The organism is Streptomyces sp. enrichment culture (assembly GCF_964272855.1).
Lineage (GTDB): Bacteria > Actinomycetota > Actinomycetes > Streptomycetales > Streptomycetaceae > Streptomyces.
The window spans coordinates 2,521,372-2,579,042 of the sequence record NZ_OZ186847.1 but is presented as its reverse complement, the minus strand read 5'-3'; the positions used below and the strand labels follow the sequence as shown (position 1 = coordinate 2,579,042).

General features: G+C 71.8%; 43 protein-coding genes and 1 pseudogene (1 of these 44 running past the window's edge). 33 read left to right on the top strand and 11 right to left on the bottom strand.

All coding sequences use genetic code 11. The features are described 5' to 3' along the window. Together ACSU6L_RS10600 and ACSU6L_RS10595 are read right to left on the bottom strand one after the other, a co-directional pair. Positions 1 to 276, bottom strand: partial view of a glycerophosphodiester phosphodiesterase gene (locus tag ACSU6L_RS10600; protein ID WP_437055805.1) — the start only. It extends 417 nt beyond the left edge of the window; the window shows 276 of its 693 coding nt (coding positions 1–276); the start codon lies at positions 274 to 276; its stop codon lies off the left edge, out of view. Between the two features lie 32 nt (positions 277 to 308). Continuing rightward, positions 309 to 1,425: pseudogene (locus tag ACSU6L_RS10595) on the bottom strand (adenosine deaminase). A 168-nt stretch (positions 1,426 to 1,593) separates the two neighbouring features. Here ACSU6L_RS10595 and ACSU6L_RS10590 point away from each other — a divergent pair. Beyond that, entirely contained in the window at positions 1,594 to 2,382 is a 789-nt protein-coding gene (locus tag ACSU6L_RS10590) for a DUF4190 domain-containing protein (protein WP_437055803.1), read from the top strand. 20 nt (positions 2,383 to 2,402) lie between these two features. Here the strand turns inward: ACSU6L_RS10590 and ACSU6L_RS10585 are convergent, their stop codons facing one another. After that, positions 2,403 to 2,978, bottom strand: coding sequence for an NADAR family protein (locus ACSU6L_RS10585; RefSeq protein ID WP_437055801.1), 576 nt, complete (start codon positions 2,976 to 2,978; stop codon positions 2,403 to 2,405). A gap of 219 nt (positions 2,979 to 3,197) precedes the next feature. Between ACSU6L_RS10585 and ACSU6L_RS10580 the strand changes: the two genes are divergently transcribed. The 8 genes from ACSU6L_RS10580 (at position 3,198) to ACSU6L_RS10545 (ending at position 12,834) form a co-directional block, all read left to right on the top strand. Further along, positions 3,198 to 4,733 (top strand): gamma-aminobutyraldehyde dehydrogenase, encoded by a 1,536-nt coding sequence (locus ACSU6L_RS10580; RefSeq protein WP_437055799.1) that lies wholly within the window; start codon positions 3,198 to 3,200, stop codon positions 4,731 to 4,733. 53 nt (positions 4,734 to 4,786) lie between these two features. Continuing rightward, on the top strand, positions 4,787 to 6,031 hold the full coding sequence (locus ACSU6L_RS10575; RefSeq protein WP_437055797.1) for a polyamine ABC transporter substrate-binding protein: 1,245 nt from the start codon (positions 4,787 to 4,789) through the stop codon (positions 6,029 to 6,031). Further along, positions 6,028 to 7,188 (top strand): ABC transporter ATP-binding protein, encoded by a 1,161-nt coding sequence (locus tag ACSU6L_RS10570; RefSeq protein ID WP_437055795.1) that lies wholly within the window; start codon positions 6,028 to 6,030, stop codon positions 7,186 to 7,188. Before ACSU6L_RS10575 ends, ACSU6L_RS10570 begins: the two co-directional genes overlap by 4 nt. Further along, positions 7,188 to 8,117: an ABC transporter permease gene (locus ACSU6L_RS10565; RefSeq protein ID WP_437055793.1), complete on the top strand. Its 930-nt coding sequence runs from the start codon at positions 7,188 to 7,190 to the stop codon at positions 8,115 to 8,117. Before ACSU6L_RS10570 ends, ACSU6L_RS10565 begins: the two co-directional genes overlap by 1 nt. Beyond that, complete coding sequence (locus ACSU6L_RS10560) at positions 8,118 to 8,918, top strand: ABC transporter permease (RefSeq protein WP_437055791.1); 801 nt, start codon at positions 8,118 to 8,120, stop codon at positions 8,916 to 8,918. Positions 8,919 to 8,949: 31 nt separating this feature from the next. Further along, positions 8,950 to 10,380 carry an NAD(P)/FAD-dependent oxidoreductase gene (locus ACSU6L_RS10555; protein ID WP_437055789.1) on the top strand — a complete coding sequence of 477 codons (1,431 nt, stop codon included), beginning with the start codon at positions 8,950 to 8,952 and terminating at the stop codon, positions 10,378 to 10,380. A gap of 114 nt (positions 10,381 to 10,494) precedes the next feature. After that, positions 10,495 to 10,947: a hypothetical protein gene (locus ACSU6L_RS10550; RefSeq protein ID WP_437055787.1), complete on the top strand. Its 453-nt coding sequence runs from the start codon at positions 10,495 to 10,497 to the stop codon at positions 10,945 to 10,947. A 93-nt stretch (positions 10,948 to 11,040) separates the two neighbouring features. Then, positions 11,041 to 12,834: a chitinase gene (locus ACSU6L_RS10545; RefSeq protein WP_437055785.1), complete on the top strand. Its 1,794-nt coding sequence runs from the start codon at positions 11,041 to 11,043 to the stop codon at positions 12,832 to 12,834. Here the strand turns inward: ACSU6L_RS10545 and ACSU6L_RS10540 are convergent. Continuing rightward, positions 12,773 to 13,642 (bottom strand): phosphatase PAP2 family protein, encoded by an 870-nt coding sequence (locus ACSU6L_RS10540; RefSeq protein ID WP_437055783.1) that lies wholly within the window; start codon positions 13,640 to 13,642, stop codon positions 12,773 to 12,775. The two genes, ACSU6L_RS10545 and ACSU6L_RS10540, sit on opposite strands and share 62 nt — an antisense overlap. Before the next feature lie 120 nt (positions 13,643 to 13,762). Beyond that, on the bottom strand, positions 13,763 to 15,097 hold the full coding sequence (gabT, locus tag ACSU6L_RS10535; protein WP_073941213.1) for a 4-aminobutyrate--2-oxoglutarate transaminase: 1,335 nt from the start codon (positions 15,095 to 15,097) through the stop codon (positions 13,763 to 13,765). Between the two features lie 273 nt (positions 15,098 to 15,370). On the opposite strand from gabT, the gene ACSU6L_RS10530 reads away from it, so the two are divergent. The 3 genes from ACSU6L_RS10530 (at position 15,371) to ACSU6L_RS10520 (ending at position 20,805) form a co-directional block, all read left to right on the top strand. Beyond that, positions 15,371 to 17,485 carry an ATP-binding protein gene (locus ACSU6L_RS10530; RefSeq protein WP_437055781.1) on the top strand — a complete coding sequence of 705 codons (2,115 nt, stop codon included), beginning with the start codon at positions 15,371 to 15,373 and terminating at the stop codon, positions 17,483 to 17,485. 142 nt (positions 17,486 to 17,627) lie between these two features. Then, positions 17,628 to 19,202, top strand: coding sequence for a PucR family transcriptional regulator (locus ACSU6L_RS10525; RefSeq protein WP_437055779.1), 1,575 nt, complete (start codon positions 17,628 to 17,630; stop codon positions 19,200 to 19,202). 157 nt (positions 19,203 to 19,359) lie between these two features. After that, positions 19,360 to 20,805 carry an aldehyde dehydrogenase family protein gene (locus tag ACSU6L_RS10520; protein ID WP_437055777.1) on the top strand — a complete coding sequence of 482 codons (1,446 nt, stop codon included), beginning with the start codon at positions 19,360 to 19,362 and terminating at the stop codon, positions 20,803 to 20,805. Between the two features lie 245 nt (positions 20,806 to 21,050). Here the strand turns inward: ACSU6L_RS10520 and ACSU6L_RS10515 are convergent, their stop codons facing one another. Continuing rightward, entirely contained in the window at positions 21,051 to 23,888 is a 2,838-nt protein-coding gene (locus ACSU6L_RS10515; RefSeq protein WP_437055775.1) for a glycoside hydrolase family 3 C-terminal domain-containing protein, read from the bottom strand. Positions 23,889 to 24,245: 357 nt separating this feature from the next. Here ACSU6L_RS10515 and ACSU6L_RS10510 point away from each other — a divergent pair, with 357 nt between their 5' ends. From ACSU6L_RS10510 to ACSU6L_RS10480, 7 genes are all read left to right on the top strand, one after another. Further along, entirely contained in the window at positions 24,246 to 25,934 is a 1,689-nt protein-coding gene (locus tag ACSU6L_RS10510) for a Tat pathway signal sequence domain protein (RefSeq protein WP_437055773.1), read from the top strand. Positions 25,935 to 25,960: 26 nt separating this feature from the next. Continuing rightward, on the top strand, positions 25,961 to 26,995 hold the full coding sequence (locus ACSU6L_RS10505) for an ABC transporter permease (RefSeq protein ID WP_365507694.1): 1,035 nt from the start codon (positions 25,961 to 25,963) through the stop codon (positions 26,993 to 26,995). Continuing rightward, on the top strand, positions 26,992 to 27,930 hold the full coding sequence (locus ACSU6L_RS10500; protein WP_437055771.1) for a carbohydrate ABC transporter permease: 939 nt from the start codon (positions 26,992 to 26,994) through the stop codon (positions 27,928 to 27,930). The genes ACSU6L_RS10505 and ACSU6L_RS10500 overlap by 4 nt, the downstream gene beginning before the upstream one ends. A 92-nt stretch (positions 27,931 to 28,022) precedes the next feature. Beyond that, on the top strand, positions 28,023 to 30,224 hold the full coding sequence (locus tag ACSU6L_RS10495; protein WP_437055769.1) for a 1,4-beta-glucanase: 2,202 nt from the start codon (positions 28,023 to 28,025) through the stop codon (positions 30,222 to 30,224). Continuing rightward, positions 30,224 to 32,188, top strand: a complete 1,965-nt coding sequence (locus ACSU6L_RS10490; RefSeq protein WP_437055767.1) for a beta-galactosidase — start codon at positions 30,224 to 30,226, stop codon at positions 32,186 to 32,188. The genes ACSU6L_RS10495 and ACSU6L_RS10490 overlap by 1 nt, the downstream gene beginning before the upstream one ends. After that, positions 32,185 to 34,380, top strand: coding sequence for a glycosyl hydrolase family 95 catalytic domain-containing protein (locus ACSU6L_RS10485; RefSeq protein ID WP_437055765.1), 2,196 nt, complete (start codon positions 32,185 to 32,187; stop codon positions 34,378 to 34,380). Before ACSU6L_RS10490 ends, ACSU6L_RS10485 begins: the two co-directional genes overlap by 4 nt. Before the next feature lie 34 nt (positions 34,381 to 34,414). Next, positions 34,415 to 35,128 (top strand): glycoside hydrolase family 12 protein, encoded by a 714-nt coding sequence (locus ACSU6L_RS10480; RefSeq protein ID WP_437055763.1) that lies wholly within the window; start codon positions 34,415 to 34,417, stop codon positions 35,126 to 35,128. A gap of 55 nt (positions 35,129 to 35,183) precedes the next feature. Here ACSU6L_RS10480 and ACSU6L_RS10475 read toward each other — a convergent pair whose 3' ends face one another. Beyond that, entirely contained in the window at positions 35,184 to 37,226 is a 2,043-nt protein-coding gene (locus ACSU6L_RS10475; RefSeq protein WP_437055761.1) for a glycoside hydrolase family 31 protein, read from the bottom strand. A gap of 90 nt (positions 37,227 to 37,316) precedes the next feature. After that, positions 37,317 to 38,333: a LacI family DNA-binding transcriptional regulator gene (locus ACSU6L_RS10470; protein ID WP_437064841.1), complete on the bottom strand. Its 1,017-nt coding sequence runs from the start codon at positions 38,331 to 38,333 to the stop codon at positions 37,317 to 37,319. 437 nt (positions 38,334 to 38,770) lie between these two features. On the opposite strand from ACSU6L_RS10470, the gene ACSU6L_RS10465 reads away from it, so the two are divergent. From ACSU6L_RS10465 to ACSU6L_RS10435, 7 genes are all read left to right on the top strand, one after another. After that, complete coding sequence (locus ACSU6L_RS10465; RefSeq protein WP_437055759.1) at positions 38,771 to 40,708, top strand: acyl-CoA dehydrogenase family protein; 1,938 nt, start codon at positions 38,771 to 38,773, stop codon at positions 40,706 to 40,708. A 322-nt stretch (positions 40,709 to 41,030) separates the two neighbouring features. Beyond that, complete coding sequence (gene dxr / locus ACSU6L_RS10460) at positions 41,031 to 42,212, top strand: 1-deoxy-D-xylulose-5-phosphate reductoisomerase (protein ID WP_437064840.1); 1,182 nt, start codon at positions 41,031 to 41,033, stop codon at positions 42,210 to 42,212. A gap of 8 nt (positions 42,213 to 42,220) precedes the next feature. Beyond that, positions 42,221 to 43,513, top strand: a complete 1,293-nt coding sequence (locus tag ACSU6L_RS10455; protein WP_107468631.1) for a M50 family metallopeptidase — start codon at positions 42,221 to 42,223, stop codon at positions 43,511 to 43,513. A gap of 171 nt (positions 43,514 to 43,684) precedes the next feature. Then, the gene (gene ispG, locus ACSU6L_RS10450; protein WP_073941232.1) at positions 43,685 to 44,842 is read left to right on the top strand and encodes a flavodoxin-dependent (E)-4-hydroxy-3-methylbut-2-enyl-diphosphate synthase; all 1,158 of its coding nucleotides are present in this window, start codon (positions 43,685 to 43,687) and stop codon (positions 44,840 to 44,842) included. Positions 44,843 to 45,009: 167 nt separating this feature from the next. Then, complete coding sequence (locus ACSU6L_RS10445) at positions 45,010 to 45,858, top strand: GNAT family N-acetyltransferase (RefSeq protein WP_365507665.1); 849 nt, start codon at positions 45,010 to 45,012, stop codon at positions 45,856 to 45,858. Between the two features lie 47 nt (positions 45,859 to 45,905). Next, positions 45,906 to 46,445 (top strand): GNAT family N-acetyltransferase, encoded by a 540-nt coding sequence (locus ACSU6L_RS10440; RefSeq protein WP_437055756.1) that lies wholly within the window; start codon positions 45,906 to 45,908, stop codon positions 46,443 to 46,445. A 123-nt stretch (positions 46,446 to 46,568) separates the two neighbouring features. Further along, entirely contained in the window at positions 46,569 to 48,275 is a 1,707-nt protein-coding gene (locus ACSU6L_RS10435) for a proline--tRNA ligase (protein WP_437055754.1), read from the top strand. A 65-nt stretch (positions 48,276 to 48,340) separates the two neighbouring features. Here ACSU6L_RS10435 and ACSU6L_RS10430 read toward each other — a convergent pair whose 3' ends face one another. The 3 genes from ACSU6L_RS10430 to ACSU6L_RS10420 all read right to left on the bottom strand — a co-directional run bounded on the left by ACSU6L_RS10430 (position 48,341) and on the right by ACSU6L_RS10420 (position 50,363). Then, a complete protein-coding gene (locus ACSU6L_RS10430; protein ID WP_437055752.1) occupies positions 48,341 to 49,240 on the bottom strand; it encodes an aminoglycoside phosphotransferase family protein in 900 nt (299 codons plus the stop codon). A 27-nt stretch (positions 49,241 to 49,267) separates the two neighbouring features. Next, positions 49,268 to 49,735 carry a ferritin-like domain-containing protein gene (locus tag ACSU6L_RS10425; RefSeq protein WP_437055750.1) on the bottom strand — a complete coding sequence of 156 codons (468 nt, stop codon included), beginning with the start codon at positions 49,733 to 49,735 and terminating at the stop codon, positions 49,268 to 49,270. 91 nt (positions 49,736 to 49,826) lie between these two features. Then, positions 49,827 to 50,363: a hypothetical protein gene (locus ACSU6L_RS10420; RefSeq protein WP_437064838.1), complete on the bottom strand. Its 537-nt coding sequence runs from the start codon at positions 50,361 to 50,363 to the stop codon at positions 49,827 to 49,829. A 204-nt stretch (positions 50,364 to 50,567) separates the two neighbouring features. On the opposite strand from ACSU6L_RS10420, the gene rimP reads away from it, so the two are divergent. The 7 genes from rimP (at position 50,568) to truB (ending at position 57,573) form a co-directional block, all read left to right on the top strand. Then, positions 50,568 to 51,077, top strand: coding sequence for a ribosome maturation factor RimP (rimP, locus tag ACSU6L_RS10415; RefSeq protein ID WP_437055748.1), 510 nt, complete (start codon positions 50,568 to 50,570; stop codon positions 51,075 to 51,077). Positions 51,078 to 51,079: 2 nt separating this feature from the next. After that, a complete protein-coding gene (gene nusA / locus ACSU6L_RS10410) occupies positions 51,080 to 52,066 on the top strand; it encodes a transcription termination factor NusA (RefSeq protein ID WP_073941240.1) in 987 nt (328 codons plus the stop codon). Between the two features lie 117 nt (positions 52,067 to 52,183). Next, positions 52,184 to 52,480, top strand: a complete 297-nt coding sequence (locus tag ACSU6L_RS10405; protein WP_073941241.1) for a YlxR family protein — start codon at positions 52,184 to 52,186, stop codon at positions 52,478 to 52,480. 150 nt (positions 52,481 to 52,630) lie between these two features. Next, the gene (gene infB / locus ACSU6L_RS10400; protein WP_437055745.1) at positions 52,631 to 55,675 is read left to right on the top strand and encodes a translation initiation factor IF-2; all 3,045 of its coding nucleotides are present in this window, start codon (positions 52,631 to 52,633) and stop codon (positions 55,673 to 55,675) included. 207 nt (positions 55,676 to 55,882) lie between these two features. After that, positions 55,883 to 56,176: a DUF503 domain-containing protein gene (locus ACSU6L_RS10395; protein WP_073941243.1), complete on the top strand. Its 294-nt coding sequence runs from the start codon at positions 55,883 to 55,885 to the stop codon at positions 56,174 to 56,176. Positions 56,177 to 56,224: 48 nt separating this feature from the next. Next, positions 56,225 to 56,671 carry a 30S ribosome-binding factor RbfA gene (gene rbfA, locus ACSU6L_RS10390; protein WP_073941244.1) on the top strand — a complete coding sequence of 149 codons (447 nt, stop codon included), beginning with the start codon at positions 56,225 to 56,227 and terminating at the stop codon, positions 56,669 to 56,671. After that, positions 56,668 to 57,573 carry a tRNA pseudouridine(55) synthase TruB gene (gene truB / locus ACSU6L_RS10385; protein WP_437055742.1) on the top strand — a complete coding sequence of 302 codons (906 nt, stop codon included), beginning with the start codon at positions 56,668 to 56,670 and terminating at the stop codon, positions 57,571 to 57,573. Before rbfA ends, truB begins: the two co-directional genes overlap by 4 nt. The last annotated feature ends 98 nt before the right edge of the window (positions 57,574 to 57,671 follow it).

Here is a 57,671-nt window from a genome sequence, read left to right as displayed (position 1 = left end):
GTCGGTCGCCGCCAGCGCGTCGGCCAGCGTCGGCACCCGATCCGCCGTCAGCTCGCTCAACTCGGCGGCCGTCAGCGCCAGTAGCGGCCGGTCCAGCTCCCACAGCCGCTTCAGCGTCTCGTCGTGCAGCAGCACCGGTACGCCGTCCCGGGTCAGCCGTACGTCGACCTCGACCGCGTCCGCGCCCAGCCGGAGCGCGGTACGCAGCGAGTCGAGCGTGTTCTCACGGGCCTGGTAGGGGGCGCCGCGATGGCCCACGGCGGTCACATTGCGCATGGGGCCCATTGTGAACGCCCGGTGAGGACGGGTCAGGGGGCGAGCCAGTCCGAGGTGTAGCTGTCGATCTCGGCGGCCAGCCGGGCCTTGCCGGCCGGGTCGAGGAACGACGCCTCGACGGCGTTCTTCGCCAGCTCGGCGAGACCCCGCTCGTCCAGGTCCAGGAGCCGGGCGGCGACGGCGTACTCGTTGTTGAGGTCCGTGCCGAACATGGGCGGGTCGTCGGAGTTGATCGTCACGAGGACGCCGGCGCGGGTGAACTCCTTGATCGGGTGCTCGTCGAGCGTACGGACCGCGCGGGTGGCGATGTTGGAGGTCGGGCACACCTCCAACGGGACGCCGTGCTCGGCGAGATGCGCGAGCAGCTTCTCGTCCTGGGCGGAACTGGTGCCGTGGCCGATGCGCTCGGCACGCAGATGCGTGAGGGCGTCCCAGACCGTCTCCGGGCCCGTCGTCTCACCCGCGTGCGGCACGGAACGCAGCCCGGCGGCGATCGCGCGGTCGAAGTACGGCTTGAACTGCGGGCGCGGTACGCCGATCTCGGGGCCGCCCAGCCCGAAGGAGACCAGCCCCTCCGGGCGCACCCGGTCGTCGGTGGCGAGCCGGGTCGTCTCCTCGGCGGCCTCCAGACCCGCCTCGCCCGGGATGTCGAAGCACCAGCGCAGCACCGTCCCGAACTCGGCCTCGGCCGCCTTGCGGGCGTCCTCGATCGCGTCCATGAACGCCTTCTCCTCGATGCCGCGGCGGGTGGAGGAGAACGGGGTGATGGTCAGCTCCGCGTACCGCACCTGCTGGCGCGCCAGATCGCGTGCCACCTCGTACGTCAGCAGGCGCACGTCCTCCGGGGTGCGGATCAGGTCGACGACCGACAGGTACACCTCGATGAAGTGCGCGAAGTCCGTGAACGTGAAGTAGTCGACCAGCGCCTCGGGGTCCGTCGGCACCTTCGAGTCGGGGTGCCGGGCGGCCAGTTCGGCGACGATCCGGGGGGAGGCGGAGCCGACGTGGTGCACATGCAGTTCGGCCTTCGGCAGTCCGGCGATGAAGGCGTGCGGGTCGCCTGCGGCGGGCGTGGCGAGACGGTCGGTCACGGGTTCCTCCCCGGCAAGGGCGCTCCCCGGCGGTGCGGGGGCGCGGTGATCGGCTGATCGGTGGGTCGGGGTCATCGTAGGACGGGCGGGGTGGGGGGGTGGGGCCGGGCCTGGGGCCGGAGGGCGTTGCACGCCGGTCCCGCGCCGACGCCGGTACGGGGCGGCCCCGCTGTGGTCAGGCCGTGGCCGTAGCATGACGGAACGCACGACAGAGGGGATCCCGCGCATGTCCGACGACGCGCAGCCGCCGACGGCGCAGGAGCACGACGCCGCGCCCGACACCACGGTTCCCAAGGTGCCCCTGAGCAAGGAGACCCCGCAGGACGCGGCCGCCGCGCGGACGTCGGGGGAGCCCCGGCCCGACGACCCCTGGGCGCCGCCCGCCGCCGACCCGACCAGCGACCCCTGGACCCGGCCCGCCGCCGACCCGACCGGCGGCCCCGGTGACACCATCGCCTCCGGCGGACCCGCGCCCCTCTCCGTGCACGACCAGCAGACGATCACCTCCCTGCCCGCGGACGACGGCGCCGACAGCCCCCGGCAGTGGGCCCCGCCGACCGCCCCGGCGACCGGCGCGTCCAACCCGTTCGCCCCGCCCAACCCCTTCGCACCCCCGGCAGCCTCCGCACCGCATCCCCAGGGCGGGGCCGTGCCTCCGCCGCCCATCGCTCCGGACGGGCCCGGTCAGGTGCCGTACGGGTATCCCGTCGGGTACGGCTACCCGCCCTCCGCCGCCGGAGGCGGTTACTACGGCTGGCCCGGGATGGCGCCCATGCCCAGCAACGGCATGGGTACGGCAGGGCTCGTGCTCGGCATCCTCGCGGCGATCGTGTTCTGCCTGTGGCCGCTGGCCATCGTCCTCGGTGTACTGGGCGTGATCTTCGGCGCGATCGGCCGCCGGAAGGCGAGCCGGGGCGAGGCCACGAACGGCGGTCAGGCGCTCGCCGGGATCATCTGCGGCGTGGCCGGCATCGTCCTCGGCATCACGATGGGTGTGCTGGTGCTGGCGGCCTGACGGCCGCCGAGGGCCGGGGGTCAGCCGGCGTGGCCGCTCTCTCCCCGCCGCAGCCGCCCCCGCGCCTCCATCAGCGCGAACCCCAGCAGGTTCGGCCCCCGCCACCGCTCCGGATCGTTCGCGCCCGGGTCGTCCGCGGCGAGCCCGATGCCCCACACCCGGTCCACCGGACTGGCCTCCACCAGCACCCGCTCCCCGGTGTTCAGCAGAAAACGCCCCAGCTCGGCGTGCGCGGCGAACTTGCGGACGCTGCCCTCGACCACGATGCCGAACCGCTCCCGCTCCCAGACGCCCTCGTCGAACCCCCGGACCAGGCGCCCCGCCTTCTTCGCCTCGGCCGGGTGCGCCGCGGCCAGCACGCGCCGCTCGGCCTCCGGGTCGTCGAAGAGGCGGGCCTTGGCGGCCATCATCCAGTGCTCCGCCGTCGCGTACTCCACCCCGTCGGCGGTGAACGGCGACGGCCACCACTGGCTGAGACAGCTCGGCCCGATGCTTCCGTCCGGCCGGGGCCGGTGTCCCCAGAAGTGCAGGTACTTCACCCGGAACCCCGCCCGCACCTCCTTGACCAGGGCTTCCCGCGAGTCGATCTTCTCCATGCACGCCAGTCTGGCAGCCACCACTGACATTCCGTCCCCCGTATTTCCCGTCGACTCGACACCTGGTCGACAGATTCCGTCGCGTAACCAAAAGGCAACAACGGAATCACTTGTTGGAGTGCCCGTGCTCTGTCAGGATCGGCACTCAATTCGAGCTGGAGCTACGCCACCCACCCCCTGGACACCATGCCCGGCGGGGCCTCGGCGGAGGAGAGCGACATGCACAACCCGGGCACGACCACCCCGGAACGATTCCCCGCACAAGAGCGTTTCGCGGCCGGTGCGCAGTTCATCGACGGCCGGCTGACGAAGGGCACGTCGGGCCGTACGCACGCCGTCGTCGACCCGGCCGGCGGCAAGGAGGTCTTCGTCTACGAGCTGGCGAGCACCGACGACGTCGACGCCGCCGTCGCCGCCGCCAAGGCCGCCTTCCCGGGCTGGGCCGGGGCCACTCCCGGCGAGCGTTCCGACGCGCTGCACCGGCTCGCCGGCGTCCTCGCCGACCGGGCGGAGGAGTTCGCCCGCGCGGAGTCCCTCCAGTGCGGCAAGCCGCTGAAGCTGACCCGGGAGTTCGACGTGCCCGGCACGATCGACAACACCGCGTTCTTCGCGGGCGCCGCCCGGCACCTTCAGGGGCAGTCGGCCGGGGAGTACTCCGGGGACCACACCTCGTACGTCCGACGTGAGCCCATCGGTGTCGTCGGCTCCATCGCGCCCTGGAACTACCCCCTCCAGATGGCCGCCTGGAAGATCCTCCCGGCGATCGCCGCGGGCAACACCATCGTCCTGAAGCCCGCCGAGCTGACCCCGCTGACCTCGCTCCTCATCGCCGAGGCCGTCAGGGACGCGGGCATCCCGGACGGTGTCGTCAACATCGTCACCGGCACCGGGCGGGAGGCCGGCGAGCACCTGGTCGGCCACCCCGACGTCGCCATGACCTCGTTCACCGGCTCCACTCCGGTCGGCAAGCGCGTCGCCGAGATCGCCACGGCCACCGTCAAGCGGCTCCACCTGGAGCTGGGCGGCAAGGCGCCGTTCGTCGTCTTCGACGACGCCGACCTGGAGGCGGCCGTGCACGGCGCGGTCGCGGGCTCGCTCATCAACACCGGGCAGGACTGCACGGCCGCCACGCGCGCGTACGTGCAGCGCCCGCTGTACGAGGCGTTCGTCGAGCGGACCGCCGCCCTCATGGAGACCGTCCGGCTCGGCGACCCGTTCGCCCCGGGCACCGACCTCGGCCCGCTGATCAGCCACGTCCAGCGGGACCGCGTGGCCGGGTTCGTCGACCGGGCGCGGGCCTACGCGCGCGTGGTCACCGGCGGCGAGGCGCCCGGCGGCGAACTCGCCGACGGCGCCTACTACCGGCCCACGCTGGTCGCGGACGCGCCCCAGGACAGCGAGATCGTCCAGTCGGAGATCTTCGGGCCGGTCCTGGTCGTGCTGCCCTTCGACACCGACGACGAGGGCATCGCGCTCGCCAACGACACCCCGTACGGCCTCGCCGCCTCCGCGTGGAGCCGGGACGTCTACCGGGCGAACCGGGCCACCCGCGAGATCAAGGCGGGCTGTGTGTGGGTCAACGACCACATCCCGATCATCAGCGAGATGCCGCACGGCGGATACAAGCAGTCCGGCTGCGGCAAGGACATGTCCGCGTACTCGTTCGACGAGTACACGCAGATCAAACACGTAATGTTCGACAACACGGCGGTGGCAGAGAAGGACTGGCACCGCACCGTCTTCGGGGACCGATAGCAGTCAGGCCGCCTGACCCGCGGCCGCCCACCTCCCGAAAGGGCACCACGCGCATGGAGCAGTACGAGCCAGACCGCCTGTCCCCGGCCCAAGTGGCCGCCATGCGGCGCAGCTTGCGCAACGGCAGGGCCGCTCTCAGCCGCCGTTCCCTGATGCGCGCCTCCGCTGGCGGCGCGCTCGTGGCCGGCGGTCTGGGGGCGCTGAGCGCCTGCGGCATCCCCCCGGCGGCCCAGACCTCCGGGGTCTCGTCGCAGGATCACTCGGCGAAGGAGAAGACCGTGAGCTTCTCCAACTGGACCGAGTACATGGACGTCGACGAGAGCGAGAAGCACCACCCGACCCTCGACGCGTTCGAGAAGCGGACCGGCATCAAGGTCAAGTACACCGAGGACATCAACGACAACGTCGAGTTCTTCGGCAAGATCAAGCCGCAGCTGGCGGCCGGCCAGTCCACCGGCCGTGACCTGATCTGCGTGACCGACTGGCTCGCCGCGCGCCTGATCCGCTTCGGGTGGGTCCAGAAACTGGACCCGTCCAACCTGCCGACCGCCTACGCCAACCTGTCCCAGCAGTTCCGCAGCCCGGACTGGGACCCGGGACGGGCGTACTCCTACCCGTGGACCGGTATCTCCACGGTCATCGCCTACAACAAGAAGGCGCTCGACGGCGTCGAGGTCACGTCGGTCTCCGACATGCTCGACAACCCCGGACTCAAGGGCCGGGTCGGCTTCCTGTCCGAGATGCGCGACAGCGTCGGCATGACCCTGCTGGACATGGGCAAGGACCCGGGCCGGTTCACCGACGACGACTTCGACGCGGCGATCGCCCGCCTCCAGAAGGCCGTCGACAAGGGCCAGATCCGCCGCTTCACCGGCAACGACTACACCTCCGACCTCACCAAGGGCGACCTCGCGGCCTGCCTCGCCTGGGCCGGCGACGTTGTCCAGCTGAAGGCGGACAGCCCGGACGTCGACTTCCTCATCCCCGACAGCGGTTACCTCACCTCGACGGACAACCTGCTGGTGCCGAACAAGGCCCGGCACAAGACGAACGCCGAGCGGCTGATCGACTTCTACTACGAGCCCGGTCCGGCCGCCCAGCTCGCCGCGTACATCAACTACGTGTGTCCCGTCGACGGGGTGAAGGAAGAGCTGGCGAAGATCGACGAGGACGCGGCGAAGAACCCGCTGATCCTCCCGGACAAGGCCATGGCCGCCAAGTCCCGTGCCTTCCGCTCACTGAGCGCGAAGGAAGAGACGGCCTACGAAGAGAAGTTCGCGAAGCTCACAGGGGCGTGACGACCATGACGACGACAGACAACAGCGGCGACGTCCGCCTCTCCGGCATCAGCAAGACGTACGGCTCCTTCACCGCCGTGCACCCGCTCGACCTGACCGTGCCGCAGGGCTCCTTCTTCGCCCTGCTCGGCGCCTCCGGCTGCGGCAAGACCACCACCCTGCGGATGATCGCCGGCCTGGAGGAGCCGACCACCGGCACCGTCTCGCTCGGCGAGCAGGACGTGACCCGGCTGCCGCCGTACAAGCGGCCGGTGAACACGGTCTTCCAGTCCTACGCGCTCTTCCCGCACCTCGACATCTTCGAGAACATCGCCTTCGGTCTGCGCCGGCGCGGCGTCAAGTCGGTGAGGAAGCAGGTCGACGAGATGCTGGAGCTCGTCCAGCTCGGCGAGCACGCGCGCAAGAAGCCGCACCAGCTCTCCGGCGGCCAGCAGCAGCGCGTCGCGGTCGCCCGCGCGCTGATCAACCACCCCAAGGTGCTGCTCCTCGACGAGCCGCTGGGCGCCCTCGACCTGAAGCTGCGCCGCCAGATGCAGCTGGAGCTGAAGCGCATCCAGACCGAGGTCGGCATCACCTTCGTGCACGTCACGCACGACCAGGAGGAGGCCATGACGATGGCCGACACGGTCGCCGTGATGAACGCGGGCCGCGTGGAACAGCTCGGCGCCCCCGCCGACCTGTACGAGAACCCGCAGAGCACGTTCGTCGCGAACTTCCTCGGCACGTCCAACCTGATCGAGGCCGAGGTCGACGCGGCCGGCGGCGACGAGATCGTGCTCAAGGCGGGCGGCGGGAAGCTGGCGCTGCCGTCGCAGCGGTGCAGCGCCGCCGCGTCGCCCGGCGGCAAGGTGCTGGTCGGCGTACGGCCGGAGAAGATCTCCCTCACGCACGCCGACGACGCGGGGGAGATAGCGGACGGCCGCAACCGGGTGACGGGCCGGATCGCCGACGCCAGCTTCATCGGCGTCTCCACCCAGTACGTCGTCGACAGCCCGGCGGGCTCCGCGCTCCAGGTCTACGTCCAGAACGTCGACCGCGACGCCCGCCTGGCCCCCGGCGCCGAGGTCGTCCTGCACTGGAGCCCCGCCCACACCTTCGGGCTGGACGCGGCCCAGGACATCCAGGCCGGTGTGGAGAAGGTCGAGGAAGACGCCTGATGACGACGCTCACCGAGGCGCCGCCGCCGCTCGCGCCGACCGCACCCGGGAAGAAGCCGCCGCGCCGGCGTGGCCGCTGGACGCCGTACCTGCTGCTGCTCCCCGGCATCCTGTGGCTGCTGGTCTTCTTCGCGCTGCCGATGGTCTACCAGGGCTCCACGTCCGTGCAGACGGGCTCCCTGGAGGACGGCTACAAGGTCACCTGGCACTTCGCCACCTACTGGGACGCGCTGTCCGATTACTGGCCGCAGTTCCTGCGCTCGGTGCTGTACGCCGGTGCCGCGACGATCCTGTGCCTGCTGCTCGGCTACCCGCTGGCGTATCTGATCGCCTTCCGCGCGGGACGCTGGAAGCACCTGATCATGATCCTGGTGATCGCGCCGTTCTTCACCAGCTTCCTGATCCGCACCCTCGCCTGGAAGACGATCCTCGCCGACGGCGGCCCGGTCGTCGGCGCGCTGAACTCGCTGCACGTCCTGGACGTCACCAGCTGGCTCGGCATGACCTCGGGCGACCGGGTGCTGGCCACGCCGCTGGCGGTCGTCTGCGGTCTGACGTACAACTTCCTGCCGTTCATGATCCTGCCGCTGTACACCTCGCTGGAGCGCATCGACGGCCGGCTGCACGAGGCGGCGGGCGACCTGTACGCCAAGCCCTTCACCACCTTCCGCAAGGTCACCTTCCCGCTGTCGATGCCCGGTGTCGTCTCCGGCACGCTGCTGACCTTCATCCCGGCCGCCGGCGACTACGTCAACGCGGATCTGCTCGGCTCCACCGACACCCGCATGGTCGGCAACGTCATCCAGTCGCAGTTCCTGCGGATCCTGGACTATCCGACGGCCGCCGCCCTCTCGTTCATCCTGATGTTCGCGATCCTCATCATGGTCACGCTCTACATCCGCAGGTCCGGGACGGAGGATCTGGTTTAAATGGCCTTCGTCAACTGGCTCAAGCGCCGTCTCGTCGTCATCGCGGGACTGTTCACGCTCGGTTATCTGCTGCTGCCGAACATCGTGGTGACGGTGTTCTCCTTCAACGACCCGAAGGGGCGCTTCAACTACGAGTGGCAGAAGTTCTCCACGGACGCCTGGACCGATCCGTGCGGGGTCGCCGACCTGTGCGGCTCGCTCTCGCTCAGTCTCCAGATCGCCCTGTGGTCGACGCTCGGCGCCACCGCGCTCGGCACGGCGATCGCCTTCGCGCTGGTGCGGTACCGCTTCCGGGCGCGCGGCGCCGTCAGCTCGCTGATCTTCCTGCCCATGGCGATGCCCGAGGTGGTGATGGCGGCCTCGCTGCTCACCCTCTTCCTCAACATGGGCGTCCAGCTGGGCTTCTGGACGATCCTCATCGCCCACATCATGTTCTGCCTCAGCTTCGTCGTGACGGCCGTCAAGGCGCGCGTCATGTCGATGGACCCGAGGCTGGAACAGGCCGCGCAGGACCTCTACGCCGGCCCGTTCCAGACCTTCCTGCGGGTCACCCTGCCGATCGCGGCACCCGGAATCGCCGCGGGCGCGCTGCTCGCCTTCGCGCTCTCCTTCGACGATTTCATCATCACCAATTTCAACGCGGGCTCCACCGTCACCTTCCCCATGTTCGTCTGGGGTTCGGCGCAGCGCGGAACGCCCGTCCAGATCAATGTCATCGGTACGGCCATGTTCGTCATCGCCGTGCTGCTCGTCCTGATATCCATGCTGATCAGTAATCGCCGCAGCAAGCAAAAAGCCTGAAGCCCTCACAGTTCCGTAGGGAGTTGAAATCATGGCCCCAAGCGCCATGAGCCGTGGCAGTAACGACGCGACGAAATCTCTTTCCGAAGCCCAGCCGGTCCCGTACTGGCTGGACGACCCCGGCAGGCCCCGCCCCGAGCCCGCGCTCACCGGCCCCGAGACCTGCGACCTGCTGGTCGTGGGCGGCGGCTACAGCGGACTGTGGACCGCGCTGATCGCCAAGGAGCGCGACCCGCAGCGGGATGTGGTGCTGCTGGAGGGCCGCGAGGTGGGCTGGGCCGCCTCGGGCCGCAACGGCGGCTTCTGCGCCGCCTCCCTCACCCACGGGCTGCCCAACGGGCTCGCCCGCTGGCCGGACGAGATCCACAAGCTCCAGGAGCTGGGCGTCCGCAACCTCGACGAGATCGAGAAGGCGGTCGCCCGGCACGGCATCGACTGCGACTTCGAGCGCACCGGCGAGATCGACGTGGCCACCGAGACGTACCAGGCGTGGGAACTGCGCGACTGGTACGAGGAGATGGAACGCGAGGGCCTCGCCGACGGCGTCGAGTTCCTGGACGCCGACGCGGTCCGGGCGCAGGTCGACTCGCCGACCTTCCAGGCCGGCCTCTGGGACAAGCGGGGCGTGGCCATGCTCAACCCGGCGAAGCTGGCCTGGGGCCTGAAGCGGGCCTGCGTGCGGCTCGGGGTGCGCGTCTACGAGCACACCCCCGCGCTCACGCTGAAGCCCTACGGCGCGGGCATGGCCGTACGCACCCCCTACGGCCGGGTCCGGGCCCGCACGGTCGCGCTCGGCACCAACATCTTCCCGAACCTGGTGAAGCGGGTGCGGTCCTACACGGTCCCGGTCTACGACTACGCCCTGATGACCGAGCCGCTGACGGACGCCCAGCTCGCGGAGATCGGCTGGGAGGGCCGGCAGGGCCTCGGCGACAGCGCCAACCAGTTCCACTACTTCCGGCTGTCCGCCGACAACCGCGTCCTGTGGGGCGGCTACGACGCGATCTACCCGTACGGCGGCCGGGTCCGCGCCGAGTACGACGACCGCCCCGAGACCTACGCCAAGCTCGCCGGGCACTTCTTCACCTGCTTCCCGCAGCTGGAGGGCGTCCGCTTCACCCACGCGTGGGGCGGCGCGATCGACACCTGCTCGCGCTTCTCGGCGTTCTTCGGCACCGCCCACCAGGGCAAGGTGGCGTACGCGGCCGGGTACACCGGCCTCGGCGTGGGCGCGACCCGGTTCGGCGCCGAAGTGATGCTGGACCTGCTGGCGGGGGAGCGCACCGAACGCACCGAGCTGGAGATGGTCCGCAAGAAGCCGCTGCCGTTCCCGCCGGAGCCGTTCGCCTGGACCGGCATCGCCCTCACCAAGTGGTCGCTGGCCCGGGCGGACGCCCAGGGCGGGCGGCGCAATCTGTGGCTGCGGACGATGGACCGGCTGGGACTCGGCTTCGACAGCTGACCTGTGACGTGGCTCACCCGAAAGGGTGGGCCCGACTCGCGTAATGCTCCGGCCAGACCTCCCTCTCCCTCGTGGACGCGAACCGGCGTCCACGAGGGAGAGGGAGGTCTTTCCATGACTGGAGCGAAGACGGCGGTCGAATGGCTGGCATCGGTCGCACCGGATCCCGAGGCCTGCCGCTGGGAGTGGGAGCGCAACCCCCTCGGGGTCGCGCTGCTGCCCGCGGGCAAGGCCTGGGACGTCCTGATCCTGCCGGGGGAGCTGGGCTGCCCCACGCTCGACGTGCTCAGCCGCGTCCTCGACCGGCCGGGCCCGGTGCTCGCCGACTCCGGCGACACCCGCACGGGGTTCCTGGTGCCGCCGGGCACCGCGGCCCGCTGGGTCGGCACGGGCATCCGCGCGGCCGGGACCGGCACCTGGATCGTCGTGCCGTACCCGGGCCGCTCGACCGGTGGGGTGCGCTGGCTGGTGCCGCCGGACGGGTCGGGCACCCTCACCGATCCGGTCCTGCTGGAGCTGGCGATGCACGAGGCGGCGGCGGGTCTGGCCATGAAGCGGCAGAGGTAGCCCGAGGGGCACCGGACCCCTTGACACGGTGATTGGTCTGGACCAAGTTGTGAGCGCTCCACCCCTCCAATTCCCCCATGCCCGGAGGCACTTGTGGATCGCTTCAGACCGCTCGCCGTGCTCGTCGCGGCGGCACTGGCCCTGCCCGGCCTCACCGCGCTCTCGCCGGCCGCCCGTGCGGCCGACGCGGACCTCCTGCGCAACGGAGGCTTCGAAGCCGGCCTCGACGGCTGGACCTGCACGGCCGGTACGACCGTCACGAGCCCGGTGCGCAGCGGAAGCTCCGCCCTGCGCGCGACCCCGGCCGGCGGCGACAACGCCCGCTGCGCCCAGACCGTGACCGTGAAACCGGACTCCCAGTACACGCTCACCGGCCATGTCCGCGGCTCCTACGTCTACCTGGGCGCCTCCGGCACCGGCACCACCGACGTCTCCGCCTGGACCCAGTCCGCCGGCGACTGGCAGCAGCTCACCACGACCTTCCGCACCGGCCCGGCCACCACCAGCGTCACCGTCTACACCCACGGCTGGTACGGCACCGGCGCCTACCACGCCGACGACCTCTCCCTCGTCGGCCCCGGCGCCGGCCCCGCCCAGCCGCCCGCCGCGCCGACCGGCCTGAGGACCGGCACGATCACCGCGACCTCCGTCGCCCTGTCCTGGACGGCCGTCCCCGGCGCCACGGGCTACGCCCTCTACCGCGACGGCACCAAGGTGCGGACGGCCACCGGCACCTCGGCCACCGTGACCGGCCTCGCCCCCTCCACGGCGTACGCCTTCCAGGTCGCGGCCGTCAACGACGCGGGCGAGTCCGCGCGCTCCGCGACGGTCACCGCGACCACCGCGCCCGGCTCCGGCGGCGGCTCCCCGGACCTCCCGCCGCACGCGCTGGTCGGCTATCTGCACGCCACCTTCGCCAACGGCTCCGGCTACACCCGCCTCGCCGACGTCCCCGACAGCTGGGACGTCATCGACCTGGCCTTCGGCGAGCCGACCTCGGTCACCTCCGGCGACATCCGCTTCACCCGCTGCCCGGTGACCGAGTGCCCGAACGTCGAGTCCGACGCCGAGTTCAAGGCCGCGATCAAGGCCAAGCAGGCGGCGGGCAAGAAGGTGCTGATCTCCATCGGCGGCCAGAACGGCCAGGTGCAGCTCACCACCACGGCCGCCCGCGACACCTTCGTCTCCTCCGTCTCCAGGATCATCGACGAGTACGGCCTGGACGGCATCGACATCGACTTCGAGGGCCACTCGCTCTCGCTGAACGCCGACGACACCGACTTCAAGAACCCCAAGACCTCGGTGATCGTGAACCTGATCTCGGCGCTGAAGACCCTGAAGGCGAAGTACGGCGACGACTTCGTCCTGACCATGGCGCCGGAGACCTTCTTCGTCCAGCTCGGCTACCAGTACTACGGCACCGGCAAGTGGGGCGGCCAGGACCCGCGGGCCGGGGCGTACCTGCCCGTCATCCACGCCCTGCGCGACGACCTGAGCCTGCTGCACGTCCAGGACTACAACTCGGGCCCGGTCATGGGCCTCGACAACCAGTACCACTCCATGGGCGGCGCCGACTTCCACATCGCCATGACCGACATGCTGCTGACCGGCTTCCCGGTCGCGGGCGACGCGAACAGCGTCTTCCCGCCGCTGCGCCCCGACCAGGTCGCCATCGGCATGCCGGCCACCACCAACGCGGGCAACGGGCACGTCTCCCCGGCCGAGGTGGTGAAGACCCTCGACTGCCTGACGAAGCGGACGAACTGCGGCTCGTACGCCACCCACGGCACCTGGCCCGCCCTGCGCGGCCTGATGACCTGGTCGATCAACTGGGACCGGTTCGGCGGCTGGGAGTTCCAGCGGACGTTCGACGGCTACTTCGGCTGACCCACCCGGCGAACAGGCCGAGCAGCACAGCGCCCAGACACCAGCTCGCCAGCACGTCCAGCGGCCAGTGATATCCCCGCCGCACCAGCCCGAAGCCGACGCCGAGGTTGAGGGCGGCGCACAGCAGGAGCGCGGTGCGGCGGGCGGCGGCACGCCGCAGCCAGGGGAGGAGGAGCAGGGCCGCGCAGCCGTAGGCGACGGCGGCGGTGGCGGTGTGGCCGGAGGGGAAGTAGCCGGTGCCGGGCGGGACGGCGGGGGTGCCCGGCCGGCCGACCAACTCCTTGACCGGTACGACGACCGCCGGGACCAGGGCCATGAGGGCGGCCGCGGCGACGGCCGGGCGCCACCAGCGGTCTGTACCGGTGGCGCGGGCCCGCCAGGTGGCGTACCCCGCCGCGACGGCCAGCACCGGCACCGCCACCGGCACGTTCCCCAGATCGGAGAGGAGTTCGGAGGCCCGGCCCGGACGGACGAGTGCGCTGCTCAGCCGCTCGTCCAGGCGCACCAGCGGTCCGTCCGCGACGACCTGCCAGGTGATCAGTGCGAAGACGACGACGCTGAGGACGGGCAGTGGGAGGAGGGAGAAAAAGGTCGGCCGCCCCGGAACAGGGGGGGTGGTTCCGGGGCGGCCGAACGGATCGGAACGCCGCGCGCCCCGGGGGGTCTGGGGCGGGCGACCGTCCGATCGGTGAGGAGATCCGGAGCCGGAGGCCCCGGTTGTGTGCGCGAGGGCACGACCAGGTCGAAGCTGGGGAGGCCCCGGCCTGATGTCACCCACAGTCCCCTGTGGGCGGGGTGTATCTCTCATCTGGTTAGAACCTACGGCAGCGGCCGCGAGGAGGACACCCGGAACGACGTCCTGTCATCCACCTCGCACACCTTCTTCACACGCTCTGCCGAGGCCGCGTCAGATGCGCAGGGGGCCTGCTCAGATGCGGGCGAACGCCTGCTCGATGATGTCGAGGCCCTCGTTCAGCAGGTCCTCGCCGATCACCAGCGGCGGCAGGAAGCGGAGCACGTTGCCGTAGGTGCCACAGGTCAGGACCAGCAGGCCCTCCGCGTGGCAGGCCTTGGCGAGCGCGGCGGTCGCCTCCGGGTTCGGCTCCTTGGTGGCGCGGTCCTTGACCAGCTCGATGGCGATCATGGCGCCGCGGCCGCGGACGTCGCCGATGATGTCGAACTTCTCGGCCATGGCGGTGAGGCGGCCCTTCATGATCGCCTCGATGTTCTTCGCCTTGGCGTTGAGGTCCAGCTCCTTCATCGTCTCGATCGCGCCGAGCGCACCCGCGCAGGCGACCGGGTTGCCGCCGTAGGTGCCGCCCAGGCCGCCCGCGTGCGCGGCGTCCATGATCTCGGCGCGGCCGGTGACGGCGGCCAGCGGCAGACCGCCGGCGATGCCCTTGGCGGTGGTGATCAGGTCCGGGACGATGCCCTCGTCCTCGCAGGCGAACCACTGGCCGGTGCGGCAGAAGCCGGACTGGATCTCGTCCGCGACGAAGACGATGCCGTTGTCGTTGGCGAACTTCACGATCGCCGGCAGGAAGCCCTTGGCCGGCTCGATGAAGCCGCCCTCGCCCAGCACCGGCTCGATGATGATCGCGGCGACGTTCTCGGCGCCGACCTGCTTGGTGATCTGGTCGATGGCCTGCTTGGCGGCCTCGGGGCCGGCGTTCTCGGCGCCGGTCGGCCAGCGGTAGCCGTAGGCGACCGGGACGCGGTACACCTCGGGCGCGAACGGACCGAAGCCGTGCTTGTACGGCATGTTCTTCGCGGTCAGCGCCATCGTGAGGTTCGTACGGCCGTGGTAGCCGTGGTCGAAGACGACGACGGCCTGGCGCTTGGTGTACGCACGGGCGATCTTGACGGCGTTCTCGACGGCCTCGGCGCCGCTGTTGAACAGCGCGGACTTCTTGGCGTGGTCGCCCGGGGTCAGCTCCGCGAGGGCCTCGGCGACCTCCACGTAGCCCTCGTACGGGGTGACCATGAAACAGGTGTGGGTGAAGTCGGCGAGCTGCGCGGAGGCACGGCGTACGACGGCCTCGGCGGAGGCGCCGACCGAGGTCACGGCGATACCGGAGCCGAAGTCGATCAGACGGTTGCCGTCGACGTCCTCGATGATGCCGCCGCCCGCGCGGGTGGTGAACACCGGCAGCACCGAGCCCACGCCCTGCGCGACCGTGGCGACGCGGCGGGCCTGCAGCTCCTGCGACTTCGGGCCGGGAATGGCGGTGACGACGCGGCGCTCCTGCGGAAGTGCGGTCATGAGGGCTCCTGGGGGTGTTTCCGGACGCTTGCCTTCTTTTCTCGCAGGTTAAGACGGGTCGGAGGGGGTGGGCATGCTCCATGTGGGCGTTGTCGACGGGATTCGTTGTCCGTGGTGGACATAGGCGGCCCGTGACGGACGGTGACCGGACATTTCTTGCTGCGGGCGGATGCCGTCGGTGCGCCCCGCCGCTCAATCGGTGAACTCCCCATGGCGGCGCGTTAGATTGACTCGCTGACGGTGGATGGAGCGGCTGCTCAGGGGGCAAAGGCGATGGACGGCGACGGGACCAGGGACGCGCGGGGCACACACGCCAATCCGGTGCCGCGTCCGGCGGGACCGCCGGAGGCGCCACCACTGCCACCGCGGCCCCCGGCCATGCCGGCCGTGCCGCCGCTCCCGGACGGCTCCGCCTTCCTCACCTGGCTGCGCACCCCCCGGCCGGACGCCGCGCCCGGCGTCTGGCGGTTCGGCCACCGGCCCCGGCCCGACGAGGAGCCGGAGCGGGTGCCCGGCCGGCAGCTGATCAGCGGGGCGCTGATCGCGTTCTTGGTGGGGTGGTTGATTTGGTCTTTGCTGTACAACGGCTATCTGGGTGGTTGGTGGTTGTTGCCCCTGGAAGCAATGACAGCTTCGTGGACGGAGCCCCATTCCTACGCACGTGTCGTGTTTGCCAACGCGTGGACTCTGATTGTGGTGCTGATCATCGTCATCGGTGTCGGCCGACTGGGCCGCTGGGGTGAGGTGTGGCGTCGTTTCGTAGTCCCTCACCTCCGACGCCGGGAGGCCGATCAGGCGCCCGCCCCCGAGGAGGACCCCGCCGAGTGGCCCGCGCTGCGCGCCGCCGGGGCCTCCGACGCCGCCGACCGGCTCGCCACCGAGGCCCGCCAGGGCCTGATGCGGGACGTCGACCACGCCCGGATCACCCGCGCCTGGCAGGGCGTGCGCAGCGGCCGGCACAGCCTGGCCGCCTTCACCGGCGCCGTGCTCCGGGAGGGCTCCGCCGCCTGCGCCCACCCCTCCGGCGCCCGCGACCTGCCCGGCCGCCAGGCCCGGCACGACCTGCTCACCGGCCAGGTGCGGGTCGGCACCACCGCCGACGACCCCCGCAACCCCTACGCCTACCGCGGCACCGGCCTCGCCCTCGGCCCCGACCTGCTCGGCACCTCCCTGCTCGCCGTCGGCCCGGCCGGCTCCGGCAAGACCGGCACCCTGGTCCGCCCGCTCGCCGAGTCGCTGTGCCTGCACGCGCTCGCCGGCCGGGCCGCCGTCGTGGTCGTCGGCGCGGCGGGCTCCGGGCTCGGCCCGGCCGACGCCTATGACGTCGTCGTACGCGTCGGCGACCAGGAGTCGATGTACGACCTGGACCTGTACGGCGGTACGACCGACCCCGACGAGGCCGCCGCCATACTGGCCGAAGCCCTGGCGGGCGACCTGGCCGACCCGCACCCCGGCAGCGACACCCGCCGCTCCACCACCGTCCTCGCCCAGCTCCTCGGCCCGTACCGCGCGGTCCACGGCCGCTTCCCGTCCGTACCGGAGCTGCGCCGGCTGCTCGACGGGGCACCGGGACCGCTGGCCGAGCTGCGGGCCGGGCTGGAGAGCGCCGGACAGGAGTCGCTGCTGCGGGAGCTGGACGCGCGGGAGCGGCAGATGGCCCACCCGGGTGACGTGGGCGGGGTGCTGGCCGACCGGATCGCCCTCCTCGACCGCCCCGCCTTCGCGGGCTTCTTCGACACGTCCGGCCAGTCACGGCCGTTCTCCCTCAAGGCCCTCGACCACCCGGTCCGGGTCCGTATCGACCTGCCCGCGCGCGGTCACGCGGACGCCTCCCGCATCCTGGCGCGGCTGGTGCTGGCCCAGTTCACGGCGAGCGTCACGGTACGGGAGGACCGGTCGCTGTTCGCCTGCCTGATCCTCGACGACGCGACGGGCGTCGTGACGCCGGAGGCGGTCCGCGGCATCCAGCGGCTGCGCTCCGCGGGCGCGGGCGCCGTCCTCACCCTGCGCACCCTCGACGACGTACCGCGCCCGCTGCGCGGCCCGCTCCTCGGCGCCACCGGGTGCCGGGTCGCCCTCTCCGGCCTCACCCCCTGGGACGGCCAGGACTTCGCCGAGGTGTGGGGCAAGGAGTGGACCGAGGCGCGGGACGTCACCGACCGGCAGATCATCGCCGAGACCCCCGCCGGGAAGGCCGTGCACGCGCTGCGCCGGGTGATCACCGGCAAGGCGCCGACCGCGCGGGCGGTGACCGTACGCCAGGTCGAGCGGGAGCGCTGGTCCGCGTCGGAGCTGGCGCACGCGGTGCCGCCGGGCCACGCGGTGCTGTCCCTGACGAACGTCAAGGGCGAGCACGCGCCGCCGCTGCTGGTGGACCTGCGGGGGTGAACCGGCCGTCCAGAGGTCGTACGGTGAGGCAGAATCGGTAGGGCCGTTCATACGCGACGGCCAAAAGATCAATCAACGGCCCAAAGATCAACTGACGGCCAGAAGATCAACCGGCTCACCCACCCCCGACCCTGAAGGCCCCATGCCTCCCACGCTCGCCTCCCTCGTCCACCACTCGGCGCTCAAGCTGACCGTGCGGGCGGGCGGGGACCGCCTGGACGTGCCCGTCCGCTGGGCCCACGTCAGCGAGCTGGCCGACCCCGTGCCGTACATGGAGGGCGGGGAGCTGCTGCTGATCACCGCGCTCAAGCTGGACGCGGAGGACCCCGAGGCCATGCGCCGCTACGTCCGGCGCCTGGTCGGCGCGGGCGTGGTCGGCCTGGGCTTCGCGGTCGGGGTGAACTACGAGGAGACCCCCAAGGCCCTGGTCGACGCGGCCGAGGAGGAAGGCCTGCCGCTGCTGGAGGTGCCCCGGCGCACCCCGTTCCTCGCCATCACCAAAGCCGTCTCGGCCGCCATCGCGGCGGACCAGTACCGCGCGGTGACGGCCGGCTTCGCCGCCCAGCGGGAACTGACCAAGCAGGCCCTGGGCGACGGCCCGGAAGGCCTGCTCGGCGCGCTCGCCGCCCAGGTCGACGGCTGGGCCGCCCTCTACGACGCGTCCGGCGCCGTCGTCGCCACGGCCCCCGAGTGGGCGGGGCGCCGCGCCGCCCGGCTGACGGCCGACGTGGAACGCCTCCGTGACCGCCCGGCACCGGCCAGCTCGGTGGTCGGCGGCCCCGACCACGAGGACCGGGTCGAGCTGCACTCGATCGGCACCGGCCGCCGCCCCCGCGCGGCGCTCGCCGTCGGCACCGCAGCGGCCCTCGGCACGGCGGAGCGCTACGCGGTCCACTCGGCGATCGCCCTGCTCACCCTGACCACGGAACGCTCCCGCGCCCTGCACGCGGCGGAACAGCGGATCGGCGCGGCGGTCCTGCGGATGCTGCTGGCGGGGGAGCCGGACCACGCCCGCGCGGTGGCCGGGGACCTGTACGGCGGTTTGCTGGACGCGCCGTTCCGGGTGATCGTCGCGGAGGGCGGGACCGGTGTCGCCGGACTGGCCGAGACCGTCGAGGCGGCCGGGGCGCGCGCGGGCGAGGCGGTGCTGGCGGTCCCCGAGGGCGAGCGCCTGGTCGTCCTGGCGGCGGACGGGGGCGCGGCGGCACACGCCTGCGGCGAGTTCGCGGCGGGACTGGAGACCGCCCGCGGCAACGGCACACCCCGCGACCCGTCGGCCGCCGAGGACGACGACGTGGTCCTCGGCATGTCGGCGCCCGCCGGCCCGATCGCCGCGGCCGCCGCGTACAAACAGGCCGAACAGGCCCTGTCGGTGGCCCGCCGCCGCGGCCGCGTCCTCGTCGAACACGAACAGCTGGCGTCCGGCTCGGTGCTGCCGCTGCTGGCGGACGACGCGGTGAAGGCCTTCGCCGACGGCCTCCTGCGCGCCCTCCACGAACACGACGCCACCGGCCGCGGCGACCTCGTCGCCTCCCTCCGCGCCTGGCTCTCCCGCCACGGCCAGTGGGACGCGGCGGCGGCGGACCTCGGCGTCCACCGCCACACGCTGCGCTACCGGATGCGGCGCGTGGAGGAGATCCTCGGACGGTCGCTGGACGATCCGGATGTGCGGATGGAGCTCTGGCTGGCGTTGAAGGCCACGGCGGGGGAGCAGTAGGCGACCGGAGGCCATGAGGGGTGCCCGACGGTCCAAACCGGCGCACCCCCACCCCCCACCACTACGATTCGGACAAGCCCCCCACCGCTCCCGCGCCCCTACCGTGGACCCCGACAGGCAAGTACACCCCCAACGCGGAAGGGCACGGGCTACGACCATGACCTCCACCCACGCCTTCTGGCTCGCCGGCCGTCCGGTCACCGGCGAGACCACCTTCGACGTCAGCAACCCGTGGGACGGTCGGCTGGTCGGCCAGGTCGGTGTGCCGACCGACGCGCAGATCGAGGAGGCCGTGGCCGCCGCGTACGCCGTGCGCGAGGAGTTCGCCGCCACGCCCGCCCACGTACGTGCCGCCGCCCTCGACCACGTCAGCAAGCGGCTCGTCGAGCGCACCGAGGAGATCGCCCAGCTGATCTCCGCCGAGAACGGCAAGCCGATCAAGTGGGCCCGCGGCGAGGTCGGCCGTGCCGTGTCCGTGTTCCGGTTCGCGGCCGAGGAGGCCCGGCGGTTCAACGGCGGCGAGGCCCAGCGGCTCGACACCGACCAGGGCGGTCAGGGCCGGCTCGCGCTCACCCGCCGCTTCCCCAAGGGCGTCGTCCTCGGCATCGCGCCGTTCAACTTCCCGCTGAACCTGTGCGCCCACAAGGTGGCCCCCGCCATCGCCGCCGGTGCGCCGATCATCCTGAAGCCCGCGCCCGCCACCCCGCTCTCCGGTCTCGTCCTCGGTGAGCTGCTGGCCGAGACCGAGCTGCCCGCCGGGTCCTGGAGCATCCTGCCGGTGCCGAACGACCGGATGCCCGCCCTCGTCCAGGACGAGCGCCTGCCGGTCATCTCCTTCACCGGTTCCGAGCAGGTCGGCTACGCGATCATGGACTCGGTGCCGCGCAAGCACTGCACCCTGGAGCTGGGCGGCAACGGCGCCGCGGTCGTGCTGGGCGACTACGCCTCCGACGCCGACCTCGACTGGGCGGCGACCCGTATCGCCACCTTCTCGAACTACCAGGGCGGCCAGTCCTGCATCTCCGTGCAGCGCGTGATCGCCGACGCCTCCGTCTACGACCGGCTGCTGCCGCGCATCGTCGCCGCCGTCGAGGCCCAGGTCACCGGTGACCCGAGCGACGACGCCACCGACGTCGGCCCGCTGGTCAGCGAGGACGCCGCCAAGCGCGTCGAGACCTGGGTCCAGGAGGCCGTGGACGCCGGTGCGGCCCTGCTCACCGGCGGCAAGCGGGACGGCGCCTCCTACGCGCCCACCGTCCTCACCGACGTCCCCGCCGGCACCACCCTGGCCCGCGAGGAGGTCTTCGGACCGGTCCTCACCGTGCAGAAGGTGGACGGGGAGGCGGAGGCCTTCGCCGCCGTCAACGACTCCAAGTACGGCCTCCAGGCCGGTGTGTTCACGCACGACCTCCAGGTCGCCTTCCGTGCCCACCGCGCCCTCGAGGTCGGCGGTGTGGTCATCGGCGACGTGCCCTCCTACCGGGCCGACCAGATGCCGTACGGCGGCGCCAAGCAGTCCGGCGTGGGCCGCGAGGGCGTCCGGTTCGCCATGGACGACTACACCTACGAGCGGGTGCTCGTCCTGACCGGTCTCGCTCTCTGACCGGGACGACGCGGTAACAGGCCGACGGCCGGAGCCCACTGTGCGGGGGCTCCGGCCGTTGTCATGCCCGCGTGCCGGTGCCGAGGTGCTCCCGGTACCACCGTCCCCAGGACGCCACGTCCGCCGGCGGGTCCGGGGCGCAGTCGACTCCGGCCGGTGAGGGGCGGGTCCACCGCCCCGAAGGGGCCCGGCACCGAGGTCTTCCGGTGCCGGGCCCCCTCTCTGTGTCGGCCTGGTCCGGACCCTCAACCGGAGAAGCCGACGTGCGCGAGCCGCAGCGGTCCGCGCAGCCTGAGGTGGACGTCGTGCACGCCCCGCGCGTCGATCCCGGCGGTCACCCGGGTGTAGTCGTACGGGCCGGACGTCGGCGCCGGAAGCGTCAGCGCCGCCAGCACCGGGCCGCCGTCCAGCGACAGCTCGACGACGCCCTCGGCACCCGCCACCTCCACCGACACCTCGGTGACCCCGTCACCGAAGTCGCAGTCGCGGTAGACCAGTTCGCCGGTCCCGGCCGCCGCCGGCGTCACCGCGTCCCCGGCCGTCTTCGCCCGGTCCACGATCTCCGTGCCGCTCTGCTCGTCGAAGCCGGCCGCGTCCAGGCCGCGTTCGGTCACCGCGCGGGGCATGGCGGGCTCGCCGTCCAGCGTCACCGTCGTACGCAGCCGGACGTCCTCCGAGGAGGCGCCGGCCAGCAGTTCGTACGGGCCGGACTCCAGGCGCCACCGGCCTCGCGCCACGTCCCGGAACGCGAAGGCGGACAGGGGGACTTCGAAGGAGACGTCCTTCGTCTCGCCCGGGGCCAGCGTGATCCGCGCGTGGTCCAGCAGTTCCCGGCGCGGCCGGATCACCGACGGGTCCGCCGCGCGCGTGTACAGCTGGGCCACCTCGTCGGCCGCCACCGCCCCGGTGTTCGTGACCGTGAAGGACACCTCCACCGCGGCGTCGTCCACGCGGACCGCCAGGCCGTCGTACGCGAACTCCGCGTACGACAGGCCGTGGCCGAACGGGAACAGCGGCGTGCCCTCGAAGTACAGGTACGTCTGGCGGCTGCCGATGACGTCGTAGTCGAGGAGGCCGGGCAGGTCCGCGTCGTCCGCGTACCAGGTCTGCGGGAGGCGGCCGGCGGGGGAGACGTCGCCGGCGAGGACGCGGGCCAGGGCGGTGCCCGCGGCCTGCCCGCCGTGGGCGGTCCACAGCAGCGCCGGAAGGCGGTCGGTGTCGACCGCGTACGGGTACGCCGACACCAGCACCGGCACCGTGTTCGGGTTGGCGGCCCGGGCGGCGTTCAGCAGGCGCCGCTGGTGCTCCGGCAGCCGCAGCGTCGTACGGTCCTCCGTCTCACGGCCGTTGAGGTGCGGGTCGTTGCCCGCGACCACCACGACCACGTCCGCCTCCGCCGCGACCCGTGCCACCGCGTCCTCGCCGCGCTCGGCGACGACCAGTTCGAAGACCGCCGGCTCCGACTCCTTGGGCGCGGCAACCTTCAGGCCATCCGCGGCGACACAGACGTGGTGTCCCGTACCCAGGTGCCGGAGGAGGTGGCCGTTCCCATGGGGTTCGAGACGGAACGTCTCCTGGACGATCCAGCCGCCCGGCTGGTCCGCGGAGGCGCGGACCCGGCCGTCCTCGGCGACGGAGAGGTACCGGCCGTCGGGCGCGCGGAAGGTCAGCACGTCGTCGCCCCAGTCGATCAGGGCCAGCTCGGTGCCGGTGCCGTCGGTGGTCAGCGGCGGCAGGTCGGTGCGGCCGGCGAGCAGCGCCGGGTCGAGCGCGCCCTCGGCGCCGCGCACCCGCTCGTCCGCTTCCTCGGCTCGGGGCACGCACACGTACGAGCCGTCGGCCGTCCGGAGCCGGACCCGGTCCACGCCCTCCGCGAACGTCACCCGCTCGGCGCCGAACCGCTCGTACATCCCCTCCAGCGGGGTGGAGCGGTGGATCAGCGTGCCGCTGTACCAGTCCAGCTTGCACTCGTCGGCGAGCAGGCCGACGACCGCGATCCGGGCACCGGGCGCCAGCGGCAGCACGCCCTCGTTCTTGAGCAGCACGATCGCCTGCTCCGCAGTCTCCCGGGCGAGGTCCCGGTGCTCCGCGGTGTCGAAGGCGCCCGCCTCCTCGTACCCGTCGAACTCGCCGAGCCGGAAGCGGACCGAGAGCTGGCGGCGGACGGCGGTGTCGACGTCCGCCTCGGTCAGCAGGCCCCGCTCCAGGGCGCCGCACACCCGGGCGGTGATCTTCGAGCCGTCCGTGCCGTGGTCGGTGAAGCTGTCGACGCCGGCCAGCAGGGCCGCCGCCGTCGCCTCCTCGTGGGTGTCGAAGTAATGCTCGGAGTCGACCAGGTTGGACGGCGCGCCCGCGTCCGAGCAGACCAGCAGGTCCTGGTCCGTCCAGGCGCGCAACTGCTCGCGCAGATACGGGGAGACGTGGTTCGGGCGGCCGTTGACCAGGTTGTACGCCGGCATCACCCCGGCGACCGCGCCCGCCTCGACGGTGTCCCGGAAGGCCCGCAGGTCGTACTCGTGCAGGACGCGCGGGCGCACCGAGGACGAGGTGGTGTCCCGGTTCGTCTCGTTGTTGTGCGCGAGCCAGTGCTTGAGAACCGGGGCCGTGCGCCAGTACGCCGGGTGGTCGCCGCGCAGGCCGCGCGTGTAGGCGGTGGCGATCGCCGAGGTCAGCTTCGGGTCCTCGGAGTAGCCCTCCTCGTTGCGGCCCCACAGCGGATGGCGCAGCAGGTTCACCGTCGGCGCCCACACGTTGAGGCCGACCCGCTCGTCGCGGGCCCGCATCGCGCGGACCTCCTTCGACACCGCGTCGCCGACCCGGCGCACCAGCTCCGGGTTCCAGGTCGCGCCGAGGCCGACCGCCTGCGGGAACACGGTCGCCGGGCCCATCCAGGCCACACCGTGCAGGGCCTCCTGGCCGGTGCGGAACGCGGCGATGCCGAGCCGTTCCACGGCGGGCGCGAACTGGTGCAGGAAGGAGACCTTCTCGTCGAGGGTGAGCCGCGCCAGCAGGTCGTCGATGCGCTTCGCGAACGGCAGTCGCGGATCGCGGAAAGGCGGCGTAGGCGGCGTTTGTGCGGTCACGTGGGGTTCCCCTTGCGATGGAGCGGCGTGGCTCTTTCGAAGCGCTTCGATGCTCATTCGTCCCCGGGTGGGTGTCAAGATATCGCGGGGCAACAACTCCGGGATCCCGCCGACGTTTCAAGGGATGTAGGAGTGCGGTCCAGTCCGGCGCCCGGACGCGCGGGCTTCGAGGAATCTTGAGAACGGCCCTTGTGCACCCCCAGGGGTTCACTTAACCTCGCAGCAACATCGAAGCGCTTCGACGCCGCCCACCTTCAAAAGTCGAAGTGACGCTTCAGCTCAGCCAGTTCCACTCAAGACACCGCAGCCGACGGCCCCACCGCCGGGTGTCCTGGTGCGCCACGAAGGGTTGACGCAATGACGCCGAACGCCGCTTCCGCCTCCTCCGGCCCGAGCCGGAGAAGCTTCCTCGCCTCCACGGCGGTCGCCACCGCAGCGGTGGCCGGGGGTATGCCGCTGCTCGCCGCCTGTGGCGGTTCCGACGGCGGCGACTCCCGCGAAGGCACCACGTCGGGCAAGAAGGCCCAGAAGCTGCTGCCGGCGTACGTGGCCGGCAACGTGGTGTCCCCGGACATCCCGGCGAAGAACGGCTCCGCGATCGGCTTCACCCGGAAGCTGGAACTCGCCGACCTGAAGACCTCGGTGCCGAAGAAGCTCGGCAAGGGCGGTTCCATCAGGATCATGTCGCCGTTCTGGGGCTCGCCGCCGAAGGGCGACAACCCTTACTACAAGGCGATGAACGACCTGATCGGCGTCGACATCTCCTGGCAGAACCAGGACGGCATCACCTACGACGAGAAGCTGGGCGCGGTCCTCGCCTCCAGCGACATGCCGGACGTCGTGGTGATCCCCAGCTGGAACATGGGCGGCAAGATACCCAGCGCCATCATCAGCAAGTTCGCCGACCTCGGCCCCTACCTCTCCGGCGACGCGGTCAAGAAGTACCCCAACCTCGCCGCCATCCCGACCGAGGCCTGGCAGTACTCCATCTTCGGCGGCAAACTGCGCGGTCTGCCCCAGCCCGCCCCCTCCGTCACCGGCATCGTGCCCTTCTACCGCAAGGACGTCTTCGACGAGGAGGGCTGGGAACTCCCGCGCACCGCGGACGAGTTCCTGTCCTTCGCCAAGGACATCACCAACGCCAAGGCGAAGGTGTGGGCCTGCGACGACATGAAGTGGACCGCCTTCAACATCTTCGGCGTGCTGTCCGGCAGCGAGAAGCCGCTCGGCTGGCACCAGGTCGACGGCAAGCTGGTCTACCGCGTCGAGACGGACGAGTACCTGGAAGCGCTGGAGTGGACCCGCAAGCTCTACGCGGCCGGAGTGGTCCACCCCGACGCCAAGGCGGCCAACCAGGGCACCTCGGCCGACCGGTTCACCTCCGGCCAGGTGCTGATGTACAACAACAACATCTCGGACTGGTGGGGCAAGATGGCCGAACAGTCCACCCAGAACCCGGACTTCCGGATCTCCGGCATGGACATCTTCGCCCACGACGGCGGCGACCCCCGGTTGTGGGCCGGATCGCCCGCCGGCATCTTCGCCTTCGTCAACAAGAAGGCGTCCAAGGCCGTCATCGAGGACGTGCTCGCCGCCGCGAACGTCACCGCCGCCCCGTACGGCACCAAGGAGTACATGCTCACCAACTACGGGGTCGAGGGCACGCACTACACCGTCGAGGACGGCATGCCGGTCAAGAACGACAAGGGCAACCAGGAGGTGATCAACGCCTACGTGATGCTCGCCAGCCCCGCCGCCACCATCGCGCACCCGGACTTCCCGGAGATCGCGAAGGAGCAGGTGGAGTGGCAGCAGCGGATGGGCGGCTTCACCCGGAAGTCCGCGTTCTGGGGCATGCAGATCACCGAACCGGCCCGCTTCACCAACCTCTCCAACGACTTCGAGCAACTGGAGGACGACATCGTCCGCGGCCGCAAGAAGACCGGCGACATGCAGCAGGCCGTCTCCGACTGGAAGAAACAGGGCGGCGACAAGCTGCGCGACTGGTACCAGAAGCTGCTCGACGACAACGGTTCCGCGCAGTGACCCGGCGCTGAGGCAAGGAGAAGGCCGTGTCCCACAGCACGGTGCCTCGCAGCAGGGACGAGGCGAAGACGAAGAGGACCGTCGCGGAGACGGCCGGGACCGCCGCCACGCGGCGCCCGGAGAGACGGCCGGGCAGGCTGAGCCTGCGGCTGAGGCTGCGCCGCGACCGCACGCTGATCCTGATGACCCTGCCGGCCGTCGCGCTGGTCCTGGTCTTCAACTACATACCGATCCTGGGCAACGTCGTCGCCTTCCAGGAGTACGACCCGTACATCAGCGACAACGGGTTCGTCGCCATCCTGGAGAGCCCCTGGGTGGGCTTCGAGCAGTTCCAGCGGATCTTCGAGGACTCGGCGTTCTGGGACGCGGTGCGGAACACGCTGGTGCTGTTCTTCCTTCAACTGGTGCTGTTCTTCCCGGTCCCGATCCTGCTGGCGCTGCTCATCAACAGCGTGATCAGGCCCCGGGTGCGGGCGGTGGCGCAGGCGATCCTCTACCTGCCGCACTTCTTCTCCTGGGTGCTGGTCATCACGGTCTTCCAGCAGATCTTCGGCGGCGCCGGCATCATCGCCCAGACGCTGCGCCGGCACGGGTACGAGGGCTTCGACCTCATGACCGACCCCGGGATCTTCAAGTTCCTGGTGACGGCCGAGGGCGTCTGGAAGGACGCGGGCTGGGGCATCATCGTCTTCCTCGCCGCCCTCGCCTCCGTCAGCCCCGACCTGTACGAGGCGGCGGCCATGGACGGTGCCGGGCGCTGGCGGCGGATGTGGCACGTCACCCTGCCGGCTCTGCGTCCCGTGATCGCGCTGCTGCTGGTGCTGCGGGTCGGTGACGCGCTCACCGTGGGCTTCGAGCAGATCCTGCTGCAGCGCGACGCGGTCGGACCCGGCGCGGCGGAAGTCCTCGACACCTATGTGTGGTGGAACGGCGTCCGCAACCAGGACTTCGGCTTCGCCGCAGCCGCGGGCCTGATCAAGGGGCTGGTGAGCGTCGCGCTCGTCCTCGCCGCGAACAAGGTGGCCCACATGATGGGCGAGCAGGGGGTGTACAAGAAGTGACCGCCGTCATCGACGACCAGCAGGTGCGGGAACCCCGCTGGTGGGACGCCCCGCCGCGGCCCGTCTGGGAGGAGCGGCCCGGCGGCGCCGGACTCGCGGGCAAGGGCATCGTCCTCGCCGGCGCCTGCCTCGCCGTGCTCTTCCCGCTGTGGATCGTCGTCGTCACCAGTCTGTCCTCGAAGCAGACCATCACCGAGGCGGGCGGCCTGGTGCTGATCCCCAGGGAGATCACCTTCGTCGCCTACCAGGAGCTGCTGAGCGGCGGCCAGGTCACCCGGGCCACCGTCGTCAGCCTCGTCGTCACCCTCGTGGGCACGCTGTTCTCGATGACGGTGTCCGTCCTCGCGGCGTACGGGCTCTCCCGCACCGGTTCGCTCGGGCACCGCTGGCTGCTGATGACGCTGCTCGCCACGATGTTCTTCGGCGCCGGGCTGATCCCCACGTATCTGCTGGTGCAGTCGCTGGGGCTGACCGACACCTATCTCGCGCTGATCCTGCCGAGTGCCGTGAGCGTCTTCAACATCCTGGTGCTGCGCGGGTTCTTCATGAACATCTCGCCGGAGCTGATCGACAGTGCGCGGATCGACGGGGCGGGGGACTGGCGGATCCTGTGGAAGATCGTGATGCCGCTGTCGCGTGCCGTGATCGCGGTGATCACGCTGTTCTACGCCGTCGGCTACTGGAGCGCGTGGTTCAACGCGTCGATCTACCTGACCGACCAGGACATGATGCCGCTGCAGAACGTCATGATCCAGCTGGTGCAGAAGCAGGAACAGCCGGTGGGGATGAGCCAGGCGATCAGGACCGGGCAGATCTCCGCGCTGGCCGTGCAGATGGCGGTGATGGTGCTCGCGCTGCTGCCGGTGGCGATCGTCTCGCCGTTCGTCCAGAAGCACTTCAAGAAGGGGATGCTGACGGGCGCGGTCAAGGGCTGACGCCCCGGCTCCTTCCAGGCCCCGCCGCAGCCGACCTGCGCCTGTCCAGCGGTCGGCTGCGGCGGACCCCATCGTCCAGAACGAGGTATGTCATGCACACGCCCCGCCCTAGCAGAAGAGCCGTCCTCGCCGGGACCGCTGCCGCCGCCGCGATCACCGCCCTGCCCGCGCTCCAGGGGACCGCCCGGGCCGCCGGGACCGACCCCGCCTACCGCTGGCGGAACGTCGTCATCGGCGGCACCGGATTCATCACCGGCGTCCTCTTCCACCCCGCCGTACGCGGACTCGCCTACGCCCGTACCGACATCGGCGGCGCCTACCGCTGGGACGACCGGACCGCGCGGTGGACGCCGCTGACCGACCACATCGGCTGGGACGACTGGAACCTCACCGGCGTCGAGGCGATCGCCGTCGACCCCGCGCACCCGGACCGGCTCTACCTCGCCGTCGGCACGTACACCCAGTCGTGGGCCGGCAACGGTGCCGTGCTGCGCTCCGAGGATCGGGGCGCCAGCTGGCGGCGCACCGACCTCACGGTGAAGCTCGGCGCCAACGAGGACGGCCGGGGCGCGGGGGAGCGGCTGCTCGTCGACCCGCGCGACAGCGACACCCTGTGGCTGGGCACCCGGCACGACGGACTGCTGAAGTCGACGGACCAGGGAGCGAGCTGGGCGCCCGCGCCCGGCTTCCCGCCCGCCCCCGACGCCTCCGGGCAGGGCGTCACCTTCCTGGTAGCGGCGGGCCGCGCGGTCTACGCAGGCTGGGGCGACGGCACCTCGGCGCACCTCTTCCGCACGGCGGACGGCGGCACCTGGGAGGCCGTACCCGGGCAGCCGGCCGGCCCGGCCGCCAAGGTGCCGATCCGCGCCGCGTACGACCGGCACGCCCGCGAGCTGTACGTGACGTACGCCGACGCGCCCGGCCCCAACGGCCAGTCCGACGGCAGTGTGCACAAGCTGTTCACCGCCGGCGGCGAGTGGACCGAGGTGACGCCGGTGAAGCCGGGCGGCACCAACCCCGACGGCTCGGCCGACACCTTCGGCTACGGCGGTGTCGCCGTCGACGCCCGCCGCCCCGGCACCGTCGTCGTCTCCACCAACGACCGCTGGGCCGCCGTCGACACCCTGTACCGGTCCACGGACGGCGGGCGCACCTGGAACTCCCTCAAGGAGTCCGCCGTCCTCGACGTGTCCGAGACGCCGTACCTGAAGTGGGGTGAGGAGAAACCCAAGTTCGGCTGGTGGATCCAGGCGCTCGCCGTCGACCCGTACGACTCCCGCCACATCGTCTACGGCACCGGCGCCACCCTCTACGGCACCCGTGACCTGAGGCACTGGGCGCCGCGGATCCGCGGCCTGGAGGAGAGCGCCGTACGGCAGCTCGTCTCGCCGCCGGCCGGGCGGGCGCACCTGATCAGCGGGCTCGGGGACATCGGCGTGATGTACCACGAGCGGCTCACCGCGTCCCCGTCGCGCGGCATGGCCGCGAACCCCGTGTCCGGCACGTCGACCGGGCTCGCGCAGGCGGCCCGGAAGCCGGCGTACGTGGTGCGTACCGGCTGGGGCGACCACGGCAACGGGGCGTACTCCACCGACGGCGGCCGCAACTGGGCGCCCTTCGCCGCCCAGCCGGACCTCGCGAAGGACGCGCCGGGACCGATCGCCGTGAACGCCGACGGGACCGTGCTGCTGTGGACCTTCGTGCACTGGGACGGCACCAGGTACCCGGCCTACCGCTCCGCCGGCAACGGAGCCGCCTGGACCGAGGTTCCCTCCTTCCCGAAGGGCGCCACACCGGTCGCCGACCCGGTCGACCCGACGCTCTTCTACGCGTACGACACCGACACGGGCACACTGCTCGCCAGCACCGACAGCGGCCGCACCTTCACCGCCCGCGCGAGCGGACTGCCCTCCGGGGACACCCAGTTCAGGGTGGTCGCGGCCCCGGGCCGGTCCGGTGACCTGTGGCTGAGCGCCAAGTGGAACGGGCTGTACCGCTCCACCGACGGCGGCGAGAGCTTCACGAAGACCGACAGCTGCTGGGCCTCGTACACTCTCGGCTTCGGCAAGGCCGCCGACGGCGCGGACTACCCCGCCCTCTACATGGTGGGTGCCACGGAGGCCGTCACCGCCGTGTACCGCTCCGACGACGAGGCCGACAGCTGGGTGCGGATCAACGACGACGCCCACCAGTGGGGCTGGACCGGCGAGACGATCACCGGCGACCCGCGCGTGTACGGCCGCGTCTACCTCGCCACCAACGGCCGTGGAATCCAGTACGGGGAGCCCGTCTGATGCCCGGCCTGAACACCGCCACCCGCGGCCGGCTCCTCTTCGGCGGCGACTACAACCCCGAACAGTGGCCCGAGGAGACCTGGCACGAGGACGTCCGGCTGATGAAGGACGCCGGAGTCAACTCCGTCACCCTCGGAGTCTTCTCCTGGTCGAAGTTGGAACCCGAGCCCGGCGCGCGGGAGTTCGGCTGGCTGGACACGCTGATGGACCTGACGCACGACCACGGCATCGGCGTCGTCCTCGCCACCCCCACCGCCTCGCCCCCGCCCTGGCTCGGCCGGCTGCACCCCGAGACCCTGCCCAGGGACGCCGACGGCCGGACCGAGCACTGGGGCGGACGGCAGCACTTCTCGCACTCCAGCGCCGTCTACCGCCGGCACGCCGCCGCCATCACCGAGGACCTCGCCGCCCGCTACGGCGGCCACCCCGCCCTCACGATGTGGCACATCAACAACGAGTACTGCACCTTCGACCACGGCGACGAGGCCGCCGCCCGCTTCCGCACCTGGCTCCGGCGCCGCTACGGCAGCCTCGACGCCCTCAACACCGCCTGGGGCACCGCCTTCTGGAGCCAGGGCTACGACACCTGGGACGGTGTCATCCCGCCCCGCCGCGCCCACTACCTGCACAACCCCACACAGGTGCTGGACTTCCGCCGCTTCACCTCCGACATGCTGCTGGAGTGCTACACCGCCGAACGCGACATCGTCCGGCGGCACACCCCGCACCTCCCGGTCACCACCAACTTCATGCCGCTGTGGACGGGCCAGGACGCCTGGCGCTGGGCCGAGGAGGAGGACGTCGTCTCCGTCGACCTCTACCCCGACCCGCGCGACCCGCTCGGCGCGCAGCACGGCGCCCTCGTCCAGGACATGACCCGCTCCCAGGCGGGCGGCCCCTGGATGCTGATGGAGCAGGCGGCGGGCCCGGTCAACTGGCGCGGCGTCAACCACCCCAAGCCCCGCGGGCTCAACCGGCTCTGGTCCCTCCAGGCCGTGGCCCGCGGCGCGGACGCCGTCTGCTACTTCCAGTGGCGGCAGTCCCGGCAGGGCGCGGAGAAGTTCCACTCCGGGATGGTCAGCCACGCGGGGGAGCGGGGCCGCACCTTCCAGGAGGTCAAGCGGATCGGCGCGGAGTTCCGAAAGCTCGGCGAGGTCACCGGCACCGGCATCACCGCGGACGTCGCGATCCTGCACGACTGGCACGCCTGGTGGGCCGGCGCCCAGGACGGCCGCCCGTCCACCCGGGTCGACCACCCCGCCGTGCTGCACGCCTGGCACCGGGCCCTGTGGGAGGCCCACCTCACCACCGACTTCGCCCACCCCGAGCACGACCTGAGCCGCTACCGCCTGGTCGCCGTCCCACAGCTCTACCTGCTCACCGACGCGGCGATCGAGAACCTGCTCGGCTACGTCCGCGAGGGCGGCACCCTCGTCTGCGGCTTCCTCACCGGTGTCGCCGACGAGGACGACCGGGTCCGCCCCGGCGGCATGGACGCGCGGCTGCGGGAGCTGTTCGGCATCCGCGTGCTGCACGAGTGGTGGCCGCTGGACGAGGGGGAGACCGCCGAGTGCGAAGGCTTCCGCGGCACGCTGTGGTCGGAGGAGATCGAGGCCGCGGACGACGTCACCGAGACCGTCCCCTACAAGGGCGGTGAGCTGGACGGGCTGCCCGCGCTGCTGCGCAGGGACCGCGCCTGGTACCTCTCCACCCTCCCCGAGCCGGACGCCCTGCGCGCCCTGCTGTCCCGCGCCGCGGCCGAGGCCGGGGTGTGCCCGGCCCTCGACGGACTCCCGGCCACGGTGGAGGCGGTCCGCCGCGGCGGACTGCTGTTCGTGCTGAACCACGGCCGCGAGCCGGTGACCGTGCCCGTGCCGGGCCGCCACCACGACCTGCTCACCGGTACCACGGTGACGGACGAGATCCGCCTCGACCGCTACGGCGTGGCGGTGCTGCGGCCATGAGCACCACACCCGTGCACGCCACCTGGGAGCCTCGGCCGGCCGGCCGCTGGGAGGACGCCTTCCTCAGCGGCAACGGCCGGCACGGCGCTCTTGTGTTCGGCGACCCGAACGACGACCGGGTAATCGTCACCCATCACACCCTCGTCCGCCCGGACGGCGACGACCACCGCCGCCGCCCGCCCCAGCTCGCCGCCGGGCTCGCCGCCCTCCAGGACCGGCTGCTCGCGGGCGACACCACCGCCGCCGAGACCTTCACCGACGGCCGCCCCCTGCAATGGGTGCGCCCCTTCCACCCGGCGTTCCAGACCCGCCTGCGCCGCGCGGACACCCGCGACGCGCCCTACCACCGGTCGGTCGACTTCACCACCGGCGAGGTCACCGCCGTCCACGACGGCTGGACCAGCCGCGTCTTCGTCTCCCGCGCCGACGACGTGATCGTCCAGCGGGTCACCGCCCCCGGCCTCACCGCCGACCTGTGCCTGGACCCCCGCCTCCCCGGCGCCCCGCACGGCCTCGGCGTCGGCGACGGAGCCGTCCTCATCCCCGAGGGCGCCCTGCTCAGCCTGCGCGTGCGCTACCCGCACGGCGACCTCGCCTACACCGGCGTCACCCTCGCCGCCGTCGAGGGCGGCACGACCAGACTCGCGCCGCCCGGCGCCCGCGTCGAGGGCGCGGCGTCCGTGCTGCTCCTCACCCGGGTGCGCCGCCACACCGGCGAGCTGGACGTACTGGCCGAGGGCCGCGCCCTGCGCGACCTGCTGAACGGAACCTCCTACGACGAACTCCTCGCCCGGCACACCGCCCGGCACCGCGCCGCCTACCGCCGCGTCACCCTCGACCTGGCCGCCGACCCGGCCGAGCGCGCCCTGCCGGGCTCCGAGCTGCTGGCCCGCCCGCAGAGCCCGGCGCTGCTGGAGCGCCTGTTCGCCGTCGGCCGCCACCACCTGCTGTCCGCGAGCGGCATGCTCCCGCCCCGCCTCGTCGGGCTGTGGACCGGCGACTGGAACACCGCCTGGTCCGGCGCGTTCACCAACGACGCCAACCTCAACCTCCAGACCGCCTCCGCCGCGGCCGCCGCCCTCCCCGAGGTGACCGAGGCGCACGCCGCCCTCGTGCACGGGCAGCTGGACGACTGGCGGGACAACGCCCGCGCCGTCTTCGGCGCGCGCGGAGTCGTCGCGCCCGCCCACACCGACGGCGAGTCCGGGCACACGTACCACTTCAGCCGCGAACACCCCCTGCACCTGTGGACCGCCGGAGCCGACTGGCTGCTCAAGCCGCTCGTCGACCACGACGAGACCAACGGCACCCGCGACCCGCGCACCGCCGCCGCGCTCGCCGAAGTCGCCCTCTTCTACGAGGACTTCCTCACCCGCACCGACGCCGACGGCCGGCTCGTGATCGTCCCCTCCTACTCGCCGGAGAACCGCCCGGCGAACGCGAGCTGGGGAACGGTCGACGCGGCCATGGACCTCTCCGCGGCCCGCCACGCCCTGCTGACCGCCGCCGCGTACCACCCCGAGCACGCCGGCCGCTGGCGTGCCCTCGCCGACCGGCTCCCACCGCACCGGATCAACGAGGACGGCGCCCTCGCCGAATGGGCCCGGCCCGGCCTGGAGGACTCCTACGACCACCGCCACCTCAGCCACCTGTACGGCGTCTGGCCGCTGGACGAGATCAACCCCTACGACACACCCGACCTGGCCGAGGCCGCCCACCGGGCGCTCGAACTGCGCGGCGCCGAGAACGACTCCGCGCACGGCCATCTGCACCACGCCCTGATCGCCGCCCGCCTCCGGGACGCCGACCGGGTCGCGCACGCGCTCGACCAGGTGCTGGCCGGCGACTTCTTCCACGCCTCTCTGATGAGCGCGCACTACCCGGGGCGCGACGTCTACAACGCGGACGCCGCGCACACCCTGCCCGCCGTCCTGATCGACATGCTCGTCCAGTCGACCCCCGACCGGCTCGTCCTGCTCCCCGCGCTCCCCGCCCGCCTTCCGTCGGGCGAACTGCGGGGCGTGCGCACCCGGTTCGGCGCGACGGTCGACCTCGCCTGGCGCCCCGACGGGACGACCGCGGTCGTACGGCCCTCCCGCACCGCCCGCGTGGATCTCAGGACCCCCTCCGGCGCCGAGCCGCTCGACCTGGTCGCCGGAGAGGACCGCGTGCTCGACCTGAGGACGCGGTGACCCCGCAACTCCCCCCACCCATGGAAGGGACACCATGGCAACACGCGTACCGAGCAGGATCACCAAGGCCCTGCTGGCCCCCGCCCTCGCGCTCGGCGCGACCGTCGGCCTCGCCTCCGCCCCCGCCCAGGCAGCCGTCTGGAACTCCTGCGACCAGTGGGGCAACACCACTCTGAACGGCTACATCCTCTACAACAACATCTGGGGATCCGGCGCGGGCAGCCAGTGGGTCTGGGCCAACTCCGGCACCAACTGGGGCGTCTGGGCGAACCACCCGAACACCGGCGGCATCAAGTCCTACCCCAACTCCAAGAAGGTGATCAACAAGCCGATCACCTCGCTGACCTCGCTCACCAGCGACTACAACGTCACCGTCCCGTCGTCCGGCGCCTACAACACGTCGTACGACATCTGGGACACCGACTACGACTACGAGATCATGCTCTGGGTCAATCACAACGGCGCCGTCGGCCCGCTCGGCACCTCGCAGGGCAGCGTCACCCTCGGCGGCCACACCTGGAACGTCTACAAGGGGAACAACGGCGCCAACGAGGTCTTCTCGTTCCTGCGGACCTCCGACTCCACCTCCGGCTCGGTGAACATCCTGCCGATCCTGAAGTGGATCAAGGACACCAAGGGCTGGATGGGCAACGAGACCATCGGCGACGTCCAGTTCGGCTACGAGATCACCTCGTCGTCCGGCGGCCTGGACTTCGTCACCAACAACCTGACCGTCAGCGGCGGCTGACACCCGCCGTACCGGGGGCGCCCGGTCCCCTCTCCGGGCGCCCCGCACGGTGCGGCTACTCCGTCACGGGCAGCCGCGCCCCGTCCCGCAGGAACAGCGGGATGCGGTCCAGCGGGGCGTCGACCGTCACGGCCCTGCCGCCCTCGTACGTCTCACCGGTCCACGCGTCCGTCCAGACCGCGCCCGCCGGCAGATAGGCCGTGCGGGCCGTCGCCCCCGCCGTCAGCACCGGCGCGACCAGCAGGTCCCGGCCGAAGAGATAGGCGTCGTCCACCGACCAGGCCGCCTGGTCCCCGGGGAACTCCAGGAACAGCGGCCGCATCACCGGCAGACCCTCCTCGTGGGCCTCGCGCATGACCTCCATGACGTAAGGCCTCAGCCGCTCGCGCAGCCGCAGATACCGCTCCAGGATCGCGCCGGCCTCCTCGCCGTACGACCACACCTCGTTCGGGCCGCCGGTCATCTCCGGGCCCAGCGGCATGCCCGGGTCGCGGAAGCCGTGCAGCCGCATCAGCGGGGACAGCGCGCCGAACTGGAACCAGCGGACCATCACCTCCCGGTACGCCTCGTCGTCCGGGTCGCCGCCGTGGAAGCCGCCGATGTCGGTGTTCCACCAGGGGATGCCCGACAGGGCGGTGTTGAGGCCGGCCGCGATCTGACGGCGCAGGGTCGCGAAGTCGGTGCCGATGTCACCGGACCACAGGGCGGCGCCGTAGCGCTGACTGCCCGCCCACGCCGAGCGGTTGAGGGTGATGATCTCGTCCTCGCCGGACTCCTTCAGGCCCTCGTGGAAGGCGCGGGCGTTCTCCGCCGGGTAGAGGTTGCCGACCTCCAGGCCCGGACCCGCCCAGTAGCGCAGGTTCTCCTGGAAGCCGGGCTTCAGCTCCGGCTCGCAGGCGTCCAGCCAGAACGCCTTGATGCCGTACGGGACGAGGTAGTTGTCGCGGACCCGGGACCAGACGAACTCCCGTGCCTCCGGGTTCGTCGCGTCGTAGAAGGCCACCTGGACGGTCGACGCGACCTCCTTGTCCGGCCAGTCGGCGTGCGCCAGCGGCCCGTACTGGGTGCCGATGAAATAGCCGCGCTGCTCCATCAGCGGATGGTTCTCGCTCAGCGGCGACACCGACGGCCAGACGCTCACCACCAGCTTGATGCCCAGCTCGTCCAGCTCGCGGACCATCGCCGCCGGGTCCGGCCACTCCTTCGGGTCGAACTTCCACTCGCCGAGGTGCGTCCAGTGGAAGAAGTCGCAGACGATCACGTCGATGGGCAGGTTCCGGCGCTTGTACTCCCTGGCCACCGCGAGGAGTTCGTCCTGCGTGCGGTAGCGCAGCTTGCACTGCCAGAAGCCGGCCGCCCACTCCGGCAGCATCGGGGTGCGGCCCGTCACCGCGCTGTAGCGGCGCTGGGCGCCGGCCGGGTCGCCCGCGGTGATCCAGTAGTCGATCTGCCGGGCCGACTCGGCCACCCAGCGGGTGCCGTTGTGCGCCAGCTCCACCCGGCCGATCGCCGGGTTGTTCCACAGCAGGGTGTAGCCGCGGCTGGAGGTGAGCACCGGGATGGCGACCTCGGCGTTGCGCTGGACCAGGTCCAGTACCAGGCCCTTCTGGTCCAGCCGGCCGTGCTGGTGCTGACCGAGACCGTACAGCCGCTCGTCGTCGTACGCGGCGAAGCGCTGTTCGAGGCGGTGGTGGCCGTTGCCCACAGCGGTGTACAGCCGCGGGCCCGGCCACCAGAAGTGGGCGCGCTCCTCGGCCAGCAGTTCGCCGCCGTCGGAGCTGCGCAGGAAGCGGACCAGGCCCTCGGCGTCGACGTGCACGGTCAGCGCGCCGACGGTCAGCCGGGCCTCGCCGTCACCGGTCTTCAGGGTGCTCTCGGTGGGCGGGGCGGCGTCGAGCAGCGCGCCCGGCAGTCCTTCGAGGACCGGGCCGCCCAGCCGGGCCCGGACCCGGACCGCGTCCGGGCCCCATGGTTCGATCCGCAGTGTCTCCTGACGGCCGCTCCACTCCAGCGCGCCGTCCCGCTCGCGGAACGTGCCGACGGTCGGGGAGGACTGCGCGAGGCTGACCTTGGGCTGTGTTTCGGCAGGCTGAATCACGTGGCGTGCTCCTGGAGACATGGGGGTGCCCCGGCAGGGGCGGACAGGAGTGCCCCGGCGGCCGTGGCGCGCCGGGGACGGGGAGCGCCGTCAGGACGCGGCGGGTGCCGGTCCCGTGCTCGCGCGGACCGTCAGCTCGGGCGGGAGCAGGACGACCCGGTCGCCGCCCCGCCCGTCCAGCTTGGCGACCAGGTGCTCCACGGCGCGCCGGCCCATCTCCTGGGCGGGGATGGCGACCGACGTCAGCCGGACCGACGCCTGGACGGCGACCTGCTCCGGGCAGACGGCGACCACGGACACGTCCTCGGGCACGGCCCGCCCCTGCTGGCGCAGCAGTGCGAGCAGCGGCTCGACCGCCGCCTCGTTCTGGACGACGAACCCGGTGGTCGCCGGACGCTCGTCGAAGATCCGGGCGAGCGTCGCCGCCATGGCGTCGTACCCGCCCTCGCACGGCCGGTGCAGCACCCGCAGCCCCAGCTCGCGGGCGCGGGCGCGCAGTCCGTCGAGGGTGCGCTCGGCGAAGCCGGTGTGCCGCTCGTACACCGCGGCGGCCTCCCCGATGACGGCGATGTCGCGGTGGCCGAGCGACGCCAGGTGCTCCACGCACAGCGCGCCGGTCGCCGAGAAGTCGAGGTCGACGCAGGTCAGCCCGGTGGTGTCGGCGGGCAGTCCGATCAGCACGGACGGCTGGTCGAAGGTGCCGCGCAGCAGCGGCAGCCGCTCGTCCTCCAGCTCGACGTCCATCAGGATCATCGCGTCCGCGAGCCCGCTGCCGGTGACCCGGCGCACCGCGTCGGGCCCCTCCTCGCCGGTGAGCAGCAGGACGTCGTAGCCGTGGGTACGGGCGGTGGTGGCCACCGCGATGGCGATCTCCATCATCACCGGCACGTACATGTCGGTGCGCAGCGGGATCATCAGCGCGATGATGTTCGACCGGCTGCTGGCCAGGGCCCGGGCACCGGCGTTGGGGTGGTAGCCCAGCTCCCGGATGCTCTGCTCGACCCGCTGCCGGGTGGTCGCGGAGATGGACCGCTTGCCGCTGAGGACATAGCTCACCGTGCTCGCCGAGACTCCGGCGTGCTGGGCGACCTCGGCGAGGGTGACCATCCGCTCTCCAAGCTGTGTGAAGCGCTTCGACAATGCGCAATGCGAACTACGGTGGGTGAGGGTGGTTCGACAGTAGCTCCAGCGCGGGTGGGTGTCCAGGCTGTCGAAGCGCTTCGACTCCTTTCTCCCCGGGAGCCCGTCCGCCGCTCGGCTACGACGAGGGTCCGTACGTGAACGGTCCCCCCGCAGTGAACAACAACCTCCGGGGCCAGGACCACGGCCTGCGGCCGCACACCGAGAAGACGCCGACTGGCGGGACCCGCCCACCGACGAGACCATGATCTGGCCGACCCGCCGGGGCGGCGCGGTGTGGTCGGCATCGACTGAACGGCCGCGCGCGGGGTGGTGCGACAGTCCGTTATCGGGTACATACGATCGCGTAGCACCCGTCGGTAACCAATTGGACCTTGATCCCGATTCGCGGCGAGGTGAGCCTCATGTCCGCCACCCCCACCACTCGACCCACCGTCACCGAACGTGAGGCCCGCCAGGTGGCGGAGGCGGCCCGGGAACAGCACTGGCGCAAGCCCAGCTTCGCCAAGGAACTGTTCCTGGGCCGCTTCCGCCTCGACCTCATCCACCCCCACCCGCTCCCGGCCGACGAGGACGTCAGGCGCGGCGAGGAGTTCCTGGCCCGGCTGCGCGACTTCTGCGAGACCCGCATCGACTCGGCCCGCATCGAACGCGAGGCCCGCATCCCCGACGACACCATCCAGGGCCTCAAGGAACTCGGCGCCCTCGGCATGAAGATCGACCCCAAGTACGGCGGCCTGGGCCTCACCCAGGTGTACTACAACAAGGCCCTCGCCCTGGTCGGTTCGGCCAGCCCGGCGGTCGGCGCCCTGCTGAGCGCCCATCAGTCGATCGGCGTACCGCAACCGCTGAAACTCTTCGGCACGCCGGAGCAGAAGGAGACCTTCCTGCCGCGGTGCGCCCGCACCGACATCTCGGCGTTCCTGCTCACCGAGCCGGACGTCGGCTCCGACCCGGCCCGCCTCGCCACCACCGCCGTACCCGACGGGGACGAGTACGTCCTCGACGGGGTGAAGCTGTGGACCACCAACGGCGTGGTCGCCGACCTGCTCGTGGTGATGGCCCGGGTGCCGAGGTCCGAGGGCCACCAGGGCGGCATCACCGCGTTCGTCGTCGAGACCTCCTCGCCGGGCGTCACCGTCGAGAACCGCAACGCCTTCATGGGCCTGCGCGGCCTCGAGAACGGCGTCACCCGCTTCCAGGGCGTACGCGTCCCCGCCGCCAACCGCATCGGCCCCGAGGGCGCGGGCCTGCGGATCGCCCTGACCACCCTGAACACCGGCCGCCTCTCGCTGCCCGCGATGTGCGTCGGCGCCGGCAAGTGGTGCCTGAAGATCGCCCGCGAGTGGTCCGCGGTCCGCGAGCAGTGGGGCAAGCCCGTCGCCCTGCACGAGGCCGTCGGCTCGAAGATCGCGTTCATCGCGGCGACCACCTTCGCCCTGGAGGCCGTGGTCGACCTGTCCTCCCAGATGGCCGACGAGGACCGCAACGACATCCGCATCGAGGCCGCCCTCGCCAAGCTGTACGGCTCCGAGACCGCCTGTCTCATGGCCGACGAACTCGTCCAGATCCGCGGCGGCCGGGGCTTCGAGACCGCCGAGTCGCTCAAGGCGCGCGGCGAGCGCGCGGTGCCGGCCGAGCAGATGCTGCGCGACCTGCGTATCAACCGCATCTTCGAGGGCTCCACCGAGATCATGCACCTGCTGATCGCCCGTGAGGCGGTCGACGCCCACCTCTCCGTCGCCGGCGACCTCATCGACCCCGACAAGTCCCTGTCCGACAAGGCGAAGGCGGGCGCCAACGCGGGCGTCTTCTACGCCAAGTGGCTGCCCAAACTGATCGCCGGCCCCGGCCAGCTGCCCCGCTCCTACGCGGAGTTCCAGCACGGCGCCGACCTCGCCCCGCACCTGCGCTACGTCGAACGCACCTCCCGCAAGCTCGCCCGCTCCACCTTCTACGCCATGTCCCGCTGGCAGGGCCGGATGGAGACCAAGCAGGGCTTCCTCGGCCGGATCGTCGACATCGGCGCCGAACTGTTCGCGATGAGCGCCGCCTGCGTCCGCGCGGAACTCCTGCGCAGCCAGGGCGACCACGGCCGCGAGGCCTACCAGCTGGCCGACGCCTTCTGCCGCCAGGCCCGCGTCCGCGTCGACGCCCTCTTCGCCCGTTTGTGGAACAACACGGACGACCTGGACAACAAGCTGGTCAAGAACGTCCTGGCCGGCAGCTACGAGTGGCTGGAGGCGGGCATCGTCGACCCCTCCGACGACGGCCCCTGGATCGCCGACACCCACGCACCCGACACCCCGCGCCCCGACGTCCGCCGCACCATCCCCGAGTGACCGGCGAGACCCACCCGAGGGACGTGCTGTCCTGGCGCCCTCCGCTTGCGGCAACAATGGAGGAATGAGCGACAGTCCAAGTCCAGCCCCCCGAGAGCGCGGGCCGGAAGCCCCGTCTGCCCTGCGACGTCATGCACGCACTCCCGCCGCACCGGGCGCCGACCCGAGTACGTCCAGTACGCGGGTCGACGCCCGGCACGCCGAGAGCACGCACCTGACGACGCAGGGCCCGCCCTCCGGGCGGACGACGGGGCTCCCGGCCCGCGCCCTCGCCGACCCGCACCTCGTCTACGACCCGGTGACGGCCGAAGGACCGAAGGACGTGGTGATCCTCGGCTCCACCGGGTCGATCGGCACCCAGGCCATCGACCTCGTGCTGCGCAACCCGGACCGGTTCCGGGTCACCGGGCTCTCCGCCAACGGCGGCCGGGTCGCCCTGCTCGCCGAGCAGGCCCGCAGGCTGCGGGTGCGGGCCGTCGCGGTCGCCCGCGAGGACGTCGTACCGGCGCTGCGCGAGGCCCTGAGCGCCGAGTACGGCCCCGAGGAGCCGCTGCCCGAGATCCTGGCCGGACCGGAGGCCGCCACCCACCTGGCCGCCTCCGACTGCCACACCGTGCTGAACGGCATCACCGGGTCCATCGGCCTCGCCCCGACCCTCGCCGCCCTGGAGGCGGGCCGCACCCTCGCGCTCGCCAACAAGGAGTCGCTCATCGTCGGCGGCCCGCTGGTCAAGGCGCTCGCCAAGCCCGGCCAGATCATCCCGGTCGACTCCGAGCACGCCGCCCTCTTCCAGGCCCTCGCCGCCGGCACCCGGGCGGATGTGCGCAAGCTCGTCGTCACGGCCTCCGGCGGCCCCTTCCGCGGCCGCACCAAGGCCGAGCTGGCCGCCGTCACCGTCGAGGACGCCCTCGCCCACCCCACCTGGGCCATGGGCCCGGTGATCACCATCAACTCCGCGACCCTCGTCAACAAGGGCCTGGAGGTCATCGAGGCGCACCTCCTCTACGACATTCCCTTCGACCGCATTGAGGTCGTCGTGCACCCGCAGTCGTATGTTCACTCGATGGTGGAGTTCACGGACGGATCGACGCTGGCCCAGGCGACGCCCCCCGACATGCGGGGGCCGATCGCCATCGGTCTCGGCTGGCCGGAGCGCGTCCCGGACGCGGCCCCGGCCTTCGACTGGAGCAAGGCCTCGACCTGGGAATTCTTCCCGCTCGACAACGAGGCCTTCCCCTCCGTGAACCTCGCCCGGCACGTCGGTGAGCTCGCGGGCACCGCCCCGGCGGTGTTCAATGCGGCCAACGAGGAGTGCGTGGAGGCGTTCCGCGGCGGCGCACTGCCGTTCAACGGGATCATCGAGACCGTGATCCGGGTCGTCGAGGAGCACGGCACCCCGCGCACGGGAACCTCGCTCACCGTCGCGGACGTCCTCGAAGCGGAGACCTGGGCGCGGACCCGGGCCCGGGAACTGACGGCGATGACGGCGGAGGCCCGTGCATGACGACCCTGATGATGATCCTCGGCATAGTCGTCTTCGCGGTCGGCCTGCTGATCTCCATCGCCTGGCACGAGTTGGGGCACCTGTCCACGGCCAAGATGTTCGGCATCCGCGTGCCGCAGTACATGGTCGGCTTCGGCCCGACCATCTGGTCGCGGAAGAAGGGCGAGACCGAGTACGGCGTCAAGGCCATCCCGTTCGGCGGCTACATCCGCATGATCGGCATGTTCCCGCCGGGCCCCGACGGCAAGCTGGAGGCCCGCTCCACCTCCCCGTGGCGCGGCATGATCGAGGACGCCCGCTCCGCCGCCTTCGAGGAGCTGAAGCCGGGCGACGAGACCCGCCTCTTCTACACCCGCAAGCCGTGGAAACGGGTCATCGTGATGTTCGCGGGCCCGTTCATGAACCTGGTGCTGGCCGTCGCGCTGTTCCTCGTCGTCCTCATGGGCTTCGGCGTCACCCAGCAGACCACCACGGTCAGCGAGGTCCAGAAGTGCGTGGTCCCGCAGAGCCAGGCCCGCGACACCTGCAAGAAGTCCGACCCCGACTCCCCGGCCGCCGCCGCGGGCCTGCGCGCGGGCGACAAGATCGTCGCCTTCGACGGCGTCCGCACCGACAACTGGAACCGGCTCTCCGACCTGATCCGCTCCCACCCCGGCGAGAAGGTCGCGATCGTCGTCGACCGCAAGGGCGAGGAAGTCACCCTGCACGCCACGATCGCCACCAACCAGGTCGCCAAGAAGGACGGCAGTGGCCAGATCGTCGAGGGCGAGTACGTCACCGCCGGCTTCCTCGGCTTCAGCGCCGCCACCGGCGTGGTCAAACAGGACTTCGGGGACTCCGTGACCTGGATGGGCGACCGGGTCGGCGAGGCCGTCGACTCCCTCGCCGCCCTGCCCGGCAAGATCCCCGCCCTGTGGAACGCGGCCTTCGACGGCGCCCCCCGCGAGCCCGACTCCCCGATGGGCGTGGTCGGCGCGGCCCGCGTCGGCGGCGAGATCTTCACCCTGGACATCCCCCCGACCCAGCAGCTGGCGATGGCCCTGATGCTGGTCGCGGGCTTCAACCTGTCCCTGTTCCTGTTCAACATGCTCCCGCTGCTCCCGCTCGACGGCGGGCACATCGCGGGCGCCCTGTGGGAGTCGCTGCGCCGCAACACCGCCCGGCTGCTGCGCCGCCCCGACCCCGGCCCGTTCGACGTGGCGAAGCTGATGCCGGTGGCCTACGTGGTGGCCGGGATCTTCGTCTGCTTCACCATCCTGGTACTGATCGCGGACGTCGTTAACCCGGTCAGAATCTCCTAGCCACGCGGCGTTCCCGACGGCCCGGCGGGTTCACCGCCGGGCCGCCGCCCCCATCGGGTGGTTTACGGGTGTGATGTGCTCGGGCCATGGCCCGTGCCGTAATCTCGAAGCCTGGAGCCCGCCGCTGAACGGGACCGGGACCTTGATCCACGACTTGGGGTTGCACAGCAGATGACTGCGATTTCTCTCGGCATGCCGTCCGTTCCGACCAAGCTCGCCGAGCGCCGCAAGAGCCGGCAGATCCAGGTCGGGTCCGTGGCGGTCGGCGGGGACGCGCCGGTCTCGGTCCAGTCCATGACGACGACCCGCACGTCGGACATCGGCGCCACGCTCCAGCAGATCGCCGAGCTGACCGCCTCCGGCTGCCAGATCGTCCGCGTCGCCTGCCCCACCCAGGACGACGCCGACGCCCTCGCGACCATCGCCAGGAAGTCCCAGATCCCGGTCATCGCCGACATCCACTTCCAGCCGAAGTACGTCTTCGCGGCCATCGAGGCAGGCTGCGCCGCGGTCCGCGTGAACCCCGGCAACATCAAGCAGTTCGACGACAAGGTCAAGGAGATCGCCAAGGCCGCCAAGGACCACGGCACTCCGATCCGCATCGGCGTCAACGCGGGCTCGCTGGACCGGCGACTGCTCCAGAAGTACGGCAAGGCCACCCCGGAGGCGCTGGTCGAGTCCGCGCTGTGGGAGGCGTCCCTGTTCGAGGAGCACGACTTCCGCGACATCAAGATCTCGGTCAAGCACAACGACCCGGTCGTGATGATCGAGGCCTACCGCCAGCTCGCCGCCCAGTGCGACTACCCCCTCCACCTCGGCGTCACCGAGGCCGGTCCCGCCTTCCAGGGCACCATCAAGTCGGCCGTCGCCTTCGGCGCGCTCCTCTCGCAGGGCATCGGCGACACGATCCGGGTGTCGCTGAGCGCCCCGCCCGCCGAGGAGGTCAAGGTCGGCATCCAGATCCTGGAGTCGCTGAACCTCCGCCAGCGCGGCCTCGAGATCGTCTCCTGCCCGTCCTGCGGCCGCGCCCAGGTCGACGTCTACAAGCTGGCCGAGGAGGTCACCGCCGGCCTGACCGGCATGGAGGTCCCGCTGCGCGTCGCCGTCATGGGCTGCGTCGTCAACGGCCCCGGCGAGGCCCGCGAGGCCGACCTCGGCGTCGCCTCCGGCAACGGCAAGGGCCAGATCTTCGTCAAGGGCGAGGTCATCAAGACCGTTCCCGAGTCCAAGATCGTGGAGACCCTGATCGAGGAGGCCATGAAGCTCGCCGAGCAGATGGAGAAGGACGGCGTCGCTTCGGGCGAGCCTTCCGTGGCGGTCGCCGGCTGAGCAACGCCCTGAAGGGGCGCGGGGAACGGCGCGATCAGCCACAGCGGACGGTCAGCCGCGCACGGACAGGACCTGCCGAGTCAGCGGGCGGCCGTCACGAAAGGACGCCGCTCAGCTTCCGCAGGTACAGTGCGGAGACCAGCAGCTGACCCCGGAGGGCCCCGCACGTGCTCACCCAGACGACCTCCCGGGTCCTCGAACCGAGCGACCTGGACGCCGCGCTCGCGGTCCTGCACCGCGAGCCGGTCAACAACGCCTTCGTGACCTCCCGGGTCGAGGTCGCCGGCCTCGACCCGTGGCGTCTCGGCGGCGAGATGTGGGGCTGGTACGAGGACGGCATGCTCACGTCGCTGTGCTACGCGGGCGCGAACCTCGTCCCCATCTGCGCCACCGACCGTGCCGTCCGCGCCTTCGCCGACCGCGCCCGCCGGGGCGGCCGCCGCTGCTCCTCCATCGTCGGACCCGCCGGACCCACCGCCCAGCTGTGGCGGCTGCTGGAACCGCACTGGGGCCCGGCCCGCGAGGTCCGCGCCCACCAGCCGCTCATGGTCACCGACCGCATGCCGGCCGGCATAGCCCCCGACCCGTACGTCCGTCGCGTCCGCAAGGACGAGATGGAGACGATCATGCCGGCGTGCGTGGCCATGTTCACCGAGGAGGTCGGCGTCTCCCCGATAGCCGGCGACGGCGGCCTGCTCTACCAGGCACGCGTCGCCGAACTCGTCGGATCCGGCCGCTCCTTCGCCCGCCTCGACGAACGCGGCAAGGTCGTCTTCAAGGCGGAGATCGGCGCGGCGACCCCCCAGGCCTGCCAGATCCAGGGCGTGTGGGTGGCCCCCGAGTACCGGGGGCGAGGCCTCGCGGCCCCCGGCATGGCGGCGGTCCTGCGCTACGCCCTCGCCGACGTCGCCCCCGTGGTCAGCCTGTACGTCAACGACTTCAACACGGCGGCACGGCGGACGTATCACCGGGTGGGCTTCCAGGAGGTCGGCGCTTTCATGAGCGTGCTCTTCTGAGACGGCGCGCTGTTCTGACCCGCCCCCGCCCGCTGTAGGCTCGCGCCATGCTTCGCGACATCACGATCGCCGCCCTCGACCTCCCCGCCCACGTCGACGAAGCGCTGGCCGTCCAAGCCCTGGCCTTCGGCCTCGGCCCGGACGAAGTCGCCGTACGCCGCCAGATCGTGCTGCGCCACATGAACTACCCGGGCGCCCGCGCCCTCGGCGCCACCACCTCCGACGGCCTCCTCGTCGGATTCGTCTACGGCATGCCCAACAGCCGCACCCACTGGTGGTCGACCGTCGTGGAGCCCTACCTGCGCGCCCAGGGCAACGACGGCTGGCTCGACGACTCCTTCGTCATCACCGAGCTGCACGTCCACCCGCGCCACCAGAACCGCGGCATCGGCCGCGCGCTGATCACCACGATCACCGACAGCGCCACCGAACCCCGCTCGATCCTCTCCGCGATCGACACCGACAGCCCGGCCCGCGGCCTCTACCACTCCCTCGGCTACCAGGACCTGGCCCGCCGCGTCGTCTTCCCCAGCGCGCCCCGGCCGTACGCCGTGATGGGCGCCCCACTCCCGCTGCGCCGCCGTTAGGCCCTGTCGTTCGCATCAGTCCGGCGTCGCGGCGTCTGGCACGCGCTTAACCGATTTCCACCGTCCAGTCCCGCCCGGCTAACCTCCTAGCACCACCCTTACCGCAGCAGGAGTACGAGAACCATGGCCAACGCACCGGTCCAGCGCATGTCCCAGTTGATGGCGAAGACCCTGCGCGACGACCCGGCGGACGCCGAGGTCCTCAGCCACAAGCTGCTCGTCCGCGCCGGCTACGTCCGCCGGACCGCCGCGGGCGTGTGGACCTGGCTGCCGCTCGGCAAGAAGGTCCTCGCCAACGTGGAGCGCATCGTCCGCGAGGAGATGGACGCCATCGGCGCCCAGGAGGTGCTGCTGCCCGCCCTGCTGCCGCGCGAGCCGTACGAGGCGACCGGCCGCTGGAACGAGTACGGCGCCGAACTCTTCCGCCTCCAGGACCGCAAGGGCGGCGACTACCTCCTCGGCCCGACCCACGAGGAGATCTTCACCCTGCTGGTGAAGGACCAGGCGTCCTCCTACAAGGACCTGCCGGTGATCCTCTACCAGATCCAGACCAAGTTCCGGGACGAGGCCCGCCCCCGCGCCGGCATCCTGCGCGGCCGCGAGTTCCTGATGAAGGACTCGTACTCCTTCGACCTGGAGGACGAGGGCCTCGCCCAGTCCTACGCCCTGCACCGCCAGGCCTACCAGAAGATCTTCCAGCGTCTCGGCCTCGACTACCGCATCTGCGCCGCCACCGCCGGCGCCATGGGCGGCTCCAAGTCCGAGGAGTTCCTGGCCCCCGCCGAGGCCGGCGAGGACACCTTCGCGGACTGCCCGAACTGCGACTTCGCCGCCAACACCGAGGCGATCACCTACGAGCTGAAGCCGGTCGACGCCTCCGGCGTCCCCGCCGCCGAGGACATCCCCACCCCGGACACCCCGACCATCGAGACCCTGGCCGCCTCCCTCGGCGTCCCGGCCTCCGCCACCCTGAAGAACCTCCTGGTGAAGGTCGACGGCGAGATCGTCGCGGTGGGCGTGCCCGGCGACCGCGAGGTCGACATGGGCAAGGTCGAGGCGCACTTCGCCCCGGCGGTCGTCGAGATGGTCACCGAGGCGGACTTCGCGACCCGCCCCGATCTGGTCCGCGGCTACGTCGGCCCGCAGGGCCTGGACAAGGTCAAGTACGTCGCCGACCCGCGCGTGGCCCCCGGCACGGCCTGGATCACCGGCGCCAACAAGACGAACACCCACACCAAGAACGTGGTCGCCGGCCGCGACTTCGAGGTCGACGAGTACGTCGACGTCGTCGTGGTGCAGGACGGCGACCCCTGCCCGAAGTGCGGCACCGGCCTCAAGCTGGACCGCGCCATCGAGATCGGCCACATCTTCCAGCTGGGCCGCAAGTACACCGACGCCCTCAAGCTGGATGTCCTCGGCCAGAACGGCAAGCCGGTCCGCGTGACCATGGGCTCCTACGGCATCGGCGTCTCCCGCGCGGTCGCCGCGCTCGCCGAGCAGACCGCCGACGACAAGGGCCTGTGCTGGCCCGCCGAGGTCGCCCCGGCCGACGTCCACGTCGTCGCGGCCGGCAAGGCCCTCCAGACCGAACTGGCCCTGGAGGTCTCCGACAAGCTGGCGGCGGCCGGCGTGCGCGTCCTGGTGGACGACCGCGCGGGCGTCTCCCCGGGCGTGAAGTTCACCGACTCGGAACTGATCGGCGTACCGAGGATCCTCGTCGCTGGCCGCCGGGCCGGCGAGGGCGTGGTCGAGCTCAAGGACCGCCGCACGGGCGAGCGCGAGGAGCTGCCGGTGGACGAGGCGATCGCCCGCCTGACGGCCGCTTCCTGACGCTGCCGAACGCGGACGCCCGGGTGACGGACGGTCGCCCGGGCGTCGCCGTCACCCCCGGGGGCCTACAGCCACCCGGCGAACTCCAGCAACAGCTCCGCGTCCTGCTCCCGGCCGACGCGGCGGGCCCGTACGCCGGACTCCACCGCCCGGAACAGCGTCCAGCCGCGCAGCCGGTCCTGGTCCACGTCCAGGGACTCCGCGAGCCGCTTCACCCGGCGGCGGGTCGTCGCCGCGCCCGACGGCGAGGCGATCAGGTCCTCCACCCGGTCGCGGACCAGTCGCGCCAGGTCGAAGGCGGGTTCGCCGACCACCGGGTCCGGGCCCACCGCCAGCCACGGCATCCGCTCCCCGCCGAGCACCTTGCTCTGCCGGAAGGTGCCGTGCAGCAACCGCTCCTCCGGCGGTTCCGCCAGCAGCTCCGCACGCGCCGCGAGCGCCACCTCCACCAGCGGCGCCACCTCGGCGTCCGCCTCCGCGCTCGCCCGCATCGCCGCGGCCTGCCTGCCCGTCCGCCCGGCCACCGTCTCGAAACCGTGGCCCTCCGGCGGCGCCACCCACAGGCGGCGCAGCGTGCCCGCCGCTTCCAGCAGCGCCTTCGCCTCCGGCAGGGACCGCACCGAGACGTCCGGATGCAGCCGCTCCAGCAGCAGCGCGCCGTCCGGCGACTCGTCCTCCAGCAGCTGTACCGCGCCCCGGCCGCCCCAGTGCGCCAGCGCGGCCCGCTCGCTCTCCGGGCGGGCCCGGAGCGGCGCCAGCTTCAGCACGGCGGGGATGCCGTCGGGCCGCCGGACGAGCACGACCAGGCTGCTGCGGCCGCCCGGCACCTGCACCCGCTCGACGGTCAACTCGCGTAGCGCGACGGCGTGCCGCGCCGTCTCGGGCAGCTTCTCCAACCAGTCGTCACCGTCCGGGGCGCTCTCACCGAGCGCCCTGACCAGACGCCGCGGCGGTTCGAAAGCCATACGCGAGTCGTTCCCTTCCGGTGCGCGTTATGCCGTGGGCGTCGCCGACGCCGACGCGGTGCCCGCCCGTTCGGCGAGCCCAGGGAAGGCTACGCTCCCGCCGCGCCAGCGCACCGCCCGCACCGCCGCCTCCCGCAGCGCGGTGGCCGCGGTGCCCCGGCGGCCGCCCTCCGCCGCCCGGACCAGGTCGGAGTACACCCCCGCCACCCGCTCCTCCAGCTCGGCGGCGAGCCGGGTGGCCGTGTCCGAGTCCGTCACCGGGAACGGCAGCGCGTACCCGGCGGCCGCGGCGACCGGCGTGCCGCCCAGGTCCCGCACCTCCCGCACCAGGGCGTCCCGCCGCGCGCGGTGCGCGTCGTACGCGGCCCGCGCCTCCACGCGCCGCTCCTGCCGGATCCGCCCTCCGACGACCCCGTACCCGTACACCGCCGCGTGCTCCGCCGCCAAGGCCGCCTGCAACGCCCCCAGCTCCCGCTGCGCCGCCTCACTCACCATCCCGCTCCCGTCAAAGCCCGTACCTGCCCGGCCCCGGCACCCTGCCGCTCCGTCACCCGGTCCACGTGGCGGCTCCTGCCGCGCGCCGCGCTCACTTGCCCGTCTCCGTCAGCAGATAGGCGTGTGCCGCCCCGGCCGCCGCCACGGAGGCCAGGAGGCGGGCCAGTTCACCCGGTACGTCCAGCAGGACCTTCGCCCGCTCGTCGGCGAGCGTGCGTTCGGCGGTGGCCAGGTCGGCGAGGGCGGCCTTCTCGTCGCCGGGGACGGGGACCGGCGCGGACGCCGACGGGGACGGCGAGGCCGAGGTCGCCGCCGTCGCGGACGCCGACGCGGCGGGCTCGCCGAAGGCCTCCCGGTGCCGTACGACCTCCGCCCGCAGCGGCGTCAGCCGCTCCGCCAGCCCCGGGTGCGCGGCAATCACCGCGTCGTACCGCTCGACCAGCCGCCCGCTGTCCCGGGCGGCACGCGCACGTGCCCGGTCCGCGGCGGACGGGCCGCCGCCCCGGGTGCCGTCGGAGTCCTCGGCCCCGGCGGAACAGCCCGTCAGCAGGGCCACCCCGGCGGCCGAGGCGAGCAGGGTTCTGCGGCGCGGCCCCAAGGGCAGGCGCGACGGAGGGGAGTACGGCACGGCGGGTGTCCTCGGGGCTCGTACGAACGTCACGGGCGGCACCCGGCGGCACGCCCGTGATCACGGTACCCGCGCATGTGTCCGACACCACTCACCGGCACCGCCCGTACACAGGTGGACGGCAACACTCCCCGGGACCGGATACCCTTTCACCTGACACGCGACCCATCCCACAACAGCACACGCGGCCGAGGAGTCACCCGGATGAGCACCACCCAGAGCGAGAGGCTGCGAGAGCTACTGGAACCGCTCGTCAGCTCCCAGGGCCTGGATCTCGAAGAGATCGCAGTGGACTCGGTCGGACGCAAGCGGGTGCTGCGCGTCGTCGTCGACTCCGACACCGGGGCGGACCTGGACCAGATCGCCGATGTGAGCCGCGCGCTCTCGGCGAAGCTCGACGAGACGGACGCGATGGGCGAGGGGGCGTACGACCTGGAGGTCGGTACGCCGGGCGCGGAGCGCCTGCTGAAGGAACCCCGGCACTATGTGCGCGCCACCGGCCGGCTGGTGAGGTTCCAGCTGGCGGAGGGCGGCGAACTGGTCGCCAGAATCCTCACCGTCGACGACGAGGGCGTCGATCTCGAGGTCCCCGGAGTCAAGGGCCGCAAGCCCACCGCGCGCAGGCTCGCCTTCGGGGAGATCGCCAAGGCGCGGGTCCAGGTCGAGTTCAACTGCAAGGACGAGAAGTCCCACAAGAAGGAAGAGGAGGCGTAGCCGTGGACATCGACATGAGTGCCCTGCGGGGCTTGGTACGGGAGAAGGAGATCTCTTTCTCCCTGCTGGTCGAGGCCATCGAATCCGCCCTCCTCATCGCCTACCACCGCACCGAGGGAAGCCGCCGACACGCGCGCGTGGAGCTCAACCGCGAGACCGGTCACGTGACCGTGTGGGCGAAGGAGGACCCGGAGGACCTCGAAGAGGGCCAGGAGCCCCGCGAGTTCGACGACACCCCGTCCGGCTTCGGCCGTATCGCCGCCACCACCGCCAAGCAGGTGATCCTGCAGCGGCTGCGCGACGCCGAGGACGACGCGACGCTCGGCGAGTACGCCGGCCGTGAGGGCGACATCGTCACCGGCGTGGTCCAGCAGGGCCGCGACCCGAAGAACGTGCTCGTGGACATCGGCAAGCTGGAGGCCATCCTGCCGGTGCAGGAGCAGGTGCCCGGCGAGTCCTACCCGCACGGCATGCGGCTCCGCTCGTACGTCGTCCGGGTGGCGAAGGGTGTCCGCGGTCCCTCCGTGACCCTGTCGCGCACGCACCCCAATCTGGTGAAGAAGCTGTTCGCGCTGGAGGTCCCGGAGATCGCCGACGGGTCCGTCGAGATCGCCGCGATCGCCCGTGAGGCCGGTCACCGTACGAAGATCGCCGTCCGGTCCACCCGTTCGGGCCTGAACGCCAAGGGCGCCTGCATCGGCCCCATGGGCGGCCGGGTGCGCAACGTGATGGGCGAGCTGAACGGCGAGAAGATCGACATCGTCGACTGGTCGGACGACCCGGCCGAGATGGTGGCGAACGCGCTCTCCCCGGCCCGGGTGTCGAAGGTCGAGGTCGTGGACATGGCCGCCCGCTCGGCGCGGGTGACGGTGCCGGACTACCAGCTGTCGCTGGCCATCGGCAAGGAGGGGCAGAACGCCCGCCTCGCCGCCCGGCTCACCGGCTGGCGGATCGACATCCGTCCGGACACCGAGCAGACCGCGGACTGAGATCCCGGGGAATAGATCCAAGCCGCGCGGCGCTCAGATCACGACAGGTTGTCGCGCGGCAAGTGTTCGAATCCTGCCCCAAAGGGGTGAGGTGCGTACGGGGAGGTAGACTGAGGAGTGTCTGGCCGGACGCCGGTCCGCGCATGCCCTGAACGCACCTGTGTGGGGTGCCGGGAGCGAGCGGCCAAGACGGAGCTGCTGCGCATCGTGGCGATCGAGGACGAGTGCGTCCCCGATCCTCGCGGTACGCTGCCCGGCCGGGGTGCATATGTACACCCCGCCCTGGTCTGTCTCGACCAGGCGGTACGCCGCCGGGCGTTCACGCGGGCACTGCGCGCCCCGGGAGCGCTCGAAACAATGGCGTTGCGCCAGTACGTCGAGCGGACAACAGTTGCCGAGCAGGCAACACGGTAAGAAAGCGTGCCGCACGGAAAACCCCGTGCGGCTTGGTACCTCGCGAGTCGAAAGCAGGTCGAGATTGCGATGAGCACTCGATGAGTACGCGATGAGTACGCCCATGAACTAGCGACGGTCCGGACGCAACCCGGACCTCAAAGGAGCGAAGTGGCTAAGGTCCGGGTCTACGAACTCGCCAAGGAGTTCGGTGTCGAGAGCAAGGTCGTCATGGCCAAGCTTCAGGAACTCGGTGAATTCGTCCGTTCGGCGTCTTCGACCATCGAAGCGCCGGTTGTACGCAAACTGACTGACGCCTTCCAGGGCGGTGGCAGCGGCAAGTCCGCCGGTAAGCCCGCCCCGCGCAAGGCCGCCCCCAAGCCCGCCGCGCCCTCCCCGGCGCAGGCGGCACGTCCGGTTGCTCCGAAGCCGGCGGCCCCCAAGCCTCCGACGGCCCCGCAGCCCGCGGCCCCGGTGGCCCAGCAGCCCTCGGCGCCCGCGCCGGCCCCCGGCCCGCGTCCGGTGCCGGGTCCGAAGCCCGCGCCGCGTCCGGCGCCGGCCGCCCCGGAGTTCACCGCTCCGCCGTCGGCTCCGGCTCCGTCCGCTGCGCCCAAGCCCGGCGGTCCCCGTCCGGGTGCCCCGAAGCCCGGCGGGCGTCCCGCGCCCGGTCAGGGTCAGCAGGGTGGTCAGCGCCCCGCCGCGCAGGGTGGCCGTCCCGGCTCCCAGGCGCCGCGTCCGGGTGCCCGTCCGGCCGGTCCGCGTCCGGGCAACAACCCGTTCACGTCCGGCGGCAACGCCGGCATGGCGCGCCCGCAGGCGCCCCGTCCGCAGGGCGCCCCGCGTCCCGGCGGCCCCGGTGCCCCCGGCGCCGGTCCCCGTCCGCAGGCCCCCGGCGGCCAGGGCGGCGGTCCGCGTCCGCAGGCTCCGGGCGGCTCCCGTCCGACCCCGGGCTCGATGCCGCGTCCGCAGGGCGGTCCGCGTCCCGGCGGCGGCCCCGCCGGCCCGCGTCCGAACCCCGGCATGATGCCGCAGCGTCCCGCTGCCGGCCCGCGTCCCGGCCCCGGTGGCCGCGGTCCGGGTGGTGCGGGTCGTCCCGGCGGCGGTGCCGGTCGTCCGGGTGGCGGCGGCTTCGCCGGCCGTCCCGGTGGCGGCGGCGGTGCCGGTCGTCCGGGCGGTGGCGGCGGCTTCGCCGGTCGTCCGGGTGCTCCCGGCGGTGGCGGCGGCTTCGGTGGCGGCGGTGGCCGTCCCGGCTTCGGCGGCCGTCCCGGCGGTCCCGGTGGCCGTGGTGGCACGCAGGGTGCCTTCGGTCGCCCGGGTGGTCCCGCGCGTCGCGGCCGCAAGTCGAAGCGGCAGAGGCGCCAGGAGTACGAGGCCATGCAGGCCCCGAGCGTCGGCGGCGTGATGCTGCCGCGCGGCAACGGCGAGACCATCCGTCTCTCCCGCGGCGCGTCGCTCACCGACTTCGCGGAGAAGATCAACGCCAACCCGGCGTCGCTCGTCGCGGTCATGATGAACCTCGGCGAGATGGTCACCGCGACCCAGTCCGTCTCCGACGAGACCCTCCAGCTCCTCGCGGGCGAGATGAACTACGAGGTTCAGATCGTCAGCCCGGAGGAGGAGGACCGCGAGCTGCTCGAGTCCTTCGACATCGAGTTCGGCGAGGACGAGGGCGACGAGGAGGACCTGGTGGTCCGTCCGCCGGTCGTCACCGTCATGGGTCACGTCGACCACGGTAAGACCCGACTGCTCGACGCCATCCGCAAGACGAACGTCATCGCGGGCGAGGCCGGCGGCATCACCCAGCACATCGGTGCCTACCAGGTCTCGACCGAGGTCAACGACGAAGAGCGCAAGATCACCTTCATCGACACCCCGGGTCACGAGGCGTTCACCGCCATGCGTGCGCGTGGTGCGAAGTCGACCGACATCGCGATCCTGGTCGTCGCGGCCAACGACGGCGTCATGCCGCAGACGGTCGAGGCACTCAACCACGCCAAGGCGGCCGATGTCCCGATCGTCGTCGCGGTCAACAAGATCGACGTCGAGGGTGCCGACCCGACCAAGGTGCGCGGTCAGCTGACCGAGTACGGCCTGGTGGCCGAGGAGTACGGCGGCGACACGATGTTCGTCGACATCTCCGCCAAGCAGGGTCTGCACATCGACTCCCTGCTGGAGGCCGTGGTCCTCACCGCGGACGCCTCGCTCGACCTGCGGGCCAACCCGAGCCAGGACGCGCAGGGCATCTCGATCGAGTCCCGCCTCGACCGCGGCCGCGGTGCCGTGGCGACGGTCCTCGTCCAGCGAGGCACGCTGCGGGTCGGCGACACGATGGTCGTGGGCGACGCCTACGGTCGTGTGCGCGCCATGCTCGACGACAACGGCAACAACGTCGCCGAGGCCGGCCCGTCGACGCCGGTTCAGGTCCTGGGCCTGACCAACGTCCCGGGTGCGGGCGACAACTTCCTGGTGGTCGACGAGGACCGTACGGCCCGTCAGATCGCCGAGAAGCGCGCCGCCCGCGAGCGCAACGCGGCCTTCGCCAAGCGCACGCGCCGCGTCTCGCTCGAGGACCTGGACAAGGTCCTGAAGGCCGGCGAGGTCCAGCAGCTGAACCTGATCATCAAGGGCGACGCTTCCGGTTCCGTCGAGGCCCTCGAGTCCTCGCTGCTCCAGCTGGACGTCGGCGAAGAGGTCGACATCCGCGTCCTGCACCGCGGTGTCGGTGCGGTCACGGAGTCCGACATCGACCTGGCGATGGGCTCCGACGCCATCGTGATCGGCTTCAACGTCCGCGCGGCCGGCCGCGCGGCGCAGATGGCCGAGCGCGAGGGCGTGGACGTCCGGTACTACTCGGTCATCTACCAGGCGATCGAGGAGATCGAGGCGGCCCTCAAGGGCATGCTCAAGCCGGAGTACGAGGAGGTCGAGCTCGGTACGGCGGAGATCCGCGAGGTCTTCAAGTCGTCCAAGCTGGGCAACATCGCCGGTGTGCTCATCCGCTCGGGCGAGGTCAAGCGCAACACCAAGGCGCGCCTCATCCGCGACGGCAAGGTGGTCGCGGAGAACCTCAACATCGAGGGTCTGCGTCGCTTCAAGGACGACGTCACCGAGATCCGCGAAGGCTACGAGGGTGGTATCAACCTCGGAAACTTCAACGACATCAAGGTCGACGACGTCATCGCGACGTACGAGATGCGCGAGAAGCCGCGCGCGTAAGGCCTAGTGCCTGACAGTGGCCGACGGGAGATTTCTCCCGTCGGCCACTGTCCGTGCCCGAAGGGGCGCGGGGAACCGCGCGAGCCGGGGCGCAGCCCCCGGCGAAACCCGGTCGAGCCGGAGGCGGCCGCGCGGTACCGTTCTTGATGTCCCTGCCCGAACGGCAGGGCCATCGATCCCGTACCGGCGGGTGAACCGGTTACATACATGTATGTGGGGACGCTGTCCTTCGACCTCCTCCTCGGTGACGTACGGTCACTGAAGGAGAAGCGCTCCGTCGTCCGCCCGATCGTCGCCGAACTCCAGCGGAAGTACGCGGTGAGCGCGGCCGAGGTGGACCACATGGATCTGCACCGGCGGGCCGTCATCGGCCTCGCCATGGTGTCCGGCGACGCGGGGCACCTGACCGACGTACTGGACCGGTGCGAACGGCTGGTCGCCGGCCGTCCCGAGGTGGAGCTGCTGTCGGTACGCCGGCGCTTCCACGGCGAAGACGACTGACGACCCCAGCCCGAGAACGTAAGAAGAGAAAGAACGGGAGACGGACCAGTGGCCGACAACGCGCGGGCTAAGAGGCTGGCGGACCTCATCCGAGAGGTGGTGGCCCAGAAGCTGCAGCGCGGGATCAAGGACCCGCGGCTCGGCTCGCACGTCACCATCACGGACACCCGGGTGACGGGCGATCTGCGGGAGGCGACCGTCTTCTACACCGTGTACGGGGACGAGGAGGAGCGGAAGGCCGCCGCGGCCGGTCTGGAGAGCGCCAAGGGCATCCTGCGCTCCGAGGTCGGCAGGGCGGCCGGGGTGAAGTTCACCCCGACGCTCACCTTCGTCGCCGACGCCCTCCCGGACACCGCCCGGACCATCGAGGACCTGCTCGACAAGGCGCGCGCCTCCGATGCGAAGGTGCGCGAGTCCGCCTCCGGCGCCCAGTACGCCGGTGAGGCGGACCCCTACCGCAAGCCGGGCGAGGACGAGGACGACATCGCCGAATGAACCGCAAGCCCACCCCGCCCGACGGCCTGGTCATCGTCGACAAGCCGTCGGGCTTCACTTCGCACGACGTCGTCGCCAAGATGCGCGGCATCGCGAAGACCCGGCGCGTCGGACACGCCGGAACCCTCGACCCCATGGCGACGGGCGTCCTCGTCCTCGGCGTGGAGCGGGCCACCAAGCTCCTCGGGCATCTCGCCCTGACCGAGAAGGAGTACCTGGGCACCATCCGCCTGGGCCAGACCACGGTCACGGACGACGCCGAGGGCGAGATCACCGCCACCACCGACGCCTCCAAGGTCACCCGCGACGCCATCGACACCGGCATCGCCAAGCTGACCGGCGACATCATGCAGGTGCCGTCCAAGGTCAGCGCCATCAAGATCAACGGCGTGCGCTCCTACAAGCGGGCCCGCGAGGGCGAGGACTTCGACATCCCGGCCCGCCCGGTGACCGTGTCGTCCTTCGCGGTGTACGACGTCCGGGACGCCGTCGCCGACGACGGCACGCCCGTGCTCGACCTGGTGGTGTCGGTGGTCTGCTCCTCCGGCACCTACATCCGCGCCCTGGCCCGTGACCTGGGCGCCGACCTCGGCGTCGGCGGCCACCTCACGGCGCTGCGCCGGACGCGGGTCGGGCCGTACAAGCTGGACTCCGCCAAGACGCTGGACCAGCTCCAGCAGGAGTTGACGGTGATGCCGATCGCCGAGGCCGCCACGGCCGCGTTCCCCCGCTGGGACGTGGACGCCAAGCGGGCGCGGCTGCTCACCAACGGTGTCCGGCTGGAGATGCCCGACGAGTACGCGGGCGCCGGCGCGGTGGCCGTCTTCGACCCCGAGGGCCGCTTCCTGGCACTGGTCGAGGAGCAGCGGGGCAAGGCGAAGAGCCTCGCCGTCTTCGGCTGACCGCACCGGGCGGGCGGGCTGCCCGTGGAGCGGCGGCGGTCACGGGGTGTGGCACGGCCGCCGCTCCACGGTCCCCCCTCGGTTCCCCCACCCCTAGG

Bases quoted from the DNA above. Each gene is read 5' to 3' on its own strand.
- rimP (WP_437055748.1), top strand. From the start codon at position 50,568: ATGAGCACCACCCAGAGCGAGAGGCTGCGAGAGCTACTGGAACCGCTC.
- ACSU6L_RS10490 (WP_437055767.1), top strand. From the start codon at position 30,224: ATGCCCGGCCTGAACACCGCCACCCGCGGCCGGCTCCTCTTCGGCGGC.
- gabT (WP_073941213.1), bottom strand. From the start codon at position 15,097: ATGACCGCACTTCCGCAGGAGCGCCGCGTCGTCACCGCCATTCCCGGC.
- ACSU6L_RS10590 (WP_437055803.1), top strand. From the start codon at position 1,594: ATGTCCGACGACGCGCAGCCGCCGACGGCGCAGGAGCACGACGCCGCG.
- ACSU6L_RS10510 (WP_437055773.1), top strand. From the start codon at position 24,246: ATGACGCCGAACGCCGCTTCCGCCTCCTCCGGCCCGAGCCGGAGAAGC.
- ispG (WP_073941232.1), top strand. From the start codon at position 43,685: ATGACTGCGATTTCTCTCGGCATGCCGTCCGTTCCGACCAAGCTCGCC.
- ACSU6L_RS10520 (WP_437055777.1), top strand. From the start codon at position 19,360: ATGACCTCCACCCACGCCTTCTGGCTCGCCGGCCGTCCGGTCACCGGC.
- ACSU6L_RS10425 (WP_437055750.1), bottom strand. From the start codon at position 49,735: ATGGTGAGTGAGGCGGCGCAGCGGGAGCTGGGGGCGTTGCAGGCGGCC.
- ACSU6L_RS10395 (WP_073941243.1), top strand. From the start codon at position 55,883: ATGTATGTGGGGACGCTGTCCTTCGACCTCCTCCTCGGTGACGTACGG.
- ACSU6L_RS10525 (WP_437055779.1), top strand. From the start codon at position 17,628: ATGCCTCCCACGCTCGCCTCCCTCGTCCACCACTCGGCGCTCAAGCTG.
- ACSU6L_RS10530 (WP_437055781.1), top strand. From the start codon at position 15,371: ATGGACGGCGACGGGACCAGGGACGCGCGGGGCACACACGCCAATCCG.
- ACSU6L_RS10465 (WP_437055759.1), top strand. From the start codon at position 38,771: ATGTCCGCCACCCCCACCACTCGACCCACCGTCACCGAACGTGAGGCC.
- ACSU6L_RS10550 (WP_437055787.1), top strand. From the start codon at position 10,495: ATGACTGGAGCGAAGACGGCGGTCGAATGGCTGGCATCGGTCGCACCG.
- ACSU6L_RS10565 (WP_437055793.1), top strand. From the start codon at position 7,188: ATGACGACGCTCACCGAGGCGCCGCCGCCGCTCGCGCCGACCGCACCC.
- ACSU6L_RS10575 (WP_437055797.1), top strand. From the start codon at position 4,787: ATGGAGCAGTACGAGCCAGACCGCCTGTCCCCGGCCCAAGTGGCCGCC.
- ACSU6L_RS10440 (WP_437055756.1), top strand. From the start codon at position 45,906: ATGCTTCGCGACATCACGATCGCCGCCCTCGACCTCCCCGCCCACGTC.
- ACSU6L_RS10540 (WP_437055783.1), bottom strand. From the start codon at position 13,642: ATGAGAGATACACCCCGCCCACAGGGGACTGTGGGTGACATCAGGCCG.
- truB (WP_437055742.1), top strand. From the start codon at position 56,668: ATGAACCGCAAGCCCACCCCGCCCGACGGCCTGGTCATCGTCGACAAG.
- ACSU6L_RS10560 (WP_437055791.1), top strand. From the start codon at position 8,118: ATGGCCTTCGTCAACTGGCTCAAGCGCCGTCTCGTCGTCATCGCGGGA.
- ACSU6L_RS10585 (WP_437055801.1), bottom strand. From the start codon at position 2,978: ATGGAGAAGATCGACTCGCGGGAAGCCCTGGTCAAGGAGGTGCGGGCG.
- ACSU6L_RS10485 (WP_437055765.1), top strand. From the start codon at position 32,185: ATGAGCACCACACCCGTGCACGCCACCTGGGAGCCTCGGCCGGCCGGC.
- ACSU6L_RS10435 (WP_437055754.1), top strand. From the start codon at position 46,569: ATGGCCAACGCACCGGTCCAGCGCATGTCCCAGTTGATGGCGAAGACC.
- ACSU6L_RS10495 (WP_437055769.1), top strand. From the start codon at position 28,023: ATGCACACGCCCCGCCCTAGCAGAAGAGCCGTCCTCGCCGGGACCGCT.
- ACSU6L_RS10455 (WP_107468631.1), top strand. From the start codon at position 42,221: ATGATGATCCTCGGCATAGTCGTCTTCGCGGTCGGCCTGCTGATCTCC.
- ACSU6L_RS10480 (WP_437055763.1), top strand. From the start codon at position 34,415: ATGGCAACACGCGTACCGAGCAGGATCACCAAGGCCCTGCTGGCCCCC.
- ACSU6L_RS10580 (WP_437055799.1), top strand. From the start codon at position 3,198: ATGCACAACCCGGGCACGACCACCCCGGAACGATTCCCCGCACAAGAG.
- ACSU6L_RS10555 (WP_437055789.1), top strand. From the start codon at position 8,950: ATGGCCCCAAGCGCCATGAGCCGTGGCAGTAACGACGCGACGAAATCT.
- ACSU6L_RS10470 (WP_437064841.1), bottom strand. From the start codon at position 38,333: ATGGTCACCCTCGCCGAGGTCGCCCAGCACGCCGGAGTCTCGGCGAGC.
- ACSU6L_RS10430 (WP_437055752.1), bottom strand. From the start codon at position 49,240: ATGGCTTTCGAACCGCCGCGGCGTCTGGTCAGGGCGCTCGGTGAGAGC.